Origin of the sequence: Microbacterium gorillae (assembly GCF_000826185.2) — a bacterium.
Taxonomy (GTDB): domain Bacteria; phylum Actinomycetota; class Actinomycetes; order Actinomycetales; family Microbacteriaceae; genus Microbacterium; species Microbacterium gorillae.
On the sequence record NZ_LN648874.1, the window covers coordinates 1 to 56,784 of the forward strand.

The 56,784-nt window shown below is 70.0% G+C and carries 52 protein-coding genes, 2 tRNA genes and 1 riboswitch (1 of these 55 only partly in view); of the genes, 42 read left to right on the plus strand and 12 right to left on the minus strand.

What is annotated here, in order from left to right; all coding sequences use genetic code 11:
• The 6 genes from BN1193_RS05805 to BN1193_RS05830 form a co-directional block, all read left to right on the plus strand.
• The coding region (locus BN1193_RS05805) for a DMT family transporter (RefSeq protein WP_141396631.1) at positions 1–544 on the plus strand (544 nt) is incomplete at its 5' end.
• 25 nt (positions 545–569) lie between these two features.
• Positions 570–1,415: a 16S rRNA (adenine(1518)-N(6)/adenine(1519)-N(6))-dimethyltransferase RsmA gene (gene rsmA, locus BN1193_RS05810; protein ID WP_040164810.1), complete on the plus strand. Its 846-nt coding sequence runs from the start codon at positions 570–572 to the stop codon at positions 1,413–1,415.
• Positions 1,416–1,463: 48 nt separating this feature from the next.
• Positions 1,464–2,522: an aldo/keto reductase gene (locus BN1193_RS05815; RefSeq protein WP_040164813.1), complete on the plus strand. Its 1,059-nt coding sequence runs from the start codon at positions 1,464–1,466 to the stop codon at positions 2,520–2,522.
• Positions 2,519–3,439 carry a 4-(cytidine 5'-diphospho)-2-C-methyl-D-erythritol kinase gene (locus BN1193_RS05820; protein ID WP_230206427.1) on the plus strand — a complete coding sequence of 307 codons (921 nt, stop codon included), beginning with the start codon at positions 2,519–2,521 and terminating at the stop codon, positions 3,437–3,439. Before BN1193_RS05815 ends, BN1193_RS05820 begins: the two co-directional genes overlap by 4 nt.
• A gap of 19 nt (positions 3,440–3,458) precedes the next feature.
• Positions 3,459–4,757: a GNAT family N-acetyltransferase gene (locus BN1193_RS05825; protein WP_040164815.1), complete on the plus strand. Its 1,299-nt coding sequence runs from the start codon at positions 3,459–3,461 to the stop codon at positions 4,755–4,757.
• A gap of 32 nt (positions 4,758–4,789) precedes the next feature.
• Positions 4,790–5,416 (plus strand): histidine phosphatase family protein, encoded by a 627-nt coding sequence (locus tag BN1193_RS05830; protein ID WP_052460488.1) that lies wholly within the window; start codon positions 4,790–4,792, stop codon positions 5,414–5,416.
• A gap of 119 nt (positions 5,417–5,535) precedes the next feature.
• Here BN1193_RS05830 and deoD read toward each other — a convergent pair whose 3' ends face one another.
• The gene (gene deoD / locus BN1193_RS05835) at positions 5,536–6,243 is read right to left on the minus strand and encodes a purine-nucleoside phosphorylase (RefSeq protein ID WP_040164817.1); all 708 of its coding nucleotides are present in this window, start codon (positions 6,241–6,243) and stop codon (positions 5,536–5,538) included.
• A 413-nt stretch (positions 6,244–6,656) separates the two neighbouring features.
• Between deoD and BN1193_RS05840 the strand changes: the two genes are divergently transcribed.
• The 7 genes from BN1193_RS05840 to BN1193_RS05870 all read left to right on the plus strand — a co-directional run bounded on the left by BN1193_RS05840 (position 6,657) and on the right by BN1193_RS05870 (position 15,074).
• The gene (locus BN1193_RS05840; protein WP_040164819.1) at positions 6,657–8,069 is read left to right on the plus strand and encodes an HNH endonuclease signature motif containing protein; all 1,413 of its coding nucleotides are present in this window, start codon (positions 6,657–6,659) and stop codon (positions 8,067–8,069) included.
• Between the two features lie 340 nt (positions 8,070–8,409).
• A complete protein-coding gene (locus BN1193_RS05845; RefSeq protein WP_040164821.1) occupies positions 8,410–10,197 on the plus strand; it encodes an ABC-F family ATP-binding cassette domain-containing protein in 1,788 nt (595 codons plus the stop codon).
• The gene (locus tag BN1193_RS05850; protein ID WP_040164823.1) at positions 10,197–10,490 is read left to right on the plus strand and encodes a hypothetical protein; all 294 of its coding nucleotides are present in this window, start codon (positions 10,197–10,199) and stop codon (positions 10,488–10,490) included. Before BN1193_RS05845 ends, BN1193_RS05850 begins: the two co-directional genes overlap by 1 nt.
• A gap of 15 nt (positions 10,491–10,505) precedes the next feature.
• A complete protein-coding gene (locus BN1193_RS05855) occupies positions 10,506–10,832 on the plus strand; it encodes a hypothetical protein (protein ID WP_040164824.1) in 327 nt (108 codons plus the stop codon).
• Positions 10,833–10,912: 80 nt separating this feature from the next.
• Positions 10,913–10,989: riboswitch (ZMP/ZTP riboswitch) on the plus strand.
• Positions 10,990–11,012: 23 nt separating this feature from the next.
• Positions 11,013–12,137, plus strand: a complete 1,125-nt coding sequence (locus tag BN1193_RS05860; protein WP_141396632.1) for a 5-aminoimidazole-4-carboxamide ribonucleotide transformylase — start codon at positions 11,013–11,015, stop codon at positions 12,135–12,137.
• Between the two features lie 196 nt (positions 12,138–12,333).
• Entirely contained in the window at positions 12,334–14,016 is a 1,683-nt protein-coding gene (locus BN1193_RS05865) for a Na+/H+ antiporter (RefSeq protein WP_040164829.1), read from the plus strand.
• An 83-nt stretch (positions 14,017–14,099) separates the two neighbouring features.
• The gene (locus BN1193_RS05870) at positions 14,100–15,074 is read left to right on the plus strand and encodes a CPBP family glutamic-type intramembrane protease (protein ID WP_040164830.1); all 975 of its coding nucleotides are present in this window, start codon (positions 14,100–14,102) and stop codon (positions 15,072–15,074) included.
• On the opposite strand, the gene BN1193_RS05875 is transcribed toward BN1193_RS05870, so the two are convergent.
• A complete protein-coding gene (locus tag BN1193_RS05875) occupies positions 15,068–16,045 on the minus strand; it encodes a pseudouridine synthase (protein ID WP_040164832.1) in 978 nt (325 codons plus the stop codon). The genes BN1193_RS05870 and BN1193_RS05875 overlap by 7 nt on opposite strands.
• 388 nt (positions 16,046–16,433) lie before the next feature.
• Here BN1193_RS05875 and BN1193_RS05880 point away from each other — a divergent pair, with 388 nt between their 5' ends.
• A complete protein-coding gene (locus tag BN1193_RS05880) occupies positions 16,434–17,129 on the plus strand; it encodes a DedA family protein (RefSeq protein ID WP_052460490.1) in 696 nt (231 codons plus the stop codon).
• Positions 17,130–17,259: 130 nt separating this feature from the next.
• Here BN1193_RS05880 and BN1193_RS05885 read toward each other — a convergent pair whose 3' ends face one another.
• The gene (locus BN1193_RS05885) at positions 17,260–17,760 is read right to left on the minus strand and encodes a MarR family winged helix-turn-helix transcriptional regulator (protein WP_040164836.1); all 501 of its coding nucleotides are present in this window, start codon (positions 17,758–17,760) and stop codon (positions 17,260–17,262) included.
• Positions 17,761–17,825: 65 nt separating this feature from the next.
• Here BN1193_RS05885 and BN1193_RS05890 point away from each other — a divergent pair.
• The 6 genes from BN1193_RS05890 (at position 17,826) to BN1193_RS05915 (ending at position 23,424) form a co-directional block, all read left to right on the plus strand.
• Positions 17,826–17,897 (plus strand) — tRNA-Gln (locus BN1193_RS05890).
• 1 nt (position 17,898) lies between these two features.
• Positions 17,899–19,368, plus strand: a complete 1,470-nt coding sequence (gene glmU / locus BN1193_RS05895) for a bifunctional UDP-N-acetylglucosamine diphosphorylase/glucosamine-1-phosphate N-acetyltransferase GlmU (protein ID WP_040164837.1) — start codon at positions 17,899–17,901, stop codon at positions 19,366–19,368.
• Positions 19,337–20,377 carry a ribose-phosphate diphosphokinase gene (locus BN1193_RS05900; protein WP_040164838.1) on the plus strand — a complete coding sequence of 347 codons (1,041 nt, stop codon included), beginning with the start codon at positions 19,337–19,339 and terminating at the stop codon, positions 20,375–20,377. The genes glmU and BN1193_RS05900 overlap by 32 nt, the downstream gene beginning before the upstream one ends.
• 133 nt (positions 20,378–20,510) lie before the next feature.
• Positions 20,511–21,020, plus strand: a complete 510-nt coding sequence (locus BN1193_RS05905; protein WP_040164840.1) for an FMN-binding protein — start codon at positions 20,511–20,513, stop codon at positions 21,018–21,020.
• Positions 21,020–21,880: an FAD:protein FMN transferase gene (locus BN1193_RS05910; protein ID WP_040164842.1), complete on the plus strand. Its 861-nt coding sequence runs from the start codon at positions 21,020–21,022 to the stop codon at positions 21,878–21,880. Before BN1193_RS05905 ends, BN1193_RS05910 begins: the two co-directional genes overlap by 1 nt.
• Positions 21,877–23,424: a ferredoxin--NADP reductase gene (locus tag BN1193_RS05915; RefSeq protein WP_040164843.1), complete on the plus strand. Its 1,548-nt coding sequence runs from the start codon at positions 21,877–21,879 to the stop codon at positions 23,422–23,424. Before BN1193_RS05910 ends, BN1193_RS05915 begins: the two co-directional genes overlap by 4 nt.
• A 191-nt stretch (positions 23,425–23,615) precedes the next feature.
• On the opposite strand, the gene aspS is transcribed toward BN1193_RS05915, so the two are convergent.
• The 3 genes from aspS to BN1193_RS05930 are packed head-to-tail and all read right to left on the minus strand — an operon-like array spanning position 23,616 to position 27,770.
• Complete coding sequence (aspS, locus tag BN1193_RS05920; RefSeq protein WP_040164845.1) at positions 23,616–25,397, minus strand: aspartate--tRNA ligase; 1,782 nt, start codon at positions 25,395–25,397, stop codon at positions 23,616–23,618.
• A gap of 58 nt (positions 25,398–25,455) precedes the next feature.
• Positions 25,456–27,039, minus strand: a complete 1,584-nt coding sequence (locus BN1193_RS05925; protein WP_230206428.1) for a sensor histidine kinase — start codon at positions 27,037–27,039, stop codon at positions 25,456–25,458.
• Entirely contained in the window at positions 27,036–27,770 is a 735-nt protein-coding gene (locus BN1193_RS05930) for a response regulator transcription factor (protein ID WP_040164847.1), read from the minus strand. Before BN1193_RS05930 ends, BN1193_RS05925 begins: the two co-directional genes overlap by 4 nt.
• Before the next feature lie 197 nt (positions 27,771–27,967).
• Here BN1193_RS05930 and BN1193_RS05935 point away from each other — a divergent pair, with 197 nt between their 5' ends.
• The 3 genes from BN1193_RS05935 (at position 27,968) to BN1193_RS05955 (ending at position 31,490) form a co-directional block, all read left to right on the plus strand.
• The gene (locus BN1193_RS05935) at positions 27,968–29,452 is read left to right on the plus strand and encodes an ABC transporter permease (protein WP_040164849.1); all 1,485 of its coding nucleotides are present in this window, start codon (positions 27,968–27,970) and stop codon (positions 29,450–29,452) included.
• 15 nt (positions 29,453–29,467) lie between these two features.
• Positions 29,468–30,193 carry an ABC transporter ATP-binding protein gene (locus BN1193_RS05940; protein WP_230206429.1) on the plus strand — a complete coding sequence of 242 codons (726 nt, stop codon included), beginning with the start codon at positions 29,468–29,470 and terminating at the stop codon, positions 30,191–30,193.
• Positions 30,194–30,482: 289 nt separating this feature from the next.
• Positions 30,483–31,490 (plus strand): CorA family divalent cation transporter, encoded by a 1,008-nt coding sequence (locus BN1193_RS05955; protein ID WP_052460491.1) that lies wholly within the window; start codon positions 30,483–30,485, stop codon positions 31,488–31,490.
• On the opposite strand, the gene BN1193_RS05960 is transcribed toward BN1193_RS05955, so the two are convergent.
• The 3 genes from BN1193_RS05960 to BN1193_RS18410 form a co-directional block, all read right to left on the minus strand.
• Positions 31,475–31,876 carry a VOC family protein gene (locus BN1193_RS05960; RefSeq protein ID WP_052460492.1) on the minus strand — a complete coding sequence of 134 codons (402 nt, stop codon included), beginning with the start codon at positions 31,874–31,876 and terminating at the stop codon, positions 31,475–31,477. The genes BN1193_RS05955 and BN1193_RS05960 overlap by 16 nt on opposite strands.
• A 72-nt stretch (positions 31,877–31,948) precedes the next feature.
• Positions 31,949–33,397 carry an NADP-dependent phosphogluconate dehydrogenase gene (gene gndA, locus BN1193_RS05965; protein ID WP_040164851.1) on the minus strand — a complete coding sequence of 483 codons (1,449 nt, stop codon included), beginning with the start codon at positions 33,395–33,397 and terminating at the stop codon, positions 31,949–31,951.
• Positions 33,398–33,537: 140 nt separating this feature from the next.
• Positions 33,538–33,660: a hypothetical protein gene (locus BN1193_RS18410; protein WP_268259554.1), complete on the minus strand. Its 123-nt coding sequence runs from the start codon at positions 33,658–33,660 to the stop codon at positions 33,538–33,540.
• A 216-nt stretch (positions 33,661–33,876) separates the two neighbouring features.
• On the opposite strand from BN1193_RS18410, the gene BN1193_RS05970 reads away from it, so the two are divergent.
• Together BN1193_RS05970 and pth are read left to right on the plus strand one after the other, a co-directional pair.
• Complete coding sequence (locus tag BN1193_RS05970) at positions 33,877–34,497, plus strand: 50S ribosomal protein L25/general stress protein Ctc (protein ID WP_040164854.1); 621 nt, start codon at positions 33,877–33,879, stop codon at positions 34,495–34,497.
• A 78-nt stretch (positions 34,498–34,575) separates the two neighbouring features.
• Complete coding sequence (gene pth / locus BN1193_RS05975) at positions 34,576–35,160, plus strand: aminoacyl-tRNA hydrolase (RefSeq protein ID WP_040164856.1); 585 nt, start codon at positions 34,576–34,578, stop codon at positions 35,158–35,160.
• A gap of 16 nt (positions 35,161–35,176) precedes the next feature.
• Here the strand turns inward: pth and BN1193_RS18010 are convergent, their stop codons facing one another.
• Positions 35,177–35,983: a hypothetical protein gene (locus BN1193_RS18010; protein ID WP_154670780.1), complete on the minus strand. Its 807-nt coding sequence runs from the start codon at positions 35,981–35,983 to the stop codon at positions 35,177–35,179.
• A 50-nt stretch (positions 35,984–36,033) separates the two neighbouring features.
• On the opposite strand from BN1193_RS18010, the gene mfd reads away from it, so the two are divergent.
• The 5 genes from mfd (at position 36,034) to hisS (ending at position 43,512) form a co-directional block, all read left to right on the plus strand.
• Positions 36,034–39,597 carry a transcription-repair coupling factor gene (gene mfd, locus BN1193_RS05990; RefSeq protein WP_195907815.1) on the plus strand — a complete coding sequence of 1,188 codons (3,564 nt, stop codon included), beginning with the start codon at positions 36,034–36,036 and terminating at the stop codon, positions 39,595–39,597.
• 39 nt (positions 39,598–39,636) lie between these two features.
• Positions 39,637–40,281 carry a gamma carbonic anhydrase family protein gene (locus BN1193_RS05995; RefSeq protein ID WP_040164858.1) on the plus strand — a complete coding sequence of 215 codons (645 nt, stop codon included), beginning with the start codon at positions 39,637–39,639 and terminating at the stop codon, positions 40,279–40,281.
• A gap of 126 nt (positions 40,282–40,407) precedes the next feature.
• Entirely contained in the window at positions 40,408–41,571 is a 1,164-nt protein-coding gene (locus BN1193_RS06000) for a Na+/H+ antiporter NhaA (protein ID WP_040164860.1), read from the plus strand.
• The gene (locus BN1193_RS06005; RefSeq protein WP_040164862.1) at positions 41,568–42,209 is read left to right on the plus strand and encodes a MazG family protein; all 642 of its coding nucleotides are present in this window, start codon (positions 41,568–41,570) and stop codon (positions 42,207–42,209) included. The genes BN1193_RS06000 and BN1193_RS06005 overlap by 4 nt, the downstream gene beginning before the upstream one ends.
• Positions 42,210–42,267: 58 nt before the next feature.
• On the plus strand, positions 42,268–43,512 hold the full coding sequence (gene hisS, locus BN1193_RS06010; protein WP_040164863.1) for a histidine--tRNA ligase: 1,245 nt from the start codon (positions 42,268–42,270) through the stop codon (positions 43,510–43,512).
• A 75-nt stretch (positions 43,513–43,587) separates the two neighbouring features.
• Here the strand turns inward: hisS and BN1193_RS06015 are convergent, their stop codons facing one another.
• A complete protein-coding gene (locus BN1193_RS06015; RefSeq protein ID WP_040164865.1) occupies positions 43,588–44,058 on the minus strand; it encodes a DUF4442 domain-containing protein in 471 nt (156 codons plus the stop codon).
• Between the two features lie 82 nt (positions 44,059–44,140).
• On the opposite strand from BN1193_RS06015, the gene BN1193_RS06020 reads away from it, so the two are divergent.
• The 10 genes from BN1193_RS06020 to BN1193_RS06065 all read left to right on the plus strand — a co-directional run bounded on the left by BN1193_RS06020 (position 44,141) and on the right by BN1193_RS06065 (position 52,713).
• Positions 44,141–44,491, plus strand: coding sequence for a GntR family transcriptional regulator (locus BN1193_RS06020; RefSeq protein ID WP_040164867.1), 351 nt, complete (start codon positions 44,141–44,143; stop codon positions 44,489–44,491).
• Positions 44,488–45,531, plus strand: coding sequence for a DUF1648 domain-containing protein (locus tag BN1193_RS06025; protein ID WP_052460495.1), 1,044 nt, complete (start codon positions 44,488–44,490; stop codon positions 45,529–45,531). The genes BN1193_RS06020 and BN1193_RS06025 overlap by 4 nt, the downstream gene beginning before the upstream one ends.
• Positions 45,524–46,516, plus strand: a complete 993-nt coding sequence (locus BN1193_RS06030) for a CPBP family intramembrane glutamic endopeptidase (protein ID WP_230206430.1) — start codon at positions 45,524–45,526, stop codon at positions 46,514–46,516. Before BN1193_RS06025 ends, BN1193_RS06030 begins: the two co-directional genes overlap by 8 nt.
• A gap of 31 nt (positions 46,517–46,547) precedes the next feature.
• Complete coding sequence (locus BN1193_RS06035) at positions 46,548–47,222, plus strand: O-methyltransferase (RefSeq protein WP_040164869.1); 675 nt, start codon at positions 46,548–46,550, stop codon at positions 47,220–47,222.
• Positions 47,223–47,319: 97 nt separating this feature from the next.
• Complete coding sequence (gene eno / locus BN1193_RS06040) at positions 47,320–48,600, plus strand: phosphopyruvate hydratase (RefSeq protein ID WP_040164871.1); 1,281 nt, start codon at positions 47,320–47,322, stop codon at positions 48,598–48,600.
• A 29-nt stretch (positions 48,601–48,629) separates the two neighbouring features.
• A complete protein-coding gene (locus tag BN1193_RS06045) occupies positions 48,630–49,223 on the plus strand; it encodes a septum formation initiator family protein (RefSeq protein WP_195907816.1) in 594 nt (197 codons plus the stop codon).
• 16 nt (positions 49,224–49,239) lie between these two features.
• Entirely contained in the window at positions 49,240–49,758 is a 519-nt protein-coding gene (locus BN1193_RS06050) for a DUF501 domain-containing protein (RefSeq protein ID WP_040164875.1), read from the plus strand.
• On the plus strand, positions 49,755–51,080 hold the full coding sequence (locus BN1193_RS06055; protein WP_052460497.1) for a S8 family serine peptidase: 1,326 nt from the start codon (positions 49,755–49,757) through the stop codon (positions 51,078–51,080). The genes BN1193_RS06050 and BN1193_RS06055 overlap by 4 nt, the downstream gene beginning before the upstream one ends.
• Positions 51,081–51,102: 22 nt before the next feature.
• Complete coding sequence (locus BN1193_RS06060) at positions 51,103–52,584, plus strand: NAD(P)/FAD-dependent oxidoreductase (protein WP_040164877.1); 1,482 nt, start codon at positions 51,103–51,105, stop codon at positions 52,582–52,584.
• A gap of 55 nt (positions 52,585–52,639) precedes the next feature.
• Positions 52,640–52,713 (plus strand) — tRNA-Leu (locus BN1193_RS06065).
• An 11-nt stretch (positions 52,714–52,724) separates the two neighbouring features.
• Here the strand turns inward: BN1193_RS06065 and BN1193_RS06070 are convergent.
• Positions 52,725–53,543, minus strand: coding sequence for an ABC transporter six-transmembrane domain-containing protein (locus tag BN1193_RS06070; RefSeq protein ID WP_094770311.1), 819 nt, complete (start codon positions 53,541–53,543; stop codon positions 52,725–52,727).
• A gap of 478 nt (positions 53,544–54,021) precedes the next feature.
• Here BN1193_RS06070 and BN1193_RS06075 point away from each other — a divergent pair, with 478 nt between their 5' ends.
• A complete protein-coding gene (locus BN1193_RS06075; protein ID WP_040164881.1) occupies positions 54,022–55,413 on the plus strand; it encodes an HNH endonuclease signature motif containing protein in 1,392 nt (463 codons plus the stop codon).
• 631 nt (positions 55,414–56,044) lie between these two features.
• On the plus strand, positions 56,045–56,784 hold the 5' portion of the coding sequence (locus BN1193_RS06080) for an alanine racemase (protein WP_040164882.1). The gene runs 484 nt beyond the window's last position; the window shows 740 of its 1,224 coding nt (coding positions 1–740); it begins with the start codon at positions 56,045–56,047; its stop codon lies off the right edge, out of view.

The window sequence follows — 56,784 nt, forward strand, 5'->3', positions numbered from 1 at the left end:
GGTGGCCGTGGCGGGTGGGGGCGGGTTCGGCCGCGTCCAGCTCGCTGACGGGCTGCTCTTCGCCGCGGTCGCGGTGTGCGCGCTGGCGTACGCGGAGGGTGGCATCCTGTCCCGGAGCCTCGGTGCCTGGCAGACGATCTCCTGGGCGTTGGTGGTGGCAGCGCCCGTCATGCTGGTCCTGACCATCGTGGCGGTGAGCGATCGCCCGCCGGTCGCCACGCCCACGGAATGGCTGTGCTTCGCCTACCTGGGCTCGGTGAGCATGTTCCTCGGCTTCGTCGCGTGGTATCGCGGTCTCGCGATCGGACCGCTCGCGCAGGTCAGCCAGATCCAGCTCCTGCAACCCGTCTTGAGCATCGGCTGGGCCGCACTGCTCCTCGGCGAGACGGTGTCCGGATGGACGGTGCTCGGCGGTGCGGCCGTGCTCACGTGCGCCCTGGTGGCCGTCCGGATCCGGTCCATCTCGCCCACCCGGCCTCGACCGGACCGACGGCGACCGCGAAAGCCGGATCGGTCGGACGGGCGGGCCGGTCGCGCCGGGTAACCTGGAGGTTGATCCAAGGAGGACCGTGACCGTCACCCTGCTCGGCGCCGCCGAGATCCGTCGCCTGGCCGCCGAACTCGACGTGACCCCCACCAAGAAGCTGGGGCAGAACTTCGTCGTCGACGCGAACACGGTCCGCAAGATCGTGACGGCCGCGGACGTCCGCGCGGGCGAGCATGTCGTGGAGGTCGGACCGGGCCTCGGCTCGCTCACCCTGGCGATCCTGGAGACCGGCGCCCGCGTCACCGCCGTCGAGATCGACAAGCGTCTCGCCGCGCACCTGCCGTCCACCGCCGCCGCGCACGGCGTCCCGGAGGACGCGCTCACCGTCATCACCTCGGACGCGCTGCGCGTGGACGAGCTGCCCGGCGAGCCGACCGTCCTGGTGGCGAACCTGCCGTACAACGTCTCCGTCCCGGTGCTGCTGCACTTCATGGAGACCTTCGATCACCTTCAGCGCGGCGTCGTGATGGTGCAGTCCGAGGTGGGGGAGCGCCTGGCCGCCGCACCCGGCTCGAAGATCTACGGCAGCCCCAGCGTGAAGGCCGCCTGGTACGGCGCGTGGCGCCTGGCCGGAACCGTGTCGCGCCAGGTCTTCTGGCCCGTGCCGAACGTCGACAGCGTGCTCGTCGGCTTCCGTCGCGACCCGGAACCGCGCGGCACCGAGGCCGAACGTCTCGCGACGTTCGCGATCGTGGACGCCGCGTTCAATCAGCGTCGCAAGATGCTGCGCCAGGCTCTGTCCGGCGTGCTCGGCGGCAGCGCCGCGGCGGCGTCCGAGGTCCTGGAGCGCGCGGGCGTCGACCCGACCCTGCGCGGTGAGAACCTCACCGTGGAGGACTACCTCCGCATCGCGCGCGCACTGGCCTGACGCACGGGATGGGTCCCGTGCTCGCTGGGCAGCCGATAGCCTGAACGGGTGAGCGAGAACCCCCGTTTCCTCCCCGGAGTCCCTGACACCCACCGCCCCTGGCAGGCTGCCGCGGACCGTTACGACGGCCGCGGCTACCGTCAGGTGGGCACGTCCGGGCTCTACCTGCCGCCCGTCTCGCTGGGACTGTGGTGGAACTTCGGCGACAACGTCCCGTTCGATGACCAGCGCGCGCTGCTGCGCCACGCGTTCGACTCCGGAATCACGCACTTCGACCTGGCCAACAACTATGGCCCGCCCTACGGGTCGGCCGAGACGAACTTCGGCCGGATGGTGCGGGAGGACTTCCGCCCCTACCGCGACGAGCTCATCGTCTCCTCGAAGGCCGGCTGGGACATGTGGCCCGGGCCGTACGGCTATCTCGGCACGCGCAAGTATCTGATCTCCAGTGCGGACGCCTCGTTGCAGCGCCTGGGACTGGATTACGTCGACGTGTTCTACTCCCACCGCGCCGACCCGGACACGCCGGTCGAGGAGACGGTCGGAGCGCTGGACACGCTGGTCCGCCAGGGCAAGGCGCTGTACGTCGGCATCTCCTCGTACAGTGCGGAGCGCACCGCGGCCGCGGTCGCCGCCGCTCGTGAACTCGGCACGCCGCTGGTGATCCACCAGCCCTCGTACTCGGTCCTGAACCGCTGGATCGAGGACGGCCTGACGGACGTCCTGCGCCGTGACGGACTGGGCGCCATCGCGTTCACGCCGCTCGCGCAGGGGCTCCTGACGAACAAGTACCTCGGCACCGGTGACGTCCACCGCACGCAGGCCCGCCTCGTCGGCCAGCCCACCGAGAAGGATCGTGCCGGGCTGCGTGCCCTGAACGAGATCGCCGCCGCGCGTGGGCAGTCGCTCGCGCAGCTGGCGATCCAGTGGGTGCTGCGCGACCCGGTGGTCGCGTCCGCGCTGATCGGTGCGTCCCGTCCGGAGCAGCTGGATGAGAACCTCGCCGCGCTGGAGGGTGCACCCTTCGACGACGCGGAACTCGCGGCGATCGACGCGCACGCGAACGACATGGACGTCAATCCGTGGGCGGGATCGTCGGACCTGTGAGCGAGAGCGTACGGGTCCGGGCTCCCGGCAAGGTCAACCTCTACCTCGGAGTGGGGGAGCTGCAGCCGAACGGGTACCACGAGCTCGCGACGGCGTTCCAAGCCCTCTCGCTGTACGAGGACGTCACGGCGACCGCCGCACGCGATTTCCAGATCACCGTGGAGGGCGACGTCGACGTCTCCGGCGTGCCGCTGGATGAGACCAACCTGGCGATGCAGGCCGCGCTCGCGATCGCGGACGCGGGTCAGCTGTACGGTGACGGCGTTCACCTGCACATCCGCAAGGGCGTTCCGGTCGCCGGCGGCATGGGCGGCGGATCGGCTGACGCGGCCGCGACCCTCGTCGCGTGCGACGCCCTGTGGGGGACCGAACTCGGGCCCGCGCGGCTGCACGCGATCGCGGCGTCGCTGGGGGCGGACGTGCCGTTCGCTCTGCACGGCGGCGCGGCCGTCGGCACCGGACGCGGTGATGAGCTGAGCGCCGCGCTGACCAAGGGCCGTTTCGACTGGGTTCTCGTCACGCGCCCGGACGGGCTCTCCACCGCCGCCGTCTACCGCGGCTTGGACGAGCTGCGCACGCGGCACCGGGCGGACCTGCCCATCGTCCCGGTGCGCCCGCGCGTGGACGTCGAGATCCTGCACGCGCTGCGCAGCGGCGACCCGCGTCGCCTCGCGGAGGCCCTGCAGAACGACCTGCAGGCCGCCGCTCTGTCGGCCAAGCCCGCGCTCGCGGAGACGATCGAGGACGGACTGCACGCGGGCGCCCTCGCCGGCATCGTGTCCGGGTCCGGGCCCACCATCGCCCTGCTGTGCGAGGACGCGGACGACGCGGCCTCCGTGGCCGCCACCCTGACCGCCGACGACCACACCGCCATCGTCGCGCACGGGCCCGTGGCGGGCGCGCGCATCATCAGCTGACCGCCGAGAAGGAGCCCGCATGGACCCCGAACGCTATCGCACGTCGCCGCTGGACCCCACGGCCGTCGCGGAGCTCGCCGCCGCCGGATTCGAGCTGCAGCTTGCCGAGGATCCCGCGGCGACGGAGGCCTGGTACCAGGCCGTCCGGCGCGGGTTCCACGGCGGCGAGTACACGGCGGAGCACAAAGCGGTCCGGGGCGCGAGGGTCGGCTACCGGCGGCGCACCATCGTGCGCGATCCGCTCGCCGAGGCCCCGGGCGAGGTCGTCGGAACCTTCGCCACCTGGGCGTCCGAGCTGACCGTTCCGGGAGAGCTCGTCGTGGACGCGTGCGCGGTGAGCTCCGTCACCGTCGCCCCCACGCATCGGCGGCGCGGCATCCTGCGCTCGCTCATGAGCGGGGCGCTGCGCGAGGCGGTGGCGGCCGGCTTCCCGGTCGCGATGCTCACCGTGACCGAGTCGACGATATACCCGCGCTTCGGGTTCGGGGCCGCCGCTGAGGCGGCGTCGTGGACCATCGACACTCGACGGGTGCGGTGGACCGGGCCGACGACGTCCGGTCGGCTCGACTTCATCTCGCGCGAGCGACTCGGGGAAGTGGCGCCGATCCTGCACGAACGTGTCCGCCGTCGGACGCCCGGTGAGGCGCAGGGGCCGTCCGGGCACTGGCTCCACCTGCCGCGCACTGAAGCCGACGCCGAGAAGGCGACCGAGTTGCGCGTCGTGCAGCACCGCGACGATGCCGGTGAGGTCCAGGGGCTCGTGGCCTACACGGTGGCCGGCGCGGCCGACGAGACGCAGCACAAGGTCACGGTCGAGTTCCTCGCCACCGCGACGGACGATGCGTACGCGGCGCTGTGGCGGTTCCTGCTGGAGCTCGACCTCGTCGCGACCGTCACGGCTCACGAGCTCGCCGCCGACGAATCGCTGCGCTGGATGCTCGGCGACCAGCGGGCCGCGACGGTGACCGTGCTCGATCACCAGTACGTCCGGATTCTGGACGTGGTCGCGGCCCTGGAAGCGCGCACCTACCCGGCGGCGGGGGAGCTGGTGCTGAGCGTGGCCGATCCTCTCGGATTCGCGACCGGCGAATACACCTTGCGGGTGGACGCGTCCGGAATCGGGCGGGTGGAGGTCGGGTACACGGCACCGGACGCGCCGCGGTTGACCCTCGGCGTCACGGAACTGGGATCGCTCTACCTCGGCGGCGTGCGCGCCCGAACGCTCGCGGCGGCCGGGCGGCTCGAGGCCACCGACCTCGATGCCGTCGACGATCTGTTCCGCTCCCGTGTGACGCCGCGGCTGAGCTTCTGGTACTGACTCCGAGCGCTCTGACGTGCGAGAGTGTCCGCATGGGGACACTGCATCTCGCCCGACACGGGGAGACCATCTGGCACGCCGAGAATCGCTACGCCGGGGTCAGCGACATCGGACTGACGAAGCTCGGTCATGAGCAGGCCCGGGACCTGGCGAAGTGGGCCGTGCGCGTCGGCATCTCCGCGGTGGTGAGTTCGGACCTGTCCCGCGCTCGGGAGACCGCGCAACCCGCCGCCACCGCGCTCGGCGTGGAGCTCGTCGTCGACCCGCGGTTGCGGGAGCTCGATTTCGGTCAGGCGGAGGGGATGACACCGACGGAGATGACCGCGCACTTCGGCGCTGCGCGGGCGGCCTTCGAGATGGCTCCGGCGACCAGTCCGTTACCCGGAGGCGAGCTGGGGGAGCACGCCGTGGATCGTGCGTTGCCGGCGCTGGAGGAGCTCGCGCACGTGTACGACGGCGATGTTCTCGTGGTGACCCACGCGACGCTGCTGCGCATGCTGCTGTGCCGCATCCTCGCCGAGCCGCTGGACCGGTACCGCAACTTCTTCCCCGTGGTCGGCAACGCCACGATCACGACGCTCGGCTATGGCGATGAGGAGCACGGCGGCGAGGACGGTGGCCTCGCGCTGCTGCGCTACAACGCCCCCACCGCCTGGTGACGCTCCCACTCCCGACACTTCCGCGGGGGCGGAAGTGTCGCGAGCGAGAGCAACCCCGACGTCGCTCCCATCCGCGACACTTCCGCCGGCGCAGAAGTGTCGCCAGGGGGAGCGACAGGTCAGGAGAAGAGAGCGCCGAGCGCGACCTGGACCATCGGCTCGAAGCGCCGTTCGCGCTCGTCCGAATCCATCTCCTCGCCCCGGATGATGTGGTCGCTGACGTTGCAGACGGCGAGTGCCTGCACGCCCTCACGCATCGCGATGCCGTAGAGCGCGGCGGCCTCCATCTCGACCGCGAGCGTGTGGTAATCGATGAGGCCGCGCGTCTGCTCCGGACGGTCGCTGTAGAACGTGTCGGAGCTGAACAGCGTGCCGACGCGGTGGGCGATGCCCTTCGTGCGGGCGGTGGCGACGGCGCGCTCGAGCAGGTCGAATGAGGCGACCGAGCTGAAGCGGACGCCGGGAATGCGGAAGTCCGCCATGGACGAGTCGGTGTGCGCGGCGGAACCGATCACGACCTCGCCGAGCTGGACCTCGTCGGCCATACCGCCGGCCGTGCCGACACGGACCAGGCGCTTCACGCCGTAGAAGCGGATGAGCTCGGTGGCGTAGATCGACATCGACGGCTGGCCCATGCCGCTGGCCATCACGGAGATCGGGTGGCCCTCCCACGTTCCGGTCCAGCCCTCGATGCCGCGGACATCGGTGACCAGGCGGGCATCGTCGAAGAAGGTCTGGGCGATCCGGCGCGCGCGCTTCGGGTCGCCGGGCATGAGCACATCCGGAGCGAAGTCGCCCTCGGCGGCGGAGATGTGGGGCGTGGGCATGGTGGATCCTTTCGACGCGGACTTCTCCAGCCTAGCCAGCGCGCCAGGGGCGGCGCCGGTGACTGTGGTTGGCGGCGGCGAAGGTCCCGACGCGCGGTGCGTTCAGGAGGTGGTCGGGTTTCCTGCGGCTTGAGACGGACACGTGGACGGTGCGATCTCGACGCAGGCTCGCCTCCGGCTTCCGGAGGGAATGCGGCGCACTTTGCGAAATTCGTGTGGGCGATGGGTGGGGCGTGGGCGGCACCGGTTCTGCCCCGCTGCTCGGGTCGTTGAGCGAGCGCCTGCGAAACGAAACCGTGTGAGATGCGTGCCGGAATCGGGGCGAGAGAAACCTCATCTCCACAGGCCGAAATCCATCCACAGCCGGGGGTATTCAATGACGAATGTCGGCGCCCCGGCGTAAAATATGGGTTATGAACACGACGATGGAACGGGCTCGGGAATCGATGGCTCACGCCGTCGCCGACCTCCGTTCCGTCCTCACGTCCGGAGCCCTCGATGACGCGGAGCGGGAAGACATTCTCGGCTTCGCGATCGGGGTCGGTGAGTTGCTTCGTCAGGGTGAAGCGGCCGCGATCATCACCACCGGAATCGTCGACCGCCGCTCGACCACGGCGGAGCGATTCGACATCGCATCCGACTGCCGGTCGGCGAACGAGGTCATGCAACGCGTCACCGGTGCGGCCCCCACCACCGTCAAGCGGTGGAGCCGGCTGGCTTCGGTCGTCAAGCCGGTTCGGGTTCTCGCGTCGGGTGAGGAGAGGCCGGCGGACTTCCCCGCCCTGCGCGACGCACTCACCCATGGCGCCATCGGTGCCGACGGGCTCGAAGCGGCGACCCGGACCCTGCGGGAGATCACGGACCGCGTCGCACCGGCGGATCTGGTCGAGGTCGATGAAGCCCTCGCCGCCCTCACCACGACCACCGGTACTCCGGTGATGTGCACCGGTACTCCGGTGATGTGCGACACGCTCCGCGACGTCGCCCTTCGGATGGCGACGGAGCTCGACGTGACCGGTGCCGACGATGAGGAGGAGCGTGCCATGACCGGCCGCGCCCTCCGCATCGGGGTCAAGCGCAACGGGCTCGTGCCGGTGAGCGGCCAGCTCATGCCCGAAGTCGCGGGATGGCTCGCCGTCCACCTGGATGCGATCAACAACCCGCACGGAACGCCCGCGGGCGTGAAGTTCCGCCCCTCGGACGAATCCGACGAAACCGCCGATGTCCGCTCGATGGCGCAACGCAACCACGATGCGCTCGGCGTGATCCTTGCCGCGGTCGCGAACGTCCCGGACCTGCCGCTGAGTTCCGCGTGCGCGCCGGTCCTGGTCGTCCATGTCGAGGAGTCGACGCTGGCGTCCGGTGAGGGGTGGGCGTCGGTCCCCGGTGCTGATGGCACCGGCACCGATGTTCCCGTCCCGGTGGCGACGGCGGAGCATGTCGGATGCTGTGGCACCATCCAGCGCGTCACGACAGCCGCGAACGGTCGGTTGATCACGTTGACGGAGGGTGGTCGGCTCTTCTCTCCGGGCCAGCGCCGCGCGATCGCCCACAGGGACCGGGTGTGCGTGATTCCGGGGTGCCACACTCCGGCACGGTGGTGTGAATATCACCACGTGAGGGACTGGGCCAAGGGCGGCAAGACCACTGTCGACAACGGTGTCCTCATCTGCTGGCACCATCATCGCTTCATCGACCGCATGGAGTGGACGATCAGGATGCATGACGGCGTCCCGGAAGTCCGTCCACCGGGATGGATCGACCCCACGGGGGCATGGTCTCCGACGGGCCCGCGCGTCGCGGCGGCCTCGAGGCGGCGAGTGTGATGTCCGGGGAGAGCTCCGTCCGCGTCGCTGTTGCACCCGCCACTCGCCTCGCTGGCGCTCACGGGGCGACCCGCGGAGACCGTTTCGACGCGCTGACGCTCGCAGAGCACGTGACCACCTCAGGACGCGACCCGGCGACGAAACCGAACCCGTCTCTCACCGTCTTAAGCCGAAGAACCAAACCACGCCGGAACGGATCGCGCCGAACGATACAAAACCACCGAACGAGAAGCGCCCCCACCCCGGCAACCGCGCCCCGGAGCCCGCCCGATCCCGGGCACCCCGACGCCGTCACGGCGGCGGAAGCGAGACACCCCCAGACCCCCGTAACCTGGAAGCGATGGCACATCTTCTCGGGGCTGAGGCCCTGCACCTGGAATTCCCGACCAAGGTCGTGTTCGATTCCGTCTCTCTCGGCGTGAACGAGGGCGACCGGATCGGCATCGTCGGACGCAACGGCGACGGCAAGTCGAGCCTGCTCGCGATGCTCGCCGGCACCCTGGAACCGGACGGCGGCCGCGTCACCGTCCGCGGCGGCACCCGCATCGGCGTCCTGGAGCAGCAGGACGAGCTCGCCGACGACGAGATCGTCAGCCACGCCGTCGTCGGCGACACCGACGAGCACGTCTGGGCGGGCGACGCGAAGATCCGCGACGTCATCGGCGGACTCCTCGACGGCATCCCGTGGGACGCCCGCGTCGGTGACCTCTCCGGTGGCCAGCGCCGCCGCGTCGCACTCGCGCATCTGCTCTCCGGCGATCACGACGTGATCTTCCTGGACGAGCCGACGAACCACCTCGACGTGGAGGCCATCGCCTGGCTCGCCGAGCACCTCAAGCGCCGCTGGCCCGCGAACCAGGGCGGCCTGCTGATCGTCACCCACGACCGGTGGTTCCTGGACGAGGTCGCCAACTACACGTGGGAGGTCCACGACCGCATCGTCGAGCCGTTCGAGGGCGGTTACGCGGCGTACATCCTGCAGCGCGTCGAGCGCGACCGGCAGGCGGCGTCCATCGAGGCGAAGCGGCAGAACCTCGCCCGCAAGGAGCTCGCCTGGCTTCGTCGTGGCGCTCCGGCCCGCACGTCCAAGCCGAAGTTCCGCATCGACGCGGCGAACGCGCTGATCGAGGACGTCCCGGAGATCCGCAACAAGACAGAGCTGGCCTCGCTCGCCGTCTCCCGCCTCGGCAAGGACGTCGTCGACCTCCTCGACGCCGGGGTCACGTACGGCGACAAGACGGTGCTGCAGGACGTGGAATGGCGTCTCGCTCCGGGCGAGCGCACCGGCGTGCTCGGCGTCAACGGCGCGGGTAAGTCCACGCTCCTCGGCCTCATCTCCGGCACCGTCGAGCCCACGTCCGGTCGCGTGAAGCGCGGCACGACCGTCAAGGTCGCCACGCTCACGCAGCGGATGGACGAGCTCGACGAGCACCTGAACGACCCCGTCCGCGTCGTGATCGGACGCCTCCGCACGACGTACTCGTTCGGCACCGGTTCCAAGGCGACCGAGCTCACCCCGGGGCAGCTGCTGGAGCGCATGGGCTTCTCGTCCGCCCAGCTGTCCACGCCGGTGAAGGACCTCTCCGGTGGGCAGAAGCGCCGCCTGCAGCTGCTGCTGATCCTCCTCGACCAGCCGAACGTGCTGATCCTCGACGAGCCGACGAACGACCTCGACACGGACATGCTCGCCGCGCTCGAGGACCTCCTGGACAGCTGGCCCGGCACCCTCATCGTCGTCTCGCACGACCGGTACTTCCTGGAGCGCGTCACCGACCAGCAGTACGCGATCCTCGATCGACACCTCCGCCACCTGCCGGGCGGTGTGGACGAGTACCTGCGGCGTCGTGCGACCGAGCGGTCCGGCGGTTCCGCGCCCGCCGCCACGACGTCCGCCGCCCCCGGGCTCAGCGGCAAGGAGGCGCGCGAGGCGGAGAAGGAGATGGCGGCCCTGGACCGTCGCGTCCAGAAGCTCCGGCGCACGGTCGCCGACGCCAAGCACGCGCTCGCGGACATGGACCAAGCCGACTACGTCGCCCTCGGCGAGCGGATGGCGAAGATCTCCGCCTGGGAGGACGAGGCCGACGAGCTCGAGATGCAGTGGCTGGAGCTCGCGGAGAAGCTCGGCTGATGGTCATCCGGCTCACCGACACGGGCATCGCCGACACCCTCGCGGGCGACATCCCGTGGCTCGAGGTGGCCGCAGTGACGGCGACCACGGTCGACCACATGACGCAGCGCGTGCCGACGATCACCTTCACGGGCTTGGACGGGACCGAGATCGAGACCGCGGAGGGAGCGTCCGGCTGGGATGACCTCGTGACCGGTCTGGCCGATCGTCTGCCGGTGACGGTTCCGGACCTCGGCACCGCCCTCGCCCTGCTGCGCACCGGCGAGGTGCTGACCCTGTACGCGCACGGCTGACGATCGGGAGTGGCCATGGTGATGTTCGGAATTGACGCCAACATGCACGTCGACCTCACGGAAGACGGCATCTCGGACACCTATGGCCGCGCCATCCGGTGGCGGGACCTCGCCCAGGTCACCGCGGAGTTCAGCGGCCACGCCGTGGCGCGTCGGATGCTCGTCTTCCGCAGTTTCGACGGAGTCGTTCTGGATGTGGTTGCGGGCGAGTCCGGGTGGGACGAACTCGTGGAGCACCTGGTCGACCACATTCCGCTGCGCCTGCCGAACCTGGCCGACGACTTTCCGCGCTCCCTCACCCAGGAACTCACCCTCTACCTGCGTCTGCGTCCCCCGGGCTGACACCCGCTGTCGTGGATGAACCGCACATTCCGCTGTCGGGCGCGTCCGCGCTGTGGGGTCGCACGCAGCTCACGAGCTATTGTGGACCTCGCGACTGGCGAGGCCGGGTGACCGGCGGGGAGCGCGTTCTTCGGCATCGACCGCCTGGGTGCCCTGCGACCGGATCGACAGGGAGTGCCCATGCGCTACGGAATGAACCCCCACCAGCGAGCGGAGCTCATCAGCGGCGGACCCCGGATCCGCAATGGTGAACCGTCACTGATCAACCTCCTCGACGCGCTGAACGCTGCGGCTCTGGTGCGCGAGGCCGACGAGCTCACCGGGCGGCCGGCAGCTGCGTCGTTCAAGCACGTCTCGCCCGCGGGCGCGGCTGTTGCCGGCGTCGTGGACGCGACGGCGGCGGACGACTGGGGCACGGGCGGCGACGAGGACCTGTGCTCCGCGTACCTTCGTGCCCGCGACGCCGATCCGAAGTCCTCCTTCGGGGATGTCGTGGCTCTGTCCCGGCCCGTGGACGCCACGACCGCGGAATTCCTCCGTTCCGTCATCTGTGACGCGCTCATCGCTCCGGGATTCGAACCGGGCGTGGTCGCAACGCTGACGCGGAAGCGAGCCGGGCGGTTCCTGCTGCTCGAGTCCGATGCCCGGGGACCTCAGCCGACGCGCGAACGTCGGGAGGTGCTCGGGGCGACGATCGAACAGGATCGCGATGCGGCGGACCTCGCAGCGGCGCTGCCCGCAGCGTCCGGTCTCGAAGGTGAGGCGCGTGTTGATGCCCTTCTGGGGATGGTCGTTGCGCGCTACACGCAGTCGAATTCGGTCGCACTCGTGCGGGACGGGATGGCGATCGGCATCGGTGCCGGTCAGCAGAATCGCGTCGACTGCGTCCGTCTGGCAGGCACGAAGGCGCGGATCTGGTGGCTGCGGCGCCACCCGTTCGTCCGCGAGCTCCCGATGGTGCCGGGAATGCGGAGGCAGGACCGCCTCAACTGGCAGATCCGGTTCGCCGGTCGCGAGATGACCGGGCGACAGCTCGCGGAATTCGGTGGACTGTTCGGGTCCGAGATGGTGCGGCGCTACGACGAACCGGGCTGGCGCGAGGAGTGGGCCGCCGGACTCGCCGGCGTCACGCTGGTCTCGGACGGGTTTCTGCCGTTCCGCGACAATATCGATCACGCCGCCGAGTACGGCGTCTCCACCGTGATCGAACCCGGTGGTTCCGTCCGTTCGGACGAGGTTCGCGCCGCTGCCGAGGAGCACGACATCCTTCACGTCGCCACGGGTCTGCGTCTCTTCCACCACTGAACCGTCGCGCCGCCTCGTTCGCACGCCTGGAGAATCCGAGGCGTCGCTCTGTCCTGGGGGGGCACGTCCGCGGTCGGGGACGGGTTGTGGACGGGCCTGTTCGCCGGGAGCGGACAGTGCGAGGATCGGGAATGCCACCGCAGGCCGGCACTGTTCCTCCGACAGCGCCATCGCGGCGCGCGGACGGAGGTATGCCGTGGAAGGTCTCGAGGTCACCGTCCTGCTCGGGGTCGCCGTGCTGGTCGGGACGATTCTGGCGCCGAAGCTGCGCCTGGCCGCGCCGCTGGTGCTGCTGATCATCGGCCTGCTGCTCGGATTCGTCCCCGCCCTGCGGGACATCCAGCTGCCGCCGGAGACGGTGCTGCTGCTGTTCCTGCCGATCATGCTGTTCTGGGAGAGCCTGACGACGTCGCTGCGCGCCATCCGGCGGGACTTCCGCTACATCCTGCCGATGTCGACCCTCCTGGTCCTGGTCACCGCGTTCGCCGTCGCGGGCGTCGCAACCTGGATGGGTCTGCCGTGGGAGGCGGCTCTGCTGCTCGGCGCCGCCGTCGCGCCGCCGGACGCCACGGCCGTGGCAGCCCTCGGGCGCCTCCTCCCGCAGCGGATGTTCATGAAGTTGAAGGCGGAGAGCCTGACCAACGACGGCACCGCGCTGGTGATCTACGCGATCGCCGTCTCCCTCGCGACGGGCGCTCATGTCACACCGCTGTCCGTGACCTGGACGGTGATCGACTCCTACCTCGGCGGCATTCTCGCCGGAGCCGTGATCGCGGCACTGGCGTGGCTCATCCTGCGCCGCATGGAACGCACCATCACGATCAACCTGACGCTGGTGATCGTGCCCTTCGCCGCTTACCTCCTCGCCGAGCTCATCGGGGCCTCCGGCGTGCTCGCCGTCGTCGTGTCCGGGCTCATCGTGGCGGTCGTCTCGCCGCAGGTCACCACGCCGGAGTCGCGCATCGAGGCCCGCTCCACGCTCTCGTTCGGGACCTTCGTGCTGAACGGCGCACTGTTCGTGCTGATCGGGCTGGAGGTTCAGTTCGTGGTGCGCGAGATCAACGCGAGCGAGCTGCCCTGGCTGGTGCTGGTCACCCTCGCCACCGTCGTGGTGCTGTTCGCAGTGCGCTACCTGTTCCAGTTGCTCTCGGTGCCGTTGGCCGGACGTACCGGACACTCCGGTCCCCGCCACCGTGCGCGGCTGGTCAGCACGATGGCCGGCTTCCGCGGTGCCATCTCGCTGGCGATCGCGCTGTCGGTTCCGATGACCACGCAGTCGGGTGCACCGCTGGCCGGCAGAGATGAGATCGTCTTCATCACCGCGGGAGTGATCGTGATCGGGCTGCTGCTGCAGGGACCGCTGCTGCCGGCGGTGGTGCGCTGGGCGGGACTGCCCGCTGACACGGTCGCTGACGAGGAGACCGAGCTCGCCCAGCGGGTGCTCTCCGGCGCGGCGCTGGCCGCACTCGATGACATCGCCGAGCGGGAGGGCGTCAGTGCCGAGGTGCGCGACCGTGCGCGCCGGCAGGGCTATGAGAAGCTCGAGCTGCTGAATGCGCGCTCGCTGCAGCGCCAGCAGGAGCGGGTCGAAGGCGCGGTGGTCGGATTGCCCGTGCGGGGTGGCCCCGCGAGCACCCCGGAGGGATCAGGCCTCCGGCTGATCGCCGCCAGTACGGACGTCGACGTCATGGCGCGCTCACCGATCGTGCACGCCGAGGAGCTGCGGCGCCTCACGCTGGCGATGCTCGGCGAGAAACGTGAGCTGCTGCAGCGGCTCCGCCGGGAGGGCACCGTGGACGACCTGGTCGCCTGGGATGTGCAGACCAGCCTCGACCGGGAGGAGATCCGCGTGCGCGGTGCACGTGACGACGGTGCGTGAGCCGCATCCGGAGGTCCCGTGACTGCCGCGAATAGGTAGTTTTTACGGATGTGGAATGAGAGCAGTCTCATCAACATGGAGGTATGAGCCTGCTCACCCGTCCTCACCCCGTCCGGCTCGCGATGCCTGTTCGACCCCTCGACCGCTCTGCGCTCGTTCCGGGACGGTTCCCCTTCCACCGGCTGATCCGCTCGCGTCGAGACTTCACGCCCGGCGGACTCGCTCTGGTCGTGCTGATCGGAGCTTTGCTCTGGCTCGCCGCGACCGCCGTGCTGCTGCTGCTCGTCGGGGCGGTGCGGGGAACCTTCACCGAAGTGCTCGGGGACCCGCTCGGCACCTTCGTGCCGGCTGAGGACGCACGGGCGGCGTTCGTGCCGTCGGCCCTGTCTCTGGCGGCGTGGGCGCCCGCGCTGCTGTTGGCCCGGCGCATCGTGCCGATCCTGCCGTCCGGATTCCTGTTCTCGGTGAGCGGGCGGCTGCGCCTTCCGCTGCTCGGCCGGTGGATCGGCCCGGCGCTCGGCATCGGCGCCGTCACGCTCACGGTCTCGCGCGCTCTGGACGCCTTCACCGGCGCCCCGCCGGCCCTCCAGCACGTCAGTCCGGACGCGATCTGGTACGTCCTGCTCGCTGTCCTTCTGGTGCCGGTGGCGGTGTTCGGGGAGGAGCTGCTGCTGCGCGCTGCCGTGCCGCAGCTGCTCGGAGCGGCGTTCCGTTCGCCGTGGGTGGCCTACGGCGTGCCCGCGCTGCTGGTCGCCGCCGTGCACGCGGAAGAAGGCTGGGGCATGGTGCGGGCCGCCGTTCTGGCGGTGGCGGCCGGCTGGCTCACGTGGCGCACCGGGGGCGTCGAGGCCGCCGTGGCGCTGGGCGTCGCGCACCACGGACTCGCGCTGATCGGGCGCGAACTCGTGCCGGTCGGTGGCGTGACGCTCGCCGGCGGGACGCCATTCGCCGTTCTGCTGGCCGCCGGCGTGATCGCGTTCGTGGAGATCGACCGACGCCGCGGGGGAGTCGCGCAGGGGCTGGTGAACCCCGCGCCCCTGGTCCGTCGGGCTTACTGAGACCCGTTCGACGCCGGGCGCTCCTGCAGGGTGCGTCGGGTGGTGAAGTGTCGCTCGGCGCCGGTCAGCGGATCGGTGAAGCGGAGTTCCCGAGCCAGGAGCTGCAGCGGCCGGCTGAAGTCGTCATCCGTCTCCGGCAGCAGCGTCGGGTAGAAGCCGTCGTTGAGAATGCCGACGCCGAGTTCGGCGAGGTGGACCCGCAACTGGTGCATGCGTCCGGAGTGCGGACGCAGGAGCGTGTGGAGTACGGACAGGCCGGCGTCCGTCCCGCCACTGACCCCGGTGCCGAGCAGCTCGACCGCCGTCTCGGCATTGGGTTCACGGTCGGGGTCGACGCGGACGGTCACCGTGCCGCGGAGCTTCTCGATGTGATTGCGGTGCACCAAGGGGAGGGAAACGCCCCCGAGCGCGGGTGCGGAATCGTCCCAGTCCGGCGGCAGGACCGACACCGCCTCGTAGGTCTTCTGCACTCGCCGCCTCTCGAACAGCAACTGGTAGGCGCCGCGCGTCTCGGGCCGTGCGGAGAACATGAGCAGACCGGCGGTGGCGCGGTCCAAGCGGTGGATGGGCGTCAGCTCGGCATTGTCCAGGCGGTTGCGCAGCCGCACGAGCGCGGAGTTCTGCAGGTACTTCCCACCGGGAGTCGTCGGCAGGAAGTGCGGCTTGTCCACGACGACGAGGTCGGCATCCCGGTGGAGCACTTCCACCGCGAACGGGATGTTCTTCTCGATGGGCGGCTCGCGGTAGTACCAGACGAATTCATGCACGCCCAGCGGCGTCTCACGCGTGAGTGCGCTGCCGTCCGCGGCGACGATCTCGCCCCGGTCGAAGCGCACGTGCAGTCGCTCCGGGTCCAGGTGCGAGAAACGATCGGCCATGTAGGCAGCGACGGTCTGCGCTCCCTCCAGCGGGAGATGCAACCGGGTGGCGCCGACCCCGTCGCGCACGGGCAGCGGGGAGGGCATCGGCATCGGACCATCCTCCCATGCCCCCGCCGCCGCCTCCGGCGGTGGACGCGACCCGCCCCGGACCCGGGGTGGGGGTCGATGTCATCCCGCAGAGGTATGCGACCGGCTACCGGAGAGGGACGCGGCTCAGCGGCTTGCCTGGCAACGTTGAGGCCATGGCGGAGGAATCATGACCCGGTGGGCCCCGCCCCCGTCGCGCACGGGCAGCGGGGAGGCCATCGGCATCGCACCATCCCCCCGGGCCCCCGCCGCCGCCTCCGGCGGTGGACGCGCCCCGCCCCGGACCCGGGGTGGGGGTCGATGTCATCCCGCAGAGGTATGCGACCGGCTACCGGAGAGGGACGCGGCTCAGCGGCTTGCCTGGAAACGTTGAGGCCATGGCGGAGGAATCATGATCGACACGGCGCACGTGCTCGCCGGTATCGGGCTGTCGGGGTGGCTGCCCGTGGTGCTGTTCGTGCTGTGCCTGCTCGATGGCTTCTTCCCGCCGGTACCGAGCGAGACCGCGGTCATGGCCGCGCTCACGCTGGCACTCGGGGCCGGAGCGAATCCCGCCTTCATCGCGACGCTGATCGCCGCGGCCGCCGTGGGGGCCGCCAGCGGCGACAGCGTCGCGTATGCCATCGGCCGCGTGTGCGGCACCGACCGCTGGCGCTGGCAGCGCCGGCCGCGCGTGCGACGGGCGCTGGACTGGGCCGCACACCAGGTGTCCGCACGGCCGGCCATCCTCATCATCGGAGCGCGCTACATCCCGATCGGTCGCGTCGCGGTGAACATGACCGCCGGGGCGACCCGGTTGCCGTACCGTCGATTCCTGCCGCTCAGTCTCATCGCCGGCATCATGTGGGCCGGGATGTGCTGGCTGCTCGGCACCGTCATCTCGGCGTGGCTCGGCGACCAGCCGGTGATCGCCGCGATCGTCGCGGTCGCCGTGTCCCTCGTCCTGGGAGCGGTCATCGACGGGATCTCACGGCTGGTCTCCCATCTGCGTGCTCGTCGGGCGGCTCGGCGTGCGCCCGTGACGCCGGTGATCCATCTGGAGGCGGACCATCGCCCGCCGACCGGAGAGCTGCGGCGGGTCGGCTGACGCCCCCGCTGTCCCAGGGGCACCTCGGTGGTCCACGCCGACAGTCGGTCGTCGAGGTCAGTGGTCATGCTCGCCTCCTCAGGCTTCACCACTGACATCCCCGGCCGCAGCCGATTCGTTGCAGCGCGGCTCAGTCCGTCTCGAACTCGAGGTTGAGTTTGCGCAGCAACGTGGCGAGGCGGTCCCGGTCCGAACGCGTGAGGATCCCGAGGATGTGCGCCTCGGCGTCCACGAGCCGTGTGATCGCGGCGTCCACGCGGATGCGCCCCTCATCGGTGAGCGTCACGAGCACGCTGCGCCCGTCGCCGGGGTCGGCGGCCCGGCGCACCAGGCGGCGTCCGACCAGGCGATCGATGCGGTTGGTCATCGTGCCGGAGGAGACCATGGTCTGTTGCAGCAACTGCTTGGGGCTGAGCTGGAACGGATCGCCCGCCCGCCGCAACGCGGCCAGCACGTCCCACTCCCACGGCTCCAGATCGCTGCGCCGGAACGCCTCGCGCCGTGCCCGGTCAACGTGTTTGGAGATCCGGTCCACCCGGGACAGCACGCCGAGCGGCGAGAAGTCCAGGTCGGGGCGCTGAGCCATCCACGCCTCGACGATGCGATCGACCTCGTCGGACTGCGGCGCCATGGGTCCATTATGCGTCAGGGCGCTCGGGCGTCATGGCAGACTTGACCCGGCGGCTTCGGCCGTTTTCCGCCGTGGTGTAATGGCAGCACGACAGCCTTTGGAGCTGTGAGGTCCAGGTTCGAGTCCTGGCGGCGGAGCATGTCGGAGAATGAACTCGCCATTGTGATCCTCGCCGCGGGACAGGGCACGCGCATGCGATCGCGCACCCCGAAGGTCCTGCACGAGATCGGCGGCCGCAGCCTCGTCGGCCACGTCATCACCACCGCGGAGCGGCTGGAGGCGACCCACATCGAGGTCGTCGTCCGTCACGAGCGTGAGGCGGTCGTGTCGCACCTGACCGCACACTTCCCGAGTGTGGCGATCGTGGAGCAGGACGAGATCCCGGGCACCGGTCGGGCCGTGGAAGCGGCTGTCGCAGCGCTGCCGGGCGACTACGACGGTGACGTGCTCGTGCTCTCCGGAGACGTTCCCCTGCTGGACGAGCACACCCTTGCCGACCTCATCGCCGCCCACCGCGCGAGCGGCGCCGCCGCGACCGTCCTCAGCGCGCGGCTGCCGGACCCCACCGGCTACGGGCGCGTCATCCGGGACGCCGACGGCACCGTCTCGCGCATCGTGGAGCAGAAGGACGCGTCCGCCGATGAGGCCGCCGTCAGTGAGATCAACTCCGGTGTCTACGTCTTCCGCGCCGCGTCCCTGCGGGACACCCTGCCGCGTATCGGCACCGACAACGCGCAGGGCGAGAAGTACCTCACCGACGTCATCGGCCTGCTCCGCGCTGCCGGCGCCCCCGTCGCCGCGACGATCGCGCCGGATGCGCGCCTCACCGAGGGTGTGAACGACCGCGTGCAGCTCAGCGAAGTCGCCCGCGTTCTCAACGCTCGCATCGTCCGTCATTGGCAGCGTGAGGGCGTGACGGTGATGGATCCGGCCACCACGTGGATCGATGACACGGTGACCCTTGCTCCGGACGTCACGATCCTGCCGAACACGTTCCTGCTGCGCTCGACCACCGTCTCCACCGGCGCCGTCATCGGTCCGGACACGACCCTCAGCGACTGCGAGGTCGGCGAGGACGCGGTCATCAAGCGCGCCGACGGCAATCTCGCGGTGATCGGTGCGGGCGCCACGGTCGGCCCGTGGGCGTACCTCCGCCCCAACACCCAGTTGGGTGAGGGCGGCAAGATCGGCACGTTCGTCGAGACCAAGAACTCCCAGATCGGCGCCGGATCGAAGGTGCCTCACCTGTCGTACGTCGGCGACACGACGATCGGCACCGGGGTGAACCTCGGGGCGGGTGCGATCACGGCGAACTACGACGACATCGCCAAGCACCGTACCGAGATCGGTGACGAGGTGCACACCGGGTCGCACAACGTCTTCGTGGCGCCGGTTACGATTGGAGCGGGCGCCAAGACTGGGGCCGGCGCGGTGATCCGCAAGGATGTGCCCGCCGGAGCACTGGCGCTCAGCGTCGCGCCTCAACGAAACGTTGAGGGGTGGGTCGAGAAGAACAGGCAGGGCACACGCGCGGCCGAGGTCGCAAACGATGCCCGACACGCACAGAAGGCTGCTGATGGCGGGCAAGGGCAAGAAGAAGACCGTTGATCTCGATCGGGAGAATGACATCGCTCCCGGCCTCGAGGTGAAGACGAAGAAGCGTCTCGTCGTCGTCTCGGGGAGTTCTCACCCGGAACTGGCCGCCCAGGTCGCCCGGCAGATCGGTACGGAGCTGGCTCCGACCGAGCACCGCGAGTTCGCCTCCGGCGAGCTGTACACGCGCTTCGAGGTGTCCGTCCGCGGATGTGACGTGTTCGTCGTGCAGTCCTTCGAGGGTGCCGTCAACAAGCAGATCATGGAACTGCTGATCATGCTCGATGCTCTCAAGCGCGCGTCCGCGAAGCGCATCACCGTGGTCGCGCCCTACTACCCGTACTCGCGCCAGGACAAGAAGGGTCGCGGCCGTGAGCCGATCTCGGCTCGCCTGATCTCCGACCTGATGGCCACTGCCGGCGCCGACCGCATCATGTCCGTCGACCTGCACGCCGCGCAGATCCAGGGCTTCTTCGACGGTCCCGTGGACCACCTGTTCGCCAAGCCGGTGCTGCTGGACTACTTCGAGCGAACGCTCTCCGCCGCCGATCGCGAGAAGCTCACGATCGTCTCGCCGGACATGGGCCGCGTGCGCGTCGCCGACACGTGGTCGGACAGCCTGAACGCGCCGCTGGCGATCATCCACAAGCGTCGCGACCCGAAGGTCGCCAACCAGGTCTCGGTGCACGAGATCGTCGGTTCCGTCGCCGGACGCGTCTGCCTCCTCGTTGACGACATGATCGACACCGGTGGCACGATCCAGAAGGCCGCCGAAGCGCTGAAGGCCAACGGTGCCGAACGGGTCATCGTCGCCGCCACCCACGCGATCTTCTCCGACCCGGCCGTCGAGCGCCTGCAGTGCGAGGCCATCGACGAGGTCGTCGTCACGGACACCATCCCTCTGCCGCCGGAGAAGAAGTGGGATTCCCTTGTGGTCCTGCCGATCGCTCCGCTGCTCGCGCGGGCGATCCAGGAGGTGTTCGAGGACGGCTCGGTCACGAGCATGTTCGACGGCGCCGCCTGATCGACGTCGCCGCGCGCCGCGACCCGCTCGGGTCGTGGCGCGCGTTGCACAGCAGACCCATAGGCGCAGCCGGGAGACGTTCCATGGGCTCGTCATAGATTCTTCGTGTCACCTACCCCCCCGGAGGACCCCTATGACAACCCACGTTTCCCCCCGAAACACCCGCATCGCCGCTTCACTCGCCGCCGTCGGCGGACTGCTCGCCCTGGCCGGTTGCGCCAGCACCGCGGCCGACGCGGACCCGACGGTCGCGGCACCGGAGCAGACCACCGCCGCCGCCGCACCGACGGCGGAGGCGACCACGCCGACCCCCACGGCGTCATCCGAGGCGGAGAACACGTCCGGTTACAAAGACGGCTCGTACACCGCGGACGGTCAGTACCAGACCCCGCACGGCACCGTCGAGTCGGTCACGGTCACGGTCGCGCTGAAGGACGGCGTCGTGGAGTCCGTGGACGTCACCGGCCAGCCGATCGAGCGCGAGACCGAGCAGTATCAGAGCAAGTTCATCGGCGGCATCGCCGCCGAGGTCGTCGGCAAGTCCATCGACGATCTGTCCGTGTCGCGCGTCGCCGGCTCGTCGCTGACCAGCGGCGGCTTCAACAAGGCGATCGAGGAGATCAAGCAGGAAGCCGCCTCCTGATGCCTTCGCCCGCGGAATGGGCGTTCCCGGCCATCGGGACGTCGTGGCGGGTGAGCACGGTGGAACCGCTGTCCGTGCTGGTGCGCGACGCGGTGGCAGCTGAGATCGAGACGTTCGACCGCGCCTGGTCGAGATTCCGGCCGGATTCGGCGGTCTCTCGGCTCGCGGAGCAGGCGGGCACGGCGACGGCGCCCGCGGCCGGCCTCCTGCGTGAGGTCTACGACGAGGTGGACACCGCGACCGGCGGCGCCGTGAACCCGCTCGTCGGTGGCAGCCTCACCGCCCTCGGCTATGACGCTGAGATGAGCCTGCGCGCGGGCGACCCGACTCCGGCGCCGGCCGACTGGCGCGGGACCTTCCGGGCCGAAGGCGACACGGTGACGATGACCCGACCGGGACTGCTCGACATCGGCGCGTGTGGGAAGGGTCTGCTCGTCGATCGGGTCAGCGCCGTCCTGACCGCTCACGGCGTGAGCACCCATGTCGTCGACGCCAGCGGAGACCTCATCCTGCGCGGGACGAGCGAGCGGATCGCGCTGGAGCATCCCTACGACCCGACCCGAGCGATCGGGGTCGTGACCGTGTCCGAGGCGGCGCTGTGTGCGAGCGCCACCAACCGGCGAGCCTGGGGCGAGGGACTGCACCACGTTCTGGACGCTCGCACCGGGATGCCGGTACGGACGGTGGTCGCGACCTGGGCCGTCCATCCGGACGCCCTGCACGCGGATGCGCTCGCCACGGCGCTGTTCTTCGACGGCGGTCCCGCGCTGGCCGCGCGCTGGGGTGGAGACTGGGTGCGGATGTTCACTGACGGCCGGGCCGAATACGGTCCACACACGACCTTCGAGGTGTTCACATGATCACGCGACTCGTCGCTCTCCGCGCCCGGCTGCTCCGGCTGCTGGGCGCGATGTCCATGTACCGACTGGTGCTGTGGGCTCTGATCGCGCTGGCGGTCATCGCCTTCGTGGTGTCGTTCTCCGGCCAGCTCGCCGCGCAACCGCTCGCGCTGGCGCTCTCCGCCGCCGTGCTGATCGTCAGTGTCGGTGTCGTGGACGTCATCGGTCACCTCGTCCTGCGGCGGCCGATCCGCGTGGAATCCGGTCTCATCACCGCGCTGATCCTGCTGTTCGTGCTCGCGCCGACGACCGAGCCGGCGGGTCTCGGCGTGCTCGCCGCCGCGGTCGCGGTCGCGAGCGCATCGAAGTACCTTCTGGCCTTCCGCGCCCGGCACCTGTTCAACCCGGCGGCGTTCGGGGCGGCGATCGTCACGATCACCGGGCTCGGGTTCTCGGCCTGGTGGGTGGGGACGCCGCTGCTGGCCGGGGCCGTCGTGGTGCTCGGCGTCGCCGTGGTCCTGCGCGCCGGGCAGGGGCGCACCGCGCTGACCTTCATCGTGGTGGCCGCCGCCGTCTCGTTCGCGTTCACCTTCGTGCAGGCCGCGCAGTTCTCCCTCGCGGTGGATCCCGTCGCCGCCGCGCTCCAGGTGCTGTTCTCGTCACCGATCCTGTTCCTCGGTCTGTTCATGATGACCGAGCCGCTGACGCTCCCGGTCCGGTCCGGTTGGCGGATCGTGGAGGCGGTTCTCGTGGGTGTGCTCGTCGGATGGCCGGGGCTGCTCGGCGCCTACCTCGCCCCGGAGACCGCGCTGCTGCTGGGCAACCTCCTCGCCTTCGCGGTGTCCGTGGACCGTCGGCGCACGCTCCGCCTGCGGGTGGGGTCGCGGCGGGCGCTGTCACCGGAGATCACGGAACTGACCCTGGTGCCCTCGCGTCCGCTCAGCTTCACGCCCGGACAGTACCTCGAGCTCGAGGTCCCGCATCGGCGCGCGGACCTGCGGGGCACGCGACGCGAGTTCAGCGTGGTGTCCGAGCCGGGCGCGGACGATCTGCGGATCGCCTATCGGACCCCGGCGACCGGACGGGTGTCGACCTTCAAACGGGCGCTGGACGACGTGGCGCCGGGGGCGGACCTGCGGGCCACCGGCATCACCGGATCCTTCACGCTGCCGGCTGAGACGGCGCAGCCGGTCATGCTGCTCGGCGCCGGGATCGGTGTGACGCCCCTGGTGTCCCAGCTCCGGGCGGATCTGTCCGCAGCTGTGCGTCGTGATGTCGTCCTGGTGCTGGTCGCGTCGTCGGCCGCCGAGCTGATCTATGTCCCGGAGCTGGCCTCCACCGGTGCTCGGGTGATCGTCGTCACCCCGGACGACCCGGGTCCGCTGCCCGAACAGTGGGCGTGGGCGGGCGGCGCGCGCCTGGACGCCGACGGTCTCTCGGCCCTGGTGCCGGACCTCGGCAAGCGGTACGCCTACGTGTCCGGCCCGCCGGCGTTGATCGCCGCGCTCGCCCCGGCGCTGCGCGGTGCCCGCCGCGTCGTCACCGACGCCTTCGCCGGCTACTGACTCGCTCCCACCTTCGGCAGTTCCGGTCGCGCCGACCTGCCGAACCTGAGAGCGACGTCCGGGACGCTCTGAGGTTCGGCAGAACGAACGCACCCGAAGTGCGGAATCTGGGAGCGAGCTCGCAGGCGTCAGGCGCGCGTCGGGAACGACGAAGGCCGGGACCCGTGCGGGTCCCGGCCTTCGTCAAGCGATCAGGCGTCGGCGTCGGCCTTGTCGGCGTCCGGCTTCGCGTCCACGCCGGCCTCCTTGCGCTGCTGCTCGGTGATCGGCGCCGGAGCGGCGGTCAGCGGGTCATAGCCGCCGCCGGTCTTCGGGAACGCGATGACCTCGCGGATCGAGTCCTCACCGGCGAGCAGGGCCACGACGCGGTCCCAGCCGAAGGCGATGCCGCCGTGCGGGGGAGCGCCGAACTTGAAGCCCTCCAGCAGGAAGCCGAACTGCTCGCTGGCCTGCTCCTCGGAGACGCCCATGACGGAGAACACCCGCTCCTGAACGGCGCGGTCGTGGATGCGGATGGAGCCGCCGCCGATCTCGTTGCCGTTGCAGACGATGTCGTAGGCGTACGCCAGCGCTGAGCCCGGGTCGGTGTCGAAGGACGTGACGTACTCGGGCTTGGGGGAGGTGAACGCGTGGTGCACCGCGGTCCAGGTCCCGGCGCCGACGGCGACGTCACCGGAGGCGACGGCGTCCGCCGCGGGCTCGAACATCGGAGCGTCGATGACCCAGACGAAAGCCCAGTCGCCGTCCTTGATCAGACCGGTGCGGTGACCGATCTCGACGCGGGCGGCGCCCAGCAGGGCGCGGGTCGGCTTGGCCTCGCCGGCGCCGAAGAAGATGCAGTCGCCCGGGTTCGCGCCGACGGCCTCGACGAGGTTCGCGGTCTCCCACTCGGTGAGGTTCTTCGCGACCGGACCGGTGAGGGAACCGTCCTCCTGGACCAGGACGTACGCGAGGCCCTTGCCGCCGCGCTGCTTGGCCCACTCCTGCCATCCATCGAGCTGACGGCGGGCCTGGGAAGCGCCTCCGGGCATCACGACGGCGCCGACGTACGGCGACTGGAAGACGCGGAACTGGGTGTCCTTGAAGAACTCCTTCAGCTCCACCAGCGGGAGACCGAAGCGCAGGTCGGGCTTGTCCGAGCCGTACAGGCGCATGGCCTCGGCGTAGGTCATCCGCTCGATCGGGGTCGAGATCTCCACGCCGATCAGCGCCCACAGTCGCTTGATGATCTCCTCGCCGAGGGCGATGACGTCGTCCTGGTCAACGAAGGACGCCTCGATGTCGAGCTGGGTGAACTCCGGCTGACGGTCGGCGCGGAAGTCCTCGTCGCGGTAGCAGCGCGCGATCTGGAAGTACTTCTCCACGCCACCGACCTGCAGCAGCTGCTTGAACAGCTGCGGGGACTGCGGCAGCGCGTACCACTTGCCCGGCGCGAGGCGCGCCGGAACGATGAAGTCGCGGGCGCCCTCCGGCGTCGAGCGGGTCATCGTCGGGGTCTCCACCTCGAGGAAGCCCTGCTCGTACAGGAAGTCGCGGGCGACGCGGTTCGCGTCCGAGCGCAGCCGGATGTTGGCGGCCGGCTTGCTGCGCCGCAGGTCGATGTAGCGGTACTTCAGACGCGCCTCTTCACCGATCTCGGCGTGGTCGTCGACCTGGAACGGCAGCGGCGCGGACGTGTTCAGCACGACCAGCTCGTCCACGGCCACCTCGATTGCGCCGGTGGGCAGTTCCGGGTTCTCGTTTCCGGCGGGGCGTGCCTGCACGGTTCCGGTGACCTGCACGACGAACTCATTGCGCAGCGGCGAGAACACCGCCTCATCATGCACGACCACCTGCGCGATGCCGGAGCGATCGCGGAGATCGAGGAAGGCGACTCCGCCGTGGTCGCGGCGGCGAGCGACCCACCCGGCGAGGGTGACGGTCTGCCCGATGTGCTCTGCGCGGAGGGTTCCCGCGTCATGAGTGCGCAGCACGAAATGTCCTTTCGGGACGGTACGGATCAGTGCGGCGGTGGCCGCACATCGTTCGATTCTACGCGGCCGAGGCGTGCTGGTCCGCGGGCGGCGGGGCCACGGCGGTGCCGGTGACCGGTGCGAGCGGTACGCGCAGTGTGAACGTCGTGTCTCCGGGCACGCTCTGCACCGTCAGGGACCCGCCGTGCGCGGACGCGATGGCCTCCGCGATGGACAGCCCGAGTCCGGTGCCGCCGGTCTTGCGCGCGCGGGAACGGTCGGCGCGCGCGAAGCGTTCGAACAGTTCGTCCTGCACGGACGGATCGATGCCCGGACCGTCGTCGTGCACGGCCACTTCGGCGAAGCGCCCGGCGGTGGTCAGCCGTGCGGTGACGTGCGTTCCGGCCGGAGTGTGGGTGCGGGCGTTGGCGAGGAGGTTCGTGACCACCTGCTGCAGGCGCCCGGTGTCGCCGGTGACCATGACCGAGTCCCCCGTGACATCCACTTCCCAGTGATGGTCGTGGCCGGCCACACGGGCGTCGGAGACGGCGTCGATCAGCAGGGGGGTGAGGTCCACGTCGCCGAGGACGATCTCCTGACCCTCGTCCAGCCGCGCCAGCAGCAGCAGATCCTCGACGAGGCTGGTCATCCGCACGGACTGCGCCTGGATGCGCTCGAGCGCGCTGGCGGTCGTGTCGGGATTGTCCGGAGCCCGCAGGGACAGCTCCGAGTAGCCGCGGATGGAAGCCAGGGGCGTCCGCAGTTCGTGGCTGGCGTCCGCGACGAACCGGCGCATGAGCTCCTCGTTGCGCACGCGGGCCTGCAACGACGCGTCGACGTGGTCGAGCATCGTGTTCAGTGCGGCGCCGACGCGACCGATCTCGGAGTGCTGGTCGATGGCGTGGTCCGCGACGCGATCGGTGATGGACACCTGTCCCTGGTCCAGCTTCAGACTCGCGACGTGCTCGGCGGTGGTCACCACTTCACGCAGTGGTCGCAGCCCGGACCGGATCACCCACACGGTGGCCACACCGAGCAGCAGGAGACCCGCGACCGTGACGATCGCAACGGCCCACAGCGGCTTGATGATGGCGGCGTCCACCGTGCTCACCGGGAGGCCGATGTAGCCGACCACAGTGGGTCCCTGCCCCATCGCCGCGATGCGGTAGGTGCCGAGGTCCCGGATCTGGATGTCCAGCGTGGCGCTCTGCATCTTCTCCTGGGGCAGCTGGCGCAGCGCGTCATCCAATGCCGTCTGGATGTCGGCCGAGGGAACGGCCTTCACACCGTCGTCCGTGATGACCGCGCCGGGGAGAGAGGTGTCGGTCGTGCTCGTGGCGGTGGGCAGAATCAGCAGGCCCTGCGCCGACACGTGCAGCGCGCTCAGCACCTCGGACGGGTCGGTCAGGCCCCGGATGCGCAGCGCCTCGACGGCGTTGCCGTTGCGGATCGCTTCGCCCTGCACCTGATCGCTCAGCTGCTCGTTCAGCGTCCCGCGCAGGGCCACGGTCATGGCCACCGCGACCAGGACGAGCAGCACCGACACGATGCCGAGGATCGTGACGAGCAGGCGCGTCTGCAGCGTCCATCGTGAACGGCGACGCGGGGAGACCTCTCCCGCCGGGGCGGCGGAAGTCTCCGCGGCGACGGGAGCATCGGTCACTGGGGTGCCTTGATCATGTACCCCACACCGCGCACGGTGTGGATCAGCGGCTCGACCTGGCCGGCGTCGATCTTCTTGCGCAGGTACGAGATGTAGAGCTCGACGACGGAGGACCGGCCGCCGAAGTCGTAGTTCCACACGCGGTCGAGGATCTGCGCTTTGGACACCACCCGGCGCTGGTTGCGCATGAGGAAGCGGAGGAGTTCGAATTCGGTCGCGGTCAGCTCGATCTCGACACCGTTGCGCTCGACCTCGTGGCTGTCCTCGTTGAGGCTGAGGTCCGCGACTCGGAGGATCGGCTCCTCCTCGGCGGACAGTGCGGTGCCGGAGCGACGCATCAGGGCACGCAGACGCGCGACGACCTCCTCCAGGCTGAACGGCTTGGTGACGTAGTCATCCCCACCCGCGGTGAGCCCGGCGACGCGATCGCCGACGGCGTCTTTGGCGGTGAGGAAGAGCACCGGCACGTCGTTGCCCGCCTGCCGCAGTCGCTGCAGGACGGCCATGCCGTCGAGGTCCGGCATCATGATGTCGAGCACCATGGCGTCCGGGGTGAAATCACGGGCGAGAGTCAGGGCTTCGAAGCCGGACGCGGCAGCCTTGACGTCCCAACCCTCCATGCGCAGAGCCATGGAGAGCAGGTCGGTGAGCATCTGTTCGTCGTCGACGACGGCGACGCGGACCGGAGACCCGTCAGGGCGGGTCAGTGCGGGGGAGGGGGTGTGTGCCATGACCCCATTGTGATCCGCGCGCTATGCGATTCCTATGGCATAGCTTATGGGCTTCCTGTGAGCCGGTGTGGAGACGTCTGCGTGCGAAAGTTCGGACGCCTGCGGACACAGCCGTTTGATACCTGAACCAAGGCTGTGCCATCGACTCGGTGCCTAGCTTCGGGGCAAGCGTCGATGAGGGACGCGAGAGGAGCGAGATGTATTTCACATATCTGCGCCGCGAGCTGAGCGGGCGCAAGAAGCAGACGATCATCGTCGCGGTCGGGCTCGCGATCGCGATCGCCCTCGTCATGGTCGTCAATTCGCTTTCCGCAGGCGTCGGTGTCGCCCAGGCGCAGACGCTGCAGTCGGTGTACGGGGTCGGGACCGACCTGACGGTCACGGGTCAGGCGGCGAAGCCGACCGATGGTGATCAGGGTCAGCGCTTCGATTTCGGATCCGGCGCGGGCACCACCAAGGACGGCACCACGAACGTGAGTGCGGCGCGACTGACGACGGACCGCATGCGCGGGACGCTCGACGCCACCACGGTGTCCACGGTCGCGGCCACCGCGGGCGTCTCCTCGGCGACCGGAACGCTGAGTCTGACTGACTCCACCTTCTCCGGCCAGCTGCCCGACCGGGCACGCGGCACCGACGGCTCAAACTCCGGCGGGTCCTCCGGCGGCGGCACCGCGCCCCAGGGCGATGCGGCGGCTCCGGGCGGTTCGGCACCTCAGGGGGGCTCGGACGGCGCCGGCGGGTCGAGCTTCGGCATCACCGCGTTCTCCGTGATGGGTCTGGACCCCGCGGTCAGCGATGTCGGTCCGATGACCGCCGTCACGCTGACCGACGGGCGACTGCTCACCGCGGCGGACGCGGGGAAGGACGTCGCCGTCGTGGACGCAACCTACGCGGCATCCAACGACCTGAGCCTGAACGGGACCATCTCCGTGGCCGGCACCGATATGACCATCGTCGGCGTCGTGTCCTCGGCATCCTCGAGCGCCGAGACCGCGGCCAGCGTCTACATCCCGCTCGACGTCGCGCAGAAGCTCTCCAGCTCCGGCGATGTGGTCTCCACGGTGTACGTGAAGGCGGCGTCCTCCGGCCAGATCGCCACGGTGCAGACGGCACTGGAGAAGGCGCTGCCGGACGCCACGGTGAGCGCGCAGTCCCAGCTCGCCGCATCCGTGTCCGGATCGCTGAACAGCGCGACCGCGTTGATCACCAACCTCGGACTGTGGCTGTCGATCATCGTGCTGGCCGTCGCACTGCTGCTGGCCGTCCTGCTCACGATCGGCGGCGTCACTCGACGCACCCGAGAGTTCGGCACGCTCAAAGCCATCGGCTGGTCCAATGGCCGCGTGGTCTCGCAGGTTGCCGGCGAGTCGCTCGTGCAGGGTCTGCTGGGCGGTGTGATCGGCATCGTGATCGGGCTCGGGGCGATCCTGGCGATCAACATCATCTCGCCGACGATCTCCGCCTCCGGTGACCGAGGAGCGGGCCCAGGGGGTGGCTTCGGCGGTCGGAATCCGATCGCCGCGGCGACGAGCGCGATCACGCTGTCCGCACCGGTGACGGTCTGGGTGATTCTCGCCGCCGTGGGTCTCGCGGTGCTCGGCGGCCTGGTGGCCGGCGCCTTCGGCGGCTGGCGCGCCGCCCGCCTCAGCCCGGCCGAAGCGCTCCGCGCCGTCAACTGATTCGAGGAGAAGAACATGAGCATCACCGAGACCGTGCCCGACACGCTCGCGCCGAACCTGCCGGAGCCGATGTTCCGCCTGCTCGGGGTGAGTCGGACCTACCGGCAGAAGGGGCGTGAGATCCGGGCGCTGCAGCCGACCGATCTGGAGATCGGCGCCGGCGAATTCGTCGCCATCCAGGGACCCACCGGCGGGGGGAAATCGACGCTGCTGCAGCTGCTGGGAGCGCTGGATCGACCGACGACCGGGCAGATCCACCTCGCCGGTGCTGAGATCGCCGGCGCGAGCTCACGGCGCCTCACCGAGATCCGCGCGCACGAGATCGGGTTCGTGTTCCAGGGATTCAACCTGATCCCGACCCTGACCGCCCTGGAGAACGTGGAGATGGCGCTGGAACCCCAGCCGCTGCCGGCACCGGAGCGCACCCGGCGGGCCCGGGAAGCACTCGAGCATGTCGGGCTCGCGGACCGGGCCGACCATCTGCCGAGCGAGCTGTCCGGCGGTCAGCAGCAGCGTGTGGCGATCGCGCGGGCCATCGTGTCGTCGCCGCGCGTGCTGCTGGCCGACGAGCCGACCGGCAATCTCGATGAGGGGATGCGCGACGAGATCCTCGATCTGCTGCAGCGTCTGCACGCCGAGGGACTGACGCTGGTCGTCGTCACGCACGATTCCGCGGTCGCTCGCCGCGCCACCCGTCGCCTGCGGCTGCAGGACGGGGTGGTCCGGGACACCACGCACTGAGGCCCGGGAACGGCCCGCCCGGCGGCCCGGGGCCCGGGGCGCCGGGGGGGGGGGGCGCCGCCCCCGCCGCCCGGCGTGGGGCGGCGGGGGGGCGGCGGGCGGCGCGGGGGGCGGGCGGCGGGCGGCGGGGGGGGGGGCGCCCGCCCCCCCCCCCGCGCCCGGCGCGGGGGGGGGGGGGGGGCCGGCCCCCCCCGGCGGGGGGGCGGGGACGCGCCCGCCGGCGCCCCCGGTGGCGGGCGCGGGGGCGGGCCGTTCCCGTCCGCGGCGCCGCGATGTCTAGGGTGGCGGCATGACCGAGATCCGGGTGCTGGCCGACGGGCGCTTCGAACAGGCGGACGATTACGCGGTGGCGTTGAGCGCCGCCGCGTCCGGCAACGGGGTGGCGTGGTTCGACGCGCTGTTGGACGATGACCGCAGCATCTCCGAGATCGGGCAGGCGCTCGGGTGGCGCACCGCCCTCGGGGACATCCTGCGCCACACGCGCAAGCGTGCGCGAATGGAACGAACCGGCGGGCAGACCGTCGTCGTGATGCTGCCGGCGCGCTACCGCGATGATCAGCAGAGTGTGGAGCTGTCCAGTCTCGGCGTCGTCGTCTCCGCGGACGCGATCGTGACTCTGCGCGGAGACGCGTGGGTCGATCTGTCGCGAACGACGGAGGTTCTCCAGCTCCATCCGTCGGCCCAGGGCAGTTCCATCGGGGTGCTGTGGGCGATCTGCTCCAGCGTGCTGGATGCCTACGCGCCGGTCATCACGGGCGTGGAGGAGAACGTCGACCAGATCGTCGAGCAGCTGTTCGAACAGGACGACGTCACGGATGTCTCGCGTCGGATCTTCACCCTGCAGCGGGAACTCATCCGGCTGCAGCACGCCACCGAGCCGGTCGCGCAGATGCTGGATCAGCTCGCCGATGACGTGGCACCGGACGTGGGAGAGGCGCTCGTGGCGCGCTTCCGGGCGAGCGCGGACGCCGCCGAGCATGTCCAGCGTCGCGTGCAGGGTCTTCGCGACGCGCTGGATAACGCGCTCACCGTCCACTCGACCCTCGTCGGAGAGCGCAGCAACCTCGAGGTCCAGCGCATGACGGAGATCTCGATCAAGCAGAACGATCAGGTGAAGAAGATCTCCTCCTGGGCCGCCATCGGGTTCGCCCCGTCGCTGATCGCCGGGATCTACGGCATGAACTTCCACCTGATGCCCGAGCTGTCCTGGCAGTGGGGGTACCCGTACGCCATCGCCCTCATGGTGGCCGTCTCCGGCGGGCTGTACTGGGTCTTCCGCCGTCACGACTGGCTCTGAGCGCCCTCCGGACGCACTCGCCAGCCGGACCAGTCCGCGGCGTCGATGACGCAGAACCGGTTGCCCTCCGGGTCCTCGAGGATGACGTAGTCCGCGTCGTCCGGACGGCCGGGCCACGCCACCGTGCGGGCACCGAGGGACACCAGCCGCGCCACCTCTGCGGGCTGGTCGGTCGCGTACAGGTCCAGGTGGATGCGCGGCGGCAGCACGCGCTCGGAGCGCATCACGTCCAGCGACACGTTCGGCCCGCGCCCGGCCGGGTCAGTGAGCACGACGAAGTCGTCTTCGACCGGCTCGCGCGGGACGTATCCCAGCGCTCCGGACCAGAACGCGAGCTGCCGGGCGAGGTCCGTCACGCGGATGACGATGGAGCCGATGAGCAGCATGAGCCCACGGTACGGCGCGGCCCACGAACGCGGAAGGCCCGGACGCTCGTGCGTCCGGGCCTTCCGGAGGGGTCAGTGGGTGTCTTCGGCCTCGACCTCGGAGCGGTCACCGGACCACAGCGTGTGGAACGAGCCGGGCTTGTCGATGCGGCGGTACGTGTGCGCACCGAAGAAGTCGCGCTGACCCTGGATCAGGGCGGCGGGCAGACGCTCGGCGCGCAGGCCGTCGTAGTAAGCCAGCGACGAGGAGAACGCGGGAGCCGGAATGCCCGAGGTGGCCGAGTCGACCACCACGCGCCGCCAGGAGCCCTGCGCACGCTCGTGCACCTCGACGAAGTACGGCGCCGTCATCAGGACCGCGAGGTCCGGGTCCACGGCGTAGGCCTCGGTGATGCGGTTCAGGAACTGGGCGCGGATGATGCAGCCGCCCCGCCAGATCTTCGCGATGTCGCCCAGGTTGATGTCCCAGCCGTACTCGGCCGCACCCGCGCGGATCTCGTCGAATCCCTGCGAATAGGCGACGATCTTCGACGCGTACAGCGCCAGGCGCACGTTCTCGATGAAGACGTCGACGTCCTCCACCCGCAGCGGCTCCGCGGACGACGGCAGGTCACCGGACACGTCGCGCTGCTCGCGGTGCGAGGACAGGGAGCGGGCGAAGGTCGCCTCCGCGATTCCGGACACCGGCGTGCCGAGGTTCAGCGCGGTCTGGACGGTCCAAGCGCCGGTGCCCTTCGCACCGGCCTCGTCGACGATGACGTCCACGAGCGGCTTGCCGGTTTCCGCATCGACCTGACGGAGCACCTCGGCGGTGATCTCGATGAGGTAGCTCTCCAGCTCGCCGCGGTTCCACTCGGCGAAAACGTCGGCGATCTCGGCGGGCGTCTTGCCGGTGCCGCGCCGGATGAGGTCGTAGGCCTCCGCGATCAGCTGCATGTCGGCGTACTCGATGCCGTTGTGAACCATCTTGACGAAGTGTCCGGCGCCGTCGTGTCCGACGTGCGTGACGCACGGCTCACCCTCGGCGACCGCAGCGATCGAGCGGAGGATCGGGCCGAGCGTGATCCAGGACTCGTCAGAGCCACCGGGCATCAGCGACGGGCCCTTCAGCGCGCCCTCCTCGCCACCGGACACGCCCATGCCGACGAAGTTCACACCGGTCTCGCGGACGGCCTTTTCGCGACGGATGGTGTCGGTGAACAGGGCGTTGCCCCCGTCCACGATGATGTCGCCCGGCTCGAAGACCTCCAGCAGCGACTCGATGACCGCGTCGGTGGGTGCGCCGGCCTTGACCATGATCACGGCGGTGCGCGGCCGCTGCAGTGCGACGGCGAACTCCTCGTAGGAGAACGCGGGGACGAACTCGGCCTCGGGGTGGGCGGCCAGCAGCTCGTCGGTCTTCGAGCGACTGCGGTTGAACACGGCGACCGTGTTGCCCTCGCGGGAAGCCAGGTTGCGCGCGAGATTGGACCCCATCACGGCGAGTCCGACGACTCCGATGTTGGCGATGGCTTCAGGCATGGCGATACTCCTCGGACGCGCGGGTGTTCTGCTCAGCGTAGCGCGGTGATTCCGGCCTCGGCATCGCGTGACAGAGGTCCCGGGAACAACGACGACGGGGCACGACCGCGCCGCGGTCGTGCCCCGTCGGGAGCGTTCGGTCAGTCCTTGTGGTACGAGGAACGGCCCATCGAGAACAGGGCGCCGAAGGAGGTCACGATGGCGCACAACGTCATCGCTCCGATGATCCAGAGGATGACGTGCGAGGCGAATGCGGCGTCCATGAAGGGGTCCTCCCAAGGGCTGGCGGGTTGCGGGTGGTTCAACGCTACCCGGTCGTCGGGTAGGATGGTGAATCGACCTCGGCGAGGGACGCGTGTCGCGTCCGTGATCGACGCGGTGAAGTGGCCCTTGCGGCACGCCTCACGCGTTGCGGCCGAGTCGACAATCACAGACCACCGCACGTGCTTCACACGTGTGTGCGTACCAAGGAGAACCACATGTCTGAGGACAACAAGGTCGTCGCGGAGCTTCGCGAGAACTTCGGCAAGGGCTACGCCCGTCGCTTGCGCGCCGCCGGCCAGATCCCGGCCGTCATCTACGGTCACGGCACCGACCCGCAGCACGTCGCGCTGCCGGGCCACCAGGTCGGCCTGCTGATCCGCCGCGCCAACGCGCTGCTGAACATCGACATCGCCGGCAAGGCCCAGCTCGCGCTGGTCAAGGACGTGCAGAAGGACCCGGTGCGCCAGATCATCGAGCACATCGACCTCCTCGTCGTGAAGAAGGGCGAGAAGATCCAGGTCGACATCCCGGTGTCGGTCGTCGGTGAGTCCGCTCCCGGTACCCTCGCCAACCTGGACGCGACCACCATCGCGCTCGAGGTCGAGGCCACGCACATCCCGGAGCACATCGAGGTCGACATCGAGGGCCTGGAGGACGGCGCCCGCATCACCGCCGCCGACCTGAAGCTGCCGAAGGGTGCGACCCTCGCGGCCGACCCGGAGACGCTCGTCATCGCCGTCAGCATCCCGACCGAGACCGAAGAGGCTGAGGAGGAGATCGCCGAGGGCGACGCCGAGGTGGCCGAGGAGCAGTCCGAGGAAGCCGCCGCGGAGTAATTCCCGGATTTCCCACGAGGGGGTGCGCACTGCGCGCCCCCTCGTGTCGTATCCGACGAGATCGAGGAGACGGACGACATGGCGCAGACCTGGCTCGTGGTGGGACTGGGAAATCCCGGCCCGCAGTACGCCGCGACGCGGCACAACATCGGTCAGATGGTCATCGACGAGCTCGCTGAGCGCCGCAGGGAGCGCTTCGCCGCGCACAAGGCCGGGGCCCGTGTGGCCGAGACGTGGCTGCGTCCCGGTGCGGACAAACTCATCCTCGCGAAGCCGAATTCGTTCATGAACGTCTCCGGCGGTCCGGTGTCGTCGCTGGCGAAGTTCTACCGCATCGAGCCGGAGCACATCATCGTCGTGCACGACGAACTCGACATCCCGTTCGACACCATCAAGCTCAAGACCGGCGGCGGCCACGGCGGGCACAACGGCATCCGCGATGTGGCCAAGGCGCTGGGGACCCCCGACTTCCCGCGCGTCCGCGTCGGCATCGGTCGGCCGCCCGGACGCCAGGACCCCGCCGACTGGGTGCTGGCACCCTTCGCCGCGTCGCAGCGGGACGCCCTCGGGGTACTCCTCGGTGACGGCGCGGACGCCGTCGAAGCGATCGTCGCGGACGGCCTCACGGCCGCGCAGCAACGCTTTCACGCGCCGCGGGACTGACCTGCGCAGCTCTTTGTCAGGGCGTCGCGAAGCCGATCACGGCGAACAGGACGAGAACGCCGCCGTAGATCGCCGGGCCGAGGATGCTCAGAGCCAGCGCCCATCCACCCCAGCCGCGTCCACGTCGCTGTGCGATCGCGGCGATGCCGAGGATGATCGCGGCGATGCCGCACACGGTCCCGACCCAGAACGCGCTTTCGGCCACGAGCTCCTGCGTCGCCACCGGGGCGAGCCAGCTCAGGTCCGCGGAGGGGTCCTGACCGGTTTTCACGGCCGTGCGCCACGCTGCACCGAGCGGTGCCGCGACGAAGGACGTCACGAGCGGGGCCACCAGCGCCGCGATCAGGCCCAGCCAGAACGCGACACGGCCGAGCGTCTTGGGCCGCTCTGCGAGCGGGTTGACGAGTGCCTGCCCGTACTGTGACTGCACCTGCGGTGCCCAGGGGGAGACGTAGCCCGGGGGCTGCGGGGTCGTCGCCGCGCCCGGGTATCCGTAGCCCGGCTGCAGTGCCACGGGGGACGGCGTGGCGTATGCGCCGGTGCCGTACGCGGGGTTCGGTGTGCTCCCGTACGGCGATCCGATCCCGGCGGGTGGGACCGCGCCGGACGCCGGCATCGTCCCGTACGCCGGAGCGGCGCCGTACGCCGGTGTCGTCCCGTACGCGGGTGTCGTCCCGTACGCGGGCGGTGTCGCACCGTACGACGGAGGTGTGGCGCCGGAGACGGGCGTCGGTGGGGCCGCCGGCGGCTGGGCAGCGGCGTCGGACGGGGCGGCGGCCGGGTGTCCGGATGCCTGCGGCTCGGGTACCTGCGGTGTGCTCACGCGACCATCCTAGGAGGCCGCGTGTCGGTGGGTCCGCGTAGACTCGTTCGGTGACTTCGACCGGCATCGTGCGCGTCCTCCTGAACGATGACTCCTTCGAGTCGCTGCGGGACTCAGCCGTCGCCGACACCACCTTCTCTCTCGTCGACGGGCTCGACGCTCCGGCGCTGGCCGCGCTGATGAACCGTCGCGTCGCCGTGGGTCGCCCGCGCGCGCTGCTGGCGATCACGCCGACCGGACACCGGGCGGATGCACTCGGCGCCGCGCTGCAGGACCTCGTTCCGGACGCCGAGGTCCTCACTTTCCCGGCATGGGAGACCCTGCCGCATGAGCGGCTCAGCCCGAGCGCGGCGACCGTCGGCCAGCGCCTCGAGGTGCTGCGCCGCCTCTACCGGCGCGATGATTCCCGCCCGCTCGTCGTGACGGCGTCGGTCCGCGCCGCGCTGCAGCCGATCGCTCCCGGACTCGGCGCGGTGGAGCCGGTCGACCTCGCCGTCGGCAGCCGCGGCCATGACCTGGACCAGGTCGTCGCCCGGCTCATCGAGCTGGCGTACGCGCGGGTGGACATGGTGTCCCGGCGAGGTGAGTTCGCGGTCCGCGGTGGCATCCTGGACGTCTTCCCGCCCGTGGCCGATCACCCGTACCGCATCGAGTTCTTCGGCGACGAGGTGGACCAGATCCGCGCGTTCGCCGTCGCCGATCAGCGATCACTGCCCGGTGAGGTGGACGGCGTCGCGCTCCTGCCGAGCCGGGAACTGCTGCTCACGGAGGCCGTGCGCGAGCGCGCCGCGGAGCTGGCTCCGCAGTTCCCGGGCATCCGCGCGATGCTGACGAAGATGGCCGAGGGCATCCCGGTGGAGGGGATGGAATCGCTCACCCCGGCCGTCGCCGGTCCGCTGGTCACCCTCATCGACGAACTTCCCGAGGGCGCGGCCGTCGCTCTTCTTGACCCCGCGCGCTCCTCCGCGCGCGCGGTGACGCTCGGTGAGACCAACCGCGAGTTCCTGGAGGCGGCGTGGAGCGCGGCCACCGGCGGTGCGGACGCCCCGGTGGACCTCGGCGCCGGTGACTTCCTCACGGTCGCGGACCTGCGTAGCCGGACACGCGCGCGCGGCGACGTGTGGTGGACGCTCAGCCCGTTCGATCCGGGCGATGCCGAGGATGCCGACGACGTGCGGGTGCCGGCCTCGGCCGTGCCCTCATTCCAGGGCAACGTCGAGGGTGCGACCAGCTACATCGGAGACCTCCTCGGGCGGGGCTGGGCCGTCGTGGTCGCCGCCGCCGGGCAGGGCCTGGTCGAGCGGGCGCGCGACGTGCTGTCCGAGCGCGGATTCGCCGCGCGCATCGTGGACGCGCTGGACACGGTTCCGGAACCGGGCGTCGCGACCGTCGTGCGTGCGTCGCTGGAGAGCGGCTTCCTCGCCGCCGACGCGAAGTTCGCGGTGTTCACGGAGAGCGAGTTCTACGGGCGCACCATCGGTGGATCGCAGGCGGTGAAGAAGCTCGCCTCCCGGCGCAAGAACGTCGTGGACCCGCTGCAGCTGAAGCCCGGCGACCACGTCGTGCACGCCACCCACGGCATCGGCCGGTTCGTCGAGATGACCCAGCGCGAGGTGTCCACCGGTGGGCGGAACGCGCAGAAGAGCCTGCGCGACTACCTGGTGTTGGAGTACGCGCCGTCCAAGCGCGGCTACCCGGGTGACAAGCTCTACGTGCCCACCGATCAGCTCGACCTGCTCAGCCGCTACGTCGGCGGTGAGGCCCCGACGCTGTCGAAGATGGGCGGCAGCGACTGGTCCCAGGCGAAGGGTCGCGCCCGCAAGGCCGTCCGCGACATCGCCGTGGAACTGGTCAAGCTGTACTCCGCGCGCATGGCCGCGAAGGGGCACTCGTTCGGTCCGGACACCCCGTGGCAGCGCGAGCTGGAGGAGGCGTTCCCGTTCGCCGAGACACCGGACCAGCTGCAGACGATCGATGAGATCAAGGCGGACATGGAACGGCCGATCCCGATGGACCGGCTGCTGTCCGGCGACGTCGGTTTCGGCAAGACCGAGGTCGCCGTCCGCGCCGCGTTCAAGGCGATCCAGGACGGCAAGCAGGTCGCCATGCTCGTGCCGACGACCCTGCTGGTCAAACAGCACCTGGAGACGTTCACCGAGCGCTTCGCCGGCTTCCCGGTCAAGGTCAAGCCGCTCTCGCGTTTCCAGACGGACAAGCAGGCCCGCGAGGTCCTGGCCGGGCTCCTGGACGGCACCGTGGACATGGTCATCGGCACGCACCGCATCCTCACCGAGAAGGTGATCTTCAAGGACCTCGGCCTGATGATCATCGACGAGGAGCAGCGCTTCGGCGTCGAGCACAAGGACGCGCTGAAGAAGCTCAAGACGAACGTCGACATCCTCGCGATGAGCGCGACACCGATCCCGCGGACGCTGGAGATGGCCGTCACCGGCATCCGCGAGATGTCCACCCTCGCCACCCCGCCCGAGGACCGGCACCCGATCCTGTCGTTCGTCGGACCGCGCAACGACAAGCAGATCGCCGCCGCGATCCGGCGCGAACTGCTGCGCGAGGGGCAGGTCTTCTTCGTCCACAACCGCGCGCAGTCGATCCAGCGCGTGGCCGCCCAGCTCGCCGAGCTGGTGCCGGAGGCGCGCATCGCCGTCGCCCACGGGCAGATGGGGGAGCACCAGCTGGAGCAGGTCGTCGACGACTTCTGGGAGAAGAAGTTCGACGTCCTCGTCTCGACGACGATCATCGAGACCGGTCTGGACATCTCCAACGCCAACACGATCATCATCGACCGCGCCGACAAGTACGGTCTGTCCCAGCTGCACCAGCTCCGCGGGCGCGTCGGTCGTGGTCGCGAGCGTGCCTACGCGTACTTCGTCTACGACGACGGCAAGCCGCTGTCCGAGACCGCCGCGGACCGGCTGCAGACCATCGCGGTGAACAACGATCTCGGCTCGGGTATGCAGGTCGCGCTGAAGGACCTGGAGCTGCGCGGCGCGGGCAACCTCCTCGGTGCGGAGCAGGCCGGCCACATCGCCGGCGTCGGCTTCGACCTGTACCTGCGGATGATCGGCGAGGCCGTCGCCACCTTCCGCGGCGAAGAGACCGAGGGTCCCACCGAGCTGCGCCTGGAACTGCCGGTGGACGCACGCCTGCCGGAGGACTACATCGACAGCGAGCGGCTGCGGCTGGAGGCGTACCAGAAGCTGTCCGCCGCCACCGCGGTCACCGCGAAGGACGAGACGATCGACCTCGTCATCGAGGAGCTCGTCGACCGCTACGGTGCCCTGCCGCCGGAGGCCGAGGGACTCATCGCGGTCGCCCGCCTGCGCCGCCGCGCCGCGCAGTCCGGGCTCTCCGACGTCGTCGCGATGGGGTCGAACCTGCGCGTCGCGCCAGCGCGTCTGGCGGACTCGCTGAAGGTTCGGATGCAGCGGCTGTACCCGGGCGCGAAGATCGTCGCCGGCGGCGAGGCCCTCGTGGTGCCGTTGCCGAAGGCCGGGGGAGAACCCCTCGAGGACGCCGATCTGATCGCGTGGGTGCAGCAGCTGTTCACCGCGCTGTTCCCGCTCCCGGTGGCGGAGCCTGCGCCGCAGTCCTGAGGGCTGTGCCGGGCGCACGGTGCCCGGTAGCGTGAGCCCATGGAGTACGAACACGACGGACACGTCCCGCACATCCACCCGGACGCGGTGGTCGCACCCAGTGCGATCATCTCCGGCGATGTGACGCTCGGCGCCGGTTGCCGCGTGCTGCACGGCGCGGTCATCACCGCCGAGGGCGGTGCGATCACGATCGGCGAGAACGCGATCATCATGGAGAACGCCGTCATCCGCGCCGTCGCGAGCGCGCCGGTCCACATCGGCGATCACGTGCTGATCGGTCCGGGTGCTTCGGTGAGTGGCGCGACGATCGAGGACGAGGTGTTCCTCGCCACCGGAACGCGCGTGTTCAACGGGGCGCGCATCGGGGCGCGCTCGGAGGTTCGCATCAATGCGGTCGTGCACTTGCGCACGACGCTCCCGGACGACTCCGTCGTCCCGATCGGCTGGGTCGCGATCGGCGATCCCGTCCAGATCCTGCCCCCGCACGAGCACGAGCAGATCGCCGCGGCGCAGCGGGAATTGGATTTCCCGGGGTTCGTGTTCGGCGTGGACCGCACCACGCCAGATCTCATGGTGCAGGTCACCGAGCGGTACGGCCACTCGCTGGCTCGGCACCGCGACGACAAGCCGGTGACCCTGGAGCGGCACGGACGTCGACAGCATCACCACCGTCACGATGTGTGACAGAGCGCACCGTCACGACGTGTGACGCTTCGGTAGACTGCTCTCGGCCCGCTCGGGCCACTGGTGTGTCGGGAAGTCTGGTCGACCGCGGGGCGAAGGGCCTCGTGTCCGTCGACCGAGGACCGCATGAAACTGCTCCGTTCCGCCCGTTTTCCCGCCGTCGTGCTGCTGATCGCCGCGGCGCTGGGGCTCGCCCTGAGCAATGCTCCGTCCGGCGCTGCGCTGGCGGGGTTCTTGGACACGCACCTCGGTCCCCGTGGGACCGCGTTCGACCTGTCGATCCGGCACTGGATCTCGGACGGGCTGCTGGCGGTGTTCTTCCTCACCGCGGCGATCGAGCTCCGGCACGAGTTGACCGTCGGACGTTTGACCCGGCCGCGGGAGGCTCTTGTCCCGGCGATCGCGGCCGTCGGGGGCGTGCTCGTGCCGATCGCGCTGTATCTCCTCGTCGCCGGCGGGACCGAGTACGCCCGCGGCTGGCCGATTCCGACCGCGACGGACATCGCCTTCGCACTCGGCGTGGTCGCCGTGTTCGGCCGTGGTTTGCCGGGGTCCGTCCGGGTGTTCCTGCTGGCCCTCGCGATCCTCGATGACATCGTCGGCATCGTGTTCATCGCCGTGCTGTTCACGACGGATGTGAACGTCGTGGCGCTGATCGTCGCCGTCGTCCTGGTGGTGGGCTTCGGTGTCCTGAGTCGGCTTCGTCCGTCGTCCGCGATGCGCGTGCCGTGGGGTCTGGCGCTCGCCGCGATCGGCCTGGCGACCTGGGCCGCCGTGCTGCAGAGCGGTGTGCACGCCACGATCGCCGGGGTCGCGCTCGGGCTCACGATGGGGCCGCGCGCGGGCGACCGGCTGGCGCACGCGCTGGAGCCGGCCGTGAACGCCGTCGTGCTGCCGCTGTTCGCCTTCGCCGCAGCCGCCGTGGTGATCCCGCAGGTGGCCGCGGACGAACTCACTCCGGCGTTCTGGGGAGTCCTGCTCGCGCTGCCGGTCGGAAAGCTGCTCGGCATCGTCGCGGCCGGCTGGCTCGCGCAACGCCTGCTCGGGACCACGGCGAACGCTCGACTCGCGCTGCCGGACCTCATCGCCGCCGCGCTCCTCGGCGGCATCGGGTTCACGGTGTCGCTGCTGCTCGGTGAACTGGCGTTCGGTGCGGACCACGAGGCCGGCGCCGAGGTGACGATCGCCGTGCTGCTGGCCTCCACGATCGCGATGCTGCTGGGGTCGACCGCGGTAGCCGTGCGCGCCCGCCACTGGCGCAGGGCCGAGGCCGGTAGCGTCGAGACATGAGCGAGACGGAGACGCCGGACGGACTGACCCGTGCGGCCGAGGTGATGCGCGAGGTCCGGGATCGCTGCGTGTGGACGCAGCAGATCACGCATGAGGACCTGATCCCGTACCTGATCGAGGAGAGCCACGAGGTCATCGAGGCGGTCGAGTCCGGCACCCGTGCCGACCTCCGCGAGGAGCTCGGCGACCTGCTCTGGCAGGTGCTGTTCCACGCCGAGATCGCCGCCCGCGAGGACGATCCGTTCACGATCGACGACGTCGCCGGAGACCTCGCGGACAAGATGATCCGCCGCCACCCGCACGTGTTCGCCGGCGAGATCGCACGGACGCCGGAGGAGGTGCTCGTGCACTGGAACGCGGCGAAGGCGGCGGAGAAGCGCACGCGCACGAGCGTGCTGGACGGTGTCGCGATGGGCATGCCCGCGCTCGCCCTCGCTCAGAAGGTCATCGGCAAGGCCGCGAAGGTCGGCGTGACCGCGCCCGCCGCGGCGCCGGCGTCCGAGGCCGAGCTGGGCGACGCGCTGCTGGCCCTCGTGTCCGCCGCCGCCGCGAACGGTTGGGACGCCGAGCGGGCCCTGCGCGCCCGGGTGCGGACGCTCGCCGCGGAGGTCCGGGACGCGGAGTCCGCCACGCGCTGAGCCGGTCGGGCCGAAGTGGAAGAATGGTCCGGTGCCTGCTGTGAACCCGCCGCGCGGAATGCGCGATTTCCTCCCCGCCGAGAAGTCCCGTCGCGAGCGCGTGCTCGCGGTCATTCGCGAGCGCTACCGTGCGCACGGGTTCGACGAGATCGAGACGCCGGTGATGGAGGACCACGCTCGGCTGCACTCCGGCATGGGTGGCGACAACGAGAAGCTGGCCTTCAACGTCCTCAAGCGCGGGCTGGCACCGGACGACGTCCGCGCTGCGGCGGAGGACCCGGCCGCGCTCAGCGACCTCGGTCTGCGCTTCGACCTGACCGTGCCGCTCGCCCGGTTCTACGCCACACACCGCGCGGAGCTGCCGACCGTCTTCCGTGCCGTGCAGATGGCGCCGGTGTGGCGCGCGGAGCGTCCGCAGAAAGGTCGCTACCGGCAGTTCATCCAGAGCGACATCGACATCATCGGCGACGCGACGTTCCGCGCCGAAGCGGAGCTCATCACCGCGACCCTCGACACGATCGACGCGCTCGGGCTGTCCGGCGTCTCCGTGCGCATCAACGACCGCCGCATCCTGGACGCCCTGCTGGATCACTTCGGCTTCACGCCGGAGGAGCGCCCGGGCGTCCTGATCACGATCGACAAGTTGGACAAGATCGGTCCGTCCGGGGTCGCGGCCGAGCTCCGCGAGCGCGGTGTGACGCCCGCGGCCGTGGACGCGTTCGAGACGTACCTGACGGCGCTGCAGCCGGCCGGGGCCTTCACGCGCGAGGGCATCGAGTCGGTGCTGCCTGCCGGCGTCGGCGCGGACGCGGTGTCCGACCTGCTCGCGATCGCCGAGGCGGTCGGGGCCGGACGCGAGGACGTGCCGTTCGAGTTCGATCCGTTCCTCGTGCGCGGCATGGGCTACTACACCGGCACGATCTTCGAGCTCGCCCACCCGAGCGTCGGCTACTCGCTGGCCGGTGGCGGCCGCTACGACGGCATGATCGGCCGCTTCCTCGGTCAGGACGTGCCGGCCGTCGGCTTCTCGATCGGCTTCGAGCGCATCGTGGATCTCCTGGAGGAGTCCGCCGCTGACACGTCGGACTCCGTCGTCCTGGTGCACGACAAGGACGTCCCGGTGTCCGAGCTCGTCGCACTGAAGACCTCGTTCGTCGCCGAGGGCGTCCGCGTCCGTCTGGAGCAGCGCACGAAGAATCTCAAGGCCCTGCTCGAGCGTGCGCACGCGGACGGTTACGGCCGCTTCGCCCTGGTCTCCGCCGGCACCCCCCGCGCCTCCATGGAGCTCAAGCCCCTCGCATAGCCGCGAAACACCCAAGCACGTCCGAAACCTCCCGCGTCGCGGGGTGTCTCGGACGTGCTTGGGTGTTTCGCGGGGTCAGGCGGGGCGGGACTGGGTCACGCGGCGCTTCTCGCGGACGTAGACCTCGCGGCGGACGTGCGCCACCACGTCGCCGGATGCATCGGTGATGTCGACGTCGAACCACTCCAGGACCTTGGCGCCGCCGTGCGCGCGCTCGCGGATCGCCGCCACGCGCTCCGGCGTCACCGTGTGCACGGCGGTGAGCGTGCCGCGTCCGGGTTTGACGAATTCGATCTCGCCCCGGGTGTCCCAGACCACGAAGTCCGAGCCGATCTGGTGCCGGACCAGCATGAAGAAGTACGGGTCGGTCATCGCCGACATGGACCCGCCGAACGCGGTCTTGACGTAGTTGCGCGTGAGGGGATTGACGGACAGTCGTGAGGTGGCGGTCGTCCAATCGGGGGAGTAGCGCACCCGGATGCCGGAGAACAGATTCGGGAACCAGGCGCTCATGCCGAAGCCGAGCAGGCGGGGAGTCATACGCATCCCTCCAGTCTCAGCATCGCCAGGCGAGATGCAAAGCGTTTGTACAGTTCCCTAGTTGTTCTAGTTGATCTAGAATCATCCCATGTTCGTGACGATCGACCCCACGCGGGAGGAACCCCTGTTCGCACAGGTGGCGTCCGCCGTGCGGCTGGAGATGGCCGAGGAGCGCCTGCGCCCCGGTGACCGGTTGCCGCCGGCGCGGGACCTCGCGACCTCGCTCGACGTCAACCTGCACACCGTGCTACGTGCCTACCAGGACCTCCGTGACGAGGGACTGGTGGAGATGCGCCGGGGCCGCGGGGCATCGGTGAGCGCCGCCGCCGGCGCGCTGAGCGAACTGAATCACGAGATCACCACCCTCGTCGCGAAGGCCGCGGCGCTGCACATCGACGTCGACACTCTGACGTCCCTGGTCAAGGAGGCCGCACGATGAACGCCATCGACATCGTCACCCGTCCGGAGGTGACTCGCGCGCGCACCGCGTTCGTCCTGGTGGGCGTCGCGCTGCCGCTGCTGGTCGGGTTCGTCGCGACGATCCTGCAGCTGCAGTGGCTGCCGGACCTCCCGTCCCCGGCCGCGACGCACTGGTCCGGCACCTCCGGCGCCCCGGACGGGTTCGGCCCGGCGTGGACGTACCCGGCGATGATGGGCGGGGTGACCGTCGGTCTCGTGCTGCTGCTGGCGTTGCCGGTTCTGATCGTCTCCGGCCGCGGTCGATGGGGTTGGGCGGCGCGATTCCTCGGCGCGAGCGCGCCGGCCGTCGTGGTGTTCCTCGCGATCGGCCTGACCGCCAGCGTCGCCATTCAGCGGGGTGTCCCGGACGCGCATGACGTGCGTGATCCCGGTTGGGAACTGCTGCTGGGCGCAATCGTCGCCGTCGTGGTGTTCGCCGGGGCCTGGTTCGCGCAGCCGAAGGTGGCGCCGGCGCCCGCGGCGGAGGCGGTCTCGGACACGCTCACTCTGCCGGAGCAGGCGCGTGCGGTGTGGACGCGGACGGTGTGGATCAGTCGCAGTGGACTGATCGGCCTCGGCATCGCGGTCATCGTTTCGGTGGTGGCGGCGATCTCGATCGCGGTCAGTGGAACGTCGACCGCGTGGATCCCGGCCGGACTGGCGGTGCTGATCGCCGTGATGGCGACGACGACGCTCGCCTTCCGCGTCACCGTGGACGCGCGGGGCCTGACCGTGCGGGCGCTCGTCGGTTGGCCCGTGTTCCGCATTCCGCTGCAGGACATGTCTGAGGTCGCGGCTACGGAGGTCTACCCGATGGCGGACTTCGGCGGCTGGGGAGTCCGCTTTGCCGGTGGCGGGCGCACGGGCGTCGTCCTGCGCGGGGGAGAGGCGCTGGAGGTGCGGCGTCGTTCCGGGCGTTCGCTGGTCGTCACCGTGGACGACGCGGAGCGTGCCGCCGCCGTCCTGGATGCACTTCGCCGACGTGGGGCCGGCGTGAGGAATGGGGAAGATCATGACTGAGATGACACCGATCGCGGACGGGTGGTCCGGGTCGAGGGAGCACGTGCGGTGGGGGGCGGTCGGGCTGTTCGTCCTGATCTCGTTCGGCCTGGCGTGGCTGGTGATGCTGCCGGCATGGCTGAGCGGGGGACTGCAGAACCCGTTCTTCACGGTGATGGCGAGCGCGATGATGTTCACGCCGCTGATCGCGACGTTCATCGTCAGCGCGGTGATGAAGGTGCCGGGACGCCCGCGGCTGCGTGCGTTGGGATGGTGGCCGCTGCGGCCCGTGGGGCGGTTCCTCACCATGCTGGCGATCGGCTTGTTCGGGACGATGGTTCTCGCCCTGGTCGCGATGGGAGTGGCGGTCGCGTTCGGATGGCTGCACATCGACGTGGACCACTCCGCGTTCGCGGTCTCGATCACCTCCGCGGTGCCGAAGGGCACCCCGTTGCCGCCGCTGGCGCTGCTGGCCGTGCTGCAACTGGTCAACGTGCCCATCGGCGCGGTGATCAACTCGTTCCTCACCGTCGGTGAGGAGACCGGCTGGCGCGGTTTCCTGTTGCCCGCGCTGCGGCCGCTCGGCACCTGGCCGTCGCTGCTGCTCTCCGGTGCCATCTGGGGCCTCTGGCACGCGCCGGTGATCCTGCTCGGTTACAACTTCAACCGGCCGAACCTCGCGGGCCTCGGCCTGATGGTGCTCGGCTGCATGGCGACTGGTACCTGGCTCGGCTGGCTGCGGATGCGCAGCGGGTCGATCTGGCCCGGCGTGCTCGCGCATGGCACGCTCAACGCGATCGCCCGATTGCCGCTCCTGCTCGCGTCCACGGCGCTGCCCGCGGATCCGGCCCTCATGTCGACCCTCGGTGCGTCCGGCGTCATCGTGTTCGTCATCGTCGCCGTGATCCTCACTGTGACGCGGCAGATGCGCTGGGTCGAGGCGTCCGCGCCGAGTCCCGTCTCACCGGAACCGATTCGGCCACCGGTCGCCACGGCACCCCATTGATCGGGGGGCGTCCGGTCGTCAGGCTGGGACCATGACCGCTTCGACACCGGACGCCTGGGCCCGCGTTGACGATTTCCTCGCCGACCTGTTCGTCGGCGAGGATCGGGACCTCGACCGGGCGCTCGCGGCGCAGCACGCGGCGGGGCTGCCCGAGATCGAGGTCGCTCCGGTGGCGGGCAAGCTGCTGCAGCTGCTGGTCCGGATCTCCGGCGCCCGCCGGGTGCTGGAGATCGGCACGCTGGGCGGGTACTCCACGATCCAACTCGCCCGCGCGGTCGGCCCGGGTGGGCATGTGGTCACGGTCGAGGCGGAGGCGGACAACGCCGCGGTCGCTCGATCGAGCATCGACGCCGCCGGGGTCGGTGAACGCGTGGACATCCGCATCGGCCGGGGCGAGGACGTCCTGCCGACGCTCGTGGATGAGGACCCGTTCGATCTCGTCTTCATCGACGCCGACAAGGAGTCCAACACGCTGTACCTCGACTGGGCCGCCCGGCTCGGACGTACCGGAACCGTGGTGGTCCTGGACAACATCGGCCGCGATGGCGAGATCACGAACGCCGACACCACGGACACGAAGGTCCAGGGCACGATCGCCGCGCTGCGCATGCTCGCCGAGGACCCGCGCTTCGACGCAACCGCGATGCAGACCGTCGGCCTGAAGGGCTGGGATGGTTTCGCGCTGGCGAGGATCACCCGTTCTTGACGTCTCCGACGGTGATGGCGGCCGGTCCTACTCACTAGACTGGCGACGGACCGACGACGCTCCACCCAACCCTTTCCCACGATGAAGGAGTACCCACGTGGCATTGATCGAGGCTGTAGGCGCACGCGAGATCCTGGACTCCCGCGGCAACCCGACCGTTGAGGTGGAGGTTCTGCTCGAGGACGGCATCGTCCAGCGCGCAGCCGTCCCCTCCGGTGCGTCCACCGGTGCATTCGAGGCGTACGAGCTCCGCGACGGCGACAAGTCCCGCTACGGCGGTAAGGGCGTGCTGAAGGCCGTCGACGCCGTGCTTGACGAACTCGGCCCGGCCGTTGAGGGCATCGATGCCAGCGAGCAGCGCATCGTCGATGAGATCCTCAACGCCACGGACGGCACCGAGAACAAGAAGCGCGTCGGCGCGAACGCCATCCTCGGCGTCAGCCTCGCGGTCGCCAAGGCCGCTGCGGATTCCGCCGACCTGCCCCTGTTCCGCTACCTCGGCGGTCCGAACGCGCACGTGCTGCCCGTTCCACTGCTGAACGTCATCAACGGTGGCGCGCACGCCGACACGGGTGTGGACATGCAGGAGTTCTTCCTCGTCCCGCACGGTGCGGACACGTTCGCCGACGCCCTGCGCTGGGGTGCCGAGACCTACCACGTGCTCAAGAGCGAGCTGAAGGCTGGCGGCTACGCGACCGGTCTCGGTGACGAGGGAGGCTTCGCCCCCGACCTGCCCAGCAACCGCGGTGCGCTGGACTTCCTGATGGCGGCGATCGAGAAGGCCGGCTTCAAGCCGGGGACGGACATCGCCGTAGGCCTGGACGTCGCTTCAACCGAGTTCTACTCCGACGGTACCTACGCGTTCGAGGGCAAGAAGCTGACCTCCGACGAGCTCATCGCGTACTACGGCGAGCTCGTCGCGAACTACCCGCTGGTCTCGATCGAGGACGGCCTGGCTGAGGACGACTGGGACGGCTGGAAGGCGCTCACTGACGCGCTCGGCTCGAAGGTCCAGCTGGTCGGGGACGACCTGTTCGTAACGAACCCCAAGCGCCTCGCCGACGGCATCAAGAAGGGCGTCGCCAACTCGCTGCTGGTCAAGGTCAACCAGATCGGCACGCTCACCGAGACGCTGGACGCGGTGTCGCTGGCGCAGCGTTCGGGTTACACGGCGATGCTCTCGCACCGCTCCGGTGAGACCGAGGACACCACGATCGCCGACCTCGCGGTGGCGACGAACTGCGGCCAGATCAAGTCCGGTGCGCCTGCTCGGTCGGACCGCGTCGCGAAGTACAATCAGCTTCTGCGCATCGAAGAGGAACTGGGTGAGGCGGCCGTGTTCGCCGGCCGCTCCGCGTTCCCGCGATACCAGGGCTGACCTGCAGTAAACGTCCGAGAGGGGAGATCATGGCCAAACGTCCGGATCTCCCCTCTCTGCTGTCCGCCGCGCCCGACGCCCCCAAAAGCCGCACCGCGGAAGCTCGCGCGACGGCTTCGCGGCGAACCACCCGCGGACCCGGTGGTGCACGGGCCGTGGACGTCCGCGAGTGGCTCGGCGGCATCCGTCTGTCCGCCTTCATGATGATCATGCTCGGGCTGGTGCTCGTGGCCGTCCTCGTGCTGGTGCCGACGATCGCCACGTTCATCGACCAGCGGCAGCGGATCGTCTCGTTGCAGAACGCCGTGCAGGTCGCGCAGTCCCGGGTCGATGAGCTGTCCGCGGAGCGCGATCGCTGGCACGACAAGGCCTACATCACCACGCAGGCCCGCGAGCGGCTGTACTACGTCGAGCCGGGCGAGGTCGTCTTCCTGGTCGTCGACGACCGCGACCCCGCGAAGCAGCCGGCGGAGCAGAAGCCCGTCAGCGACACCGTCCAGCAGGCCGACGGCGACTGGATGGCCAACCTGTTGCGTACGGTCACCGATTCCGGGTTGGCCAAGACGGCGGTTCCCGAGCAGACGGGATCGACCCCGGCCCCGAAGCCGTCGCCCAGCGAGTGACCGGTAGCCTGGAGCGGTGACCACCCCGCCCTTCGCCCCCGTCCGCCCCGTCGACCTCGAGGTCATGAGCGAGCAGCTCGGGCGGCCCGTCCGGGATGTGGTCGGCATCGCCGCACGATGCGTGTGCGGCAACCCGACGGTGGTCAGCACCGCGCCGCGCCTGGCGGACGGTTCGCCGTTCCCGACCTTCTACTACCTGACCCACCCGGGCGCGACGATCGCCATGTCCCAGCTCGAGGCCGAGGGCGTCATGGCGGAGTTCACCACGATGCTGGCAGAGGACGAGGACCTCGCGGAACGGTATCGCGGCGCGCACGAGGCGTTCCTGGCCGATCGGGCGCAGTTCGGTGCGGTGCCGGAGATCGAGGGCATCTCCTCCGGCGGCATGCCGACGCGCGTGAAGTGCCTGCACGCCGTGGCCGCGCACGCGCTCGCCGCGGGGCCCGGGGTGAACCCCTTCGGTGACCTCGCTCTGGAACGAGCGAGCTGGTCGCCGGATCGTTGCGTCTGCGCGGATCCCGGCCGAGCGGCATGATCCGACGGGCGGCCGCTGTGCTGCTGGCGCTGGTCGCCGGCAGCCTGGTGCTGCCCGCCGCCGCTCCCGCCGCCCTGGCCGTACCCGCGGTGTCGGCGCCCACCCCGAGCGCATCCCCGAGTCCCACGCCCACCGGAGATCCGGTGCGGCTGGCGGAGTACTGGTTGAAGGACTACGGCATCGAGGAGGCGTGGAAGACGACCAAGGGCGCCGGGCAGCGGATCGCCGTGATCGACACCGGCGTCGCCCACGTGCCCGAACTCGACGGCGCCGTCGCGGACGGCACGGACTTCTCCGGTGTCGGTGCGCCCGACGGGCGAACGCCGGTCGGAGTGAAGGACATCAATCACGGCACCCTGGTCGCCTCGGTGGCGGTCGGTCGGGGGACCGGCCCGGACACCGGCATGATCGGCGTGGCCCCGGAGGCGGATGTGCTCGCGATCTCGACGAGCCTCGGTGCGGCGGCGAGCGTGCCGATCACCAAGCAGATCGCGGAGGCGATGAAGTGGGCCGTCGATCACGGTGCGACGGTCATCAACCTGTCCTTCACGACGAACACCCTGACCTGGGATCAGTCGTGGGACGATGCGTTCCAGTACGCGTTCGACCACGACGTGGTCGTCGTCGTGGCGGCCGGAAATCGGGGGAGCGGGACGAAGTCGGTGGGCGCCCCGGCGACCATTCCGGGCGTGCTCACGGTCGCCGGCGTTGACCCGAAGGGAGTCGCGAGCGAGCGCTCCTCCACGCAGGGCATCACAATCGGCGTGGCCGCTCCGAGTGAGGACCTGCGCGGGGTCGACAAGGACGGCAAGGTGATCTCCTGGGACGGAACCAGCGGTGCCGCCCCGATCGTCGCCGGAATCGTCGCGCTCGTCCGCGCCGCGCACCCGGACCTCGATGCGAACAACGTGATCAACCGCATCCTCGTCACGGCGAAGCCCGTCACCGGCGGCGGCAACCTGACGCAGGCGCTGTACGGACACGGACTCGTCGATGCGAATGCCGCGGTCAATGCGACCGGGATCGCTTCGGTGGATGAGAACCCGATGGGCTCGCTGAAGGACTGGGTCAAGCTCTATCGCCGAGCGGCCGCGCCGACGCCCACACCGGGGCAGTCCGTCGCGCCTGTCGAGATCGAGCCGCTGCCGGCCGCAGACCCGCCGCTGAACGGCGGGACACCGTTGCTGCCGTCGCGGGACTCGATCCTCTACGGGACCGTCCCGCTCATCGCTGTGACTTTGCCTGGTATCCTGGTAGTGCTCGGCGTCACTGCTGCTGCCCGAAGCATCCGGTCGGCGCGTTCTCGCACGCCGAGCAAGTGATCACTCAAGGAGTTTTACTTCCGTGCCCAAGATTCTCATTGTCGGTGGCGGTTACGCGGGCTTTTACACCGCGTGGAAGTTGGAGAAGCACCTGCGCAAGGGTGAGGCCGAGGTCATCCTCGTCGATCCCCTGTCGTACATGACGTATCTCCCCTTCCTGCCCGAGGTGGCGGCCGGCTCGATCGAGCCCCGCCACGCGGTCGTCGCCCACCGGCGTCACCTCAAGAAGACCACCGTCATCAACGCGAAGGTCACCGGTCTGGACCACGCGAACAAGACCGCGACCATCACGCCCGAGGACGGCGAGCCGTGGGAGCTGCAGTACGACCAGGTGGTCGTGACCGCCGGTTCCGTCTCGCGCACCTTCCCGATCCCGGGTATCGCGGACGGGGCGATCGGTCTGAAGTCGATCGAGGAGGCCGTCGCGATCCGCGACCGCATCATCACGAACTTCAACCGTGCCGCCGCCCTGCCGGCCGGTCCGGAGCGTGAGCGTCTGCTCACCGTCGTCGTCGTCGGCGGTGGTTTCGCCGGGATCGAGACGCTCGGCGAGCTGCGCTCGTTCGCGTCCGCGCTGCTGAAGGACTACCCGCAGCTGTCGTTCGAAGAGACCCACTTCCACCTCATCGAGGCGATGGGGCGGATCATGCCCGAGGTCTCGCTGGAGACGAGCGAGTGGGTGCTGAAGGACCTCGCCAAGCGCGGCGCCTACGTTCACCTGGACACCCAGGTCAAGGACGCCACCGACGGCAACGTCGGCCTGTCCAACGGCGATGTCATCCCCGCGGACCTGATCATCTGGACCGCCGGTGTGATGGCCAACCCGCAGGTCGTGCGTTCCTCGGGCCTGCCCGCGGACGAGCGCGGTCGCATCACCACTCAGGCGGACCTCCGCGTCATCGACGCCGACAAGAACGTCGTCGAGGGTGCCTGGAGCGCCGGTGACGTCGCGGCGGTTCCGGACCTCACGGGCGGCGGCGTCGGCGGCTTCTGCGTGCCGAACGCTCAGCACGCCGTGCGTCAGGCGAAGCTTCTCGCGAAGAACCTCGTCGCGACGCTCCGTGGCGACAAGCCCGTGGACTACTTCCACAAGAACCTCGGCGCGGTGGCCGGACTCGGCCTCTACGACGGTGTGTTCCAGTCCGGCAAGTTCGCGCTCAAGGGCTTCGTGGCGTGGGTCGCTCACCGCGGCTACCACGGTCTCGCGATGCCGTCGTGGGAGCGCAAGTGGCGCGTGATCTGGGACTGGTGGAACAACTTCTGGCTCGGCCGCGACATCGCGACGATGGAGAAGGTCCAGCAGCCGCGTGAGTTCTTCGAGGAGTTCGCCTCCCGCCCGAAGCCCGCTGTCGCAGCGGCTCCGGCCGAGGCCCCGAAGGCTGAAGCGCCGAAGGCGGACGCTCCCAAGGCGGATGCGCCGAAGGTCGAGGTGAAGCCGGAGAAGGCTGCGAAGTCCACCGGAAAGCCGAAGGCCGAGAAGGTCAGCGCCGCGAAGGCCAAGTAGAAGATGACGTCGACGGCGGCGGGACTGTGAGGTCCCGCCGCCGTCGTCGTCTCCCGCCCCCATAGCCCAACCGGCAGAGGCAGGCGACTTAAACTCGCCACAGTCTGGGTTCGAATCCCAGTGGGGGCACGTTCGCCGGGTCAGTCGTCGACCGCCAGACGGCGGCGGATGTCGCGCAGTCGCAGGACTTCCGGCCACGTCGCCGGCAGGAGGGCCGCGGCCGCGGAGAACTCGAACACGTACAGAACGAGCGAGAGCGCAGCGCCCTCGTCTATCGCGGATCGGACGGCGATGATGATCGCGAGCACCTGCAACGCGACCGTCAGCAGCATCGCGAGGCCGTACGTCACGGTGTCGAGGTCGGACAGCCGGATCAGCCAACCGTTCAGCAGCCCGACGTGGCGGCGGGACGCCGTGCGGTCCTCGCGGGCGAGCACTGATACCTGCCGTTCCGCCTCGTCGTTGTAGCCCCGGTTCAGGCGCATCATGAGCCGGGACGTGATCGCGTATTCGAGGACGATGAGCACGCTCATCCCGAGCGCGGCGGCGAACACGGGGAGACTGAGCGTGGCGAGGAAGACGAGGGAGCCGAGAAACAACGCTGCGGCCCCGATCACCTCCGGCAGCGTGTATTCCAGGAAGTCCACGGCTTCGCGCAGCATGTTCACGCGGGCGGTGCGCGTCGAGAGGTCCGTCTCCTGGTCATAGGCCTGCGTGACGAGGCGCGCGTACACGGCCGCGTGCAGGCGCGCGTCCAGGATGCGGCGGAGCGCGGCGACCAGCATCGTCGCGACCCCGACCGTGGCGAACACGATGATGCCGGTGGTGCGGCCGTCGGCGAGGTCCTCCAGCGCGGAGCCGATGAGCAGAGGCGCGAGGACGCCGCCGATCGCGCCGAGCAGGACCAGCATCCATGACCCCACGGCGCGCGCCCGGAACCCCGCCAGCATTCGCCACATGAGCCGACCGTACGTCCCGCGCCGCCGTCGGCCCGTACCGAGATTCCACAGCCGGATACCGTGCCCGCACGCCTTCTCCTGCGTCCTGCGTTCGTGGCGGGGCTGGGTTTCTTCCGCTCAGACGACACGGGTTCCGCGGGTGGTTCCGTTGTCGTGTCGGCGCTCGGATCCGGGGTGGTTGGGTCGGGTGCGCTCGGCCGTGCGGGGGTGGGGTTGCTGCCGCGCCTCGGCTTCTCGGCAGGGCTGAGTTTCCCGCGGCTTAAGACTGCCCGGTGGATGGTCGCGTTCCGGACGCCGGCTCGCGTTCCACATCGGGGCCGCGCCGACGATCGTTGGACAGGCGTCAGCGAGACGAAAATGCGGTGAGCTGCGGGGCGGGATCGGGGGTGAGAGAAACCTCATCTCCACAGGCTGAAATCCATCCACAGCCTGGGATATTCAACGTCGAATGTCGGTGCCCCGGCGTAAAATATGGGTTATGAACACGACGATGGAACGGACCCGGGAAACGATGGCACACGCCGTCGCCGACCTCCGCTCCATCCTCACCTCCGGCACCCTCGACACCGCCGACCGGGACGACGTTCTCGGGTTCATGATCGGGGTCGGAGACCTGTATCGGCAGGTCGAAGCCACCCTGGTGATCGGCACCGGTGTGATCGAGAAGCGCTCCGCCACGGCGGAGCGCTTCGACGTTTCGAGCGACTGCCGCAGTGCGAACGAAGTCCTGCAACGCACCACCGGTGCCGCCCCCACCACCGTCAAGCGATGGAGCCGCCTGGCCGCGACGATCAAGCCGGAGCGCACGCTTGCGTCGGGTGAGGTGCGGCCAGCAGAGTTCCCCGCCCTCCGTGAGGCGCTTACCACCGGTGCGATCGGGGCGGACGGGCTGGAAGCCGCGACCCGGCCCCTGCGGGAGATCAAGGACCGCGTCGATCCGGCCGATCTCGCGGAGGTCGATGAGGTTCTCGCCGCGATGACAACGACGACCGGTGCGCCGGTGATGTGCGACACCCTCCGGGACGCTTCCCTCCGGCTCGCCACCGACCTGGACCTCACCGGCGCCGAGGATGAAGAAGAGAAGGCGTTCCGAGGGCGGGCCCTGCGGCTCGGCGCCAAGCGCAACGGGCTCGTCCCCATCACCGGTCAACTCATCCCTGACGTCGCCGGTGCGCTCTCCGTCCTGCTGGATTCGATCAACAACCCCCACGGCCAGCCCGCCGGGGTGAAGTTCCAGCCCAGCGAGGACACCGACGAGAACCCGGACGTCCGGACGATGGCTCAGCGCAACCACGACGCGCTCGGCACCATCCTCGCCGCCGTCCCCAACGCTCCCGACATGCCGACGAACGGCGGCGGCGCACCCGTGCTCGTGATCCACGCGACCGAAGACACCGTCCGTGCCGGTGAGGGCTGGGCCACCATCCCCGGGGCCGATGCCACCGGGACGGATGTGCCGGTGCCGTTCGCCGCGGCGAAGCATGTCGGATGCTGTGGCACGGTCCAGCACCTCACGTCCGCGAAGAACGGGCGGATCGTGAAGCTCACCATCGACAAGCGGGTGTTCAACACCGACCAGCGCCGCGCGATCAGCCACCGCGACCGGTCCTGCGTCATCCCCGGATGCCACACACCGGCACGGTGGTGCGAAATCCACCACGTCACCGGATGGGCGCAAGGTGGTGAGACGGATGTCGATAACGGGGTGCTGATCTGCTGGCACCACCATCGGTTCATCGACCGAATGGGGTGGGGCATCCGGATGACCGACGGCGTCCCGGAAGTGCGACCACCAGACTGGATCGACCCCACACAATCCTGGCAACCCACCGGCCCACGGGCCGTGGGACTGCCGAAGCGGGGTGCGTGATGTCCGGGGAGAACTCCGCCGACACCACGCCCGCCCAGCACCTCCCGACGGTTCGACCCGCTGGTGCTCGCCTAGCGCCCGGAAATGGGGTCGTCACCGGGATCGCGACCGGTATCGGGATCGTGATCGGTGTCGGGATGGTGGCCGAGGGCGGGGTGGCAACCGGTGGGGTGGTGGCCACCTCAGGGACGCGAGCCGGCGACGGGAGTCGATCCCTGGCGGACGGTCTTAAGCCGAAAACGCGACCCCGCCGGAACTCGCAGCGCCGAACGCAAAGCACCCACGCCACCCCGAGCGCACTCGACGCAACCACCCCGACATCCGCGCGCCGACAGGCGAATCGAACCGCCCCGACAACCCGTGTCGTCTTAAGCGAAATGAACGCGACAACGCCGGAACGAGAGACGACCACCTCCGTCCCGCACGGAGCGATGTTTCGTCGAGCGCGCGCTCACCCAGCGACCGGGACCGCGACCAGGCGTCGGCATGCGAAACGAGCCGCCCTCAAAGCCGGTGTCGTCTTCAGCCACAGGAACGCGGTACACGCGATGACCACGCCCGCCGCGACCGACGCGCGAGAAGTGCGCCGCCGCTCGCCAGAGGGCGCCCCCGTCCGTAGGCTGGCGATGTGATGCATCTCACCGCGTCGACCCCACCAACCCCCCACTGGGACCAGCCGAACGAGTTCTGGCCGACCCTCACGGACGCCACCGCGCACCTGGCCGCCCCGGTCGTTGTCCTATCCCACGAGGCGCTCGTCCACAACGCGATGGACATGCTCGTCCGCGCCGGCGGCGCCCCCATCCGCGTCGCGTCGAAGTCGATCCGCGTCCGCCAGGCACTGACGGCACTCCTGGAACTTCCCGGGTACCAGGGAATCCTCGCCTTCACCCTCGCGGAGGCGCTCTGGCTCGCCCGCGAGCACGACGACATCGTCCTCGGCTACCCGACGGTCGACCGGCACGCGCTCGCACAGCTCATCGCCGATGAGGACCTCGCCCGACGGATCACGCTGATGATCGATGACGAGGCGCAACTCGATCTCATCGACAGCATCGCGGCCCCCGGCCGTCGCGCGCCGATCCGCGTCGCGATCGACGCCGACGCTTCCTGGCAGGCGCCCGGCCTCGGCCACGTGGGCGTCCGCCGCAGCCCGATCTTCACCCCCGACCAGGCAGCCGCCCTGGCTCGAAGCATCGCCGCGCGGCCGGGCATCGACGTGGTCGGCGTGATGATGTACGAAGCGCAGATCGCGGGCCAGGGCGACGCCACCGGCTCCGGTGACGGCGTGATCCGCTGGATGCAGAAGCGCTCCGGCTCCGAACTGCGCGATCGACGTGCCGCCATCGTCCGCGCGGTCCGCGCGGTCGC

Excerpts from the sequence above, each read along its gene's own strand:
- BN1193_RS05855 (WP_040164824.1), top strand. The coding sequence starts at position 10,506 with ATGGTGATGTTCGGAATTGACGCCAACATGCACGTCGACCTCACGGAA.
- deoD (WP_040164817.1), bottom strand. The coding sequence starts at position 6,243 with ATGCCCACGCCCCACATCTCCGCCGCCGAGGGCGACTTCGCTCCGGAT.
- BN1193_RS05910 (WP_040164842.1), top strand. The coding sequence starts at position 21,020 with ATGCCTTCGCCCGCGGAATGGGCGTTCCCGGCCATCGGGACGTCGTGG.
- BN1193_RS05850 (WP_040164823.1), top strand. The coding sequence starts at position 10,197 with ATGGTCATCCGGCTCACCGACACGGGCATCGCCGACACCCTCGCGGGC.
- BN1193_RS05935 (WP_040164849.1), top strand. The coding sequence starts at position 27,968 with ATGTATTTCACATATCTGCGCCGCGAGCTGAGCGGGCGCAAGAAGCAG.
- BN1193_RS05875 (WP_040164832.1), bottom strand. The coding sequence starts at position 16,045 with ATGCCGATGCCCTCCCCGCTGCCCGTGCGCGACGGGGTCGGCGCCACC.
- BN1193_RS05960 (WP_052460492.1), bottom strand. The coding sequence starts at position 31,876 with ATGCTGCTCATCGGCTCCATCGTCATCCGCGTGACGGACCTCGCCCGG.
- BN1193_RS05995 (WP_040164858.1), top strand. The coding sequence starts at position 39,637 with ATGGAGTACGAACACGACGGACACGTCCCGCACATCCACCCGGACGCG.
- BN1193_RS05970 (WP_040164854.1), top strand. The coding sequence starts at position 33,877 with ATGTCTGAGGACAACAAGGTCGTCGCGGAGCTTCGCGAGAACTTCGGC.
- BN1193_RS06035 (WP_040164869.1), top strand. The coding sequence starts at position 46,548 with ATGACCGCTTCGACACCGGACGCCTGGGCCCGCGTTGACGATTTCCTC.
- BN1193_RS05940 (WP_230206429.1), top strand. The coding sequence starts at position 29,468 with ATGAGCATCACCGAGACCGTGCCCGACACGCTCGCGCCGAACCTGCCG.
- BN1193_RS05830 (WP_052460488.1), top strand. The coding sequence starts at position 4,790 with ATGGGGACACTGCATCTCGCCCGACACGGGGAGACCATCTGGCACGCC.
- BN1193_RS06005 (WP_040164862.1), top strand. The coding sequence starts at position 41,568 with ATGAGCGAGACGGAGACGCCGGACGGACTGACCCGTGCGGCCGAGGTG.
- BN1193_RS06075 (WP_040164881.1), top strand. The coding sequence starts at position 54,022 with ATGAACACGACGATGGAACGGACCCGGGAAACGATGGCACACGCCGTC.
- BN1193_RS05840 (WP_040164819.1), top strand. The coding sequence starts at position 6,657 with ATGAACACGACGATGGAACGGGCTCGGGAATCGATGGCTCACGCCGTC.
- BN1193_RS06025 (WP_052460495.1), top strand. The coding sequence starts at position 44,488 with ATGAACGCCATCGACATCGTCACCCGTCCGGAGGTGACTCGCGCGCGC.
- BN1193_RS05860 (WP_141396632.1), top strand. The coding sequence starts at position 11,013 with ATGCGCTACGGAATGAACCCCCACCAGCGAGCGGAGCTCATCAGCGGC.
- BN1193_RS05880 (WP_052460490.1), top strand. The coding sequence starts at position 16,434 with ATGATCGACACGGCGCACGTGCTCGCCGGTATCGGGCTGTCGGGGTGG.
- BN1193_RS05930 (WP_040164847.1), bottom strand. The coding sequence starts at position 27,770 with ATGGCACACACCCCCTCCCCCGCACTGACCCGCCCTGACGGGTCTCCG.
- BN1193_RS06055 (WP_052460497.1), top strand. The coding sequence starts at position 49,755 with ATGATCCGACGGGCGGCCGCTGTGCTGCTGGCGCTGGTCGCCGGCAGC.
- BN1193_RS05955 (WP_052460491.1), top strand. The coding sequence starts at position 30,483 with ATGACCGAGATCCGGGTGCTGGCCGACGGGCGCTTCGAACAGGCGGAC.
- BN1193_RS18410 (WP_268259554.1), bottom strand. The coding sequence starts at position 33,660 with ATGGACGCCGCATTCGCCTCGCACGTCATCCTCTGGATCATCGGAGCG.
- BN1193_RS05870 (WP_040164830.1), top strand. The coding sequence starts at position 14,100 with ATGAGCCTGCTCACCCGTCCTCACCCCGTCCGGCTCGCGATGCCTGTT.
- gndA (WP_040164851.1), bottom strand. The coding sequence starts at position 33,397 with ATGCCTGAAGCCATCGCCAACATCGGAGTCGTCGGACTCGCCGTGATG.
- glmU (WP_040164837.1), top strand. The coding sequence starts at position 17,899 with ATGTCGGAGAATGAACTCGCCATTGTGATCCTCGCCGCGGGACAGGGC.
- BN1193_RS05825 (WP_040164815.1), top strand. The coding sequence starts at position 3,459 with ATGGACCCCGAACGCTATCGCACGTCGCCGCTGGACCCCACGGCCGTC.
- BN1193_RS05915 (WP_040164843.1), top strand. The coding sequence starts at position 21,877 with ATGATCACGCGACTCGTCGCTCTCCGCGCCCGGCTGCTCCGGCTGCTG.
- BN1193_RS06045 (WP_195907816.1), top strand. The coding sequence starts at position 48,630 with ATGGCCAAACGTCCGGATCTCCCCTCTCTGCTGTCCGCCGCGCCCGAC.
- BN1193_RS06020 (WP_040164867.1), top strand. The coding sequence starts at position 44,141 with ATGTTCGTGACGATCGACCCCACGCGGGAGGAACCCCTGTTCGCACAG.
- BN1193_RS05845 (WP_040164821.1), top strand. The coding sequence starts at position 8,410 with ATGGCACATCTTCTCGGGGCTGAGGCCCTGCACCTGGAATTCCCGACC.
- hisS (WP_040164863.1), top strand. The coding sequence starts at position 42,268 with ATGCGCGATTTCCTCCCCGCCGAGAAGTCCCGTCGCGAGCGCGTGCTC.
- BN1193_RS06070 (WP_094770311.1), bottom strand. The coding sequence starts at position 53,543 with ATGTGGCGAATGCTGGCGGGGTTCCGGGCGCGCGCCGTGGGGTCATGG.
- BN1193_RS05900 (WP_040164838.1), top strand. The coding sequence starts at position 19,337 with ATGGCGGGCAAGGGCAAGAAGAAGACCGTTGATCTCGATCGGGAGAAT.
- BN1193_RS05905 (WP_040164840.1), top strand. The coding sequence starts at position 20,511 with ATGACAACCCACGTTTCCCCCCGAAACACCCGCATCGCCGCTTCACTC.
- BN1193_RS06015 (WP_040164865.1), bottom strand. The coding sequence starts at position 44,058 with ATGCGTATGACTCCCCGCCTGCTCGGCTTCGGCATGAGCGCCTGGTTC.
- pth (WP_040164856.1), top strand. The coding sequence starts at position 34,576 with ATGGCGCAGACCTGGCTCGTGGTGGGACTGGGAAATCCCGGCCCGCAG.
- BN1193_RS06030 (WP_230206430.1), top strand. The coding sequence starts at position 45,524 with ATGACTGAGATGACACCGATCGCGGACGGGTGGTCCGGGTCGAGGGAG.
- BN1193_RS05885 (WP_040164836.1), bottom strand. The coding sequence starts at position 17,760 with ATGGCGCCGCAGTCCGACGAGGTCGATCGCATCGTCGAGGCGTGGATG.
- BN1193_RS06000 (WP_040164860.1), top strand. The coding sequence starts at position 40,408 with ATGAAACTGCTCCGTTCCGCCCGTTTTCCCGCCGTCGTGCTGCTGATC.